Annotated in this window: 50 protein-coding genes (2 of these 50 running past the window's edge); 33 read left to right on the forward strand and 17 right to left on the reverse strand. The window is 62.4% G+C overall.

Annotated elements, in window-relative coordinates; translation table 11 throughout:
• From guaB to FKV68_RS04150, 4 genes are all read left to right on the forward strand, one after another.
• Positions 1-1294: the 3' portion of an IMP dehydrogenase gene (gene guaB, locus FKV68_RS04135; protein WP_180940265.1), read on the forward strand. The gene continues 209 nt to the left of window position 1, outside the view; the window shows 1294 of its 1503 coding nt (coding positions 210-1503); the start codon falls outside the window, past its left edge; its stop codon occupies positions 1292-1294.
• Positions 1295-1359: 65 nt separating this feature from the next.
• Positions 1360-1536 carry an MAPEG family protein gene (locus FKV68_RS04140; RefSeq protein ID WP_180940266.1) on the forward strand — a complete coding sequence of 59 codons (177 nt, stop codon included), beginning with the start codon at positions 1360-1362 and terminating at the stop codon, positions 1534-1536.
• Positions 1537-1734: 198 nt separating this feature from the next.
• The gene (gene adhP, locus FKV68_RS04145; protein WP_245181266.1) at positions 1735-2757 is read left to right on the forward strand and encodes an alcohol dehydrogenase AdhP; all 1023 of its coding nucleotides are present in this window, start codon (positions 1735-1737) and stop codon (positions 2755-2757) included.
• Positions 2758-2920: 163 nt separating this feature from the next.
• On the forward strand, positions 2921-3796 hold the full coding sequence (locus FKV68_RS04150; protein ID WP_180940267.1) for a dienelactone hydrolase family protein: 876 nt from the start codon (positions 2921-2923) through the stop codon (positions 3794-3796).
• 128 nt (positions 3797-3924) lie between these two features.
• Here the strand turns inward: FKV68_RS04150 and FKV68_RS04155 are convergent, their stop codons facing one another.
• Positions 3925-4875, reverse strand: coding sequence for a LysR substrate-binding domain-containing protein (locus FKV68_RS04155; protein WP_180940268.1), 951 nt, complete (start codon positions 4873-4875; stop codon positions 3925-3927).
• 206 nt (positions 4876-5081) lie between these two features.
• Here FKV68_RS04155 and FKV68_RS04160 point away from each other — a divergent pair, with 206 nt between their 5' ends.
• Entirely contained in the window at positions 5082-5378 is a 297-nt protein-coding gene (locus FKV68_RS04160; protein WP_180940269.1) for a DUF1127 domain-containing protein, read from the forward strand.
• 483 nt (positions 5379-5861) lie between these two features.
• Here the strand turns inward: FKV68_RS04160 and FKV68_RS04165 are convergent, their stop codons facing one another.
• The 6 genes from FKV68_RS04165 to FKV68_RS04190 all read right to left on the reverse strand — a co-directional run bounded on the left by FKV68_RS04165 (position 5862) and on the right by FKV68_RS04190 (position 12305).
• A complete protein-coding gene (locus tag FKV68_RS04165; protein WP_180940270.1) occupies positions 5862-6680 on the reverse strand; it encodes a DUF937 domain-containing protein in 819 nt (272 codons plus the stop codon).
• 108 nt (positions 6681-6788) lie between these two features.
• Positions 6789-8162, reverse strand: coding sequence for a glutamate--cysteine ligase (locus tag FKV68_RS04170; protein ID WP_180940271.1), 1374 nt, complete (start codon positions 8160-8162; stop codon positions 6789-6791).
• Between the two features lie 244 nt (positions 8163-8406).
• Complete coding sequence (locus FKV68_RS04175; protein ID WP_180940272.1) at positions 8407-9144, reverse strand: 16S rRNA (uracil(1498)-N(3))-methyltransferase; 738 nt, start codon at positions 9142-9144, stop codon at positions 8407-8409.
• Positions 9145-9155: 11 nt separating this feature from the next.
• On the reverse strand, positions 9156-10652 hold the full coding sequence (locus FKV68_RS04180) for an inorganic phosphate transporter (RefSeq protein WP_180940273.1): 1497 nt from the start codon (positions 10650-10652) through the stop codon (positions 9156-9158).
• Between the two features lie 135 nt (positions 10653-10787).
• Positions 10788-11294 carry an NUDIX hydrolase gene (locus tag FKV68_RS04185; protein WP_180940274.1) on the reverse strand — a complete coding sequence of 169 codons (507 nt, stop codon included), beginning with the start codon at positions 11292-11294 and terminating at the stop codon, positions 10788-10790.
• Between the two features lie 219 nt (positions 11295-11513).
• Entirely contained in the window at positions 11514-12305 is a 792-nt protein-coding gene (locus FKV68_RS04190; protein ID WP_180940275.1) for a FadR/GntR family transcriptional regulator, read from the reverse strand.
• A gap of 211 nt (positions 12306-12516) precedes the next feature.
• Between FKV68_RS04190 and FKV68_RS04195 the strand changes: the two genes are divergently transcribed.
• Complete coding sequence (locus tag FKV68_RS04195; protein WP_180940276.1) at positions 12517-13791, forward strand: DUF3422 family protein; 1275 nt, start codon at positions 12517-12519, stop codon at positions 13789-13791.
• 19 nt (positions 13792-13810) lie between these two features.
• Here the strand turns inward: FKV68_RS04195 and FKV68_RS04200 are convergent, their stop codons facing one another.
• The gene (locus tag FKV68_RS04200) at positions 13811-14707 is read right to left on the reverse strand and encodes a LysR family transcriptional regulator (protein ID WP_180940277.1); all 897 of its coding nucleotides are present in this window, start codon (positions 14705-14707) and stop codon (positions 13811-13813) included.
• A gap of 290 nt (positions 14708-14997) precedes the next feature.
• Here FKV68_RS04200 and FKV68_RS04205 point away from each other — a divergent pair, with 290 nt between their 5' ends.
• The 4 genes from FKV68_RS04205 (at position 14998) to glcF (ending at position 19519) form a co-directional block, all read left to right on the forward strand.
• On the forward strand, positions 14998-16437 hold the full coding sequence (locus FKV68_RS04205; protein ID WP_180940278.1) for an FAD-linked oxidase C-terminal domain-containing protein: 1440 nt from the start codon (positions 14998-15000) through the stop codon (positions 16435-16437).
• Positions 16434-17645, forward strand: coding sequence for a glycolate oxidase subunit GlcE (glcE, locus tag FKV68_RS04210; RefSeq protein ID WP_180940279.1), 1212 nt, complete (start codon positions 16434-16436; stop codon positions 17643-17645). The genes FKV68_RS04205 and glcE overlap by 4 nt, the downstream gene beginning before the upstream one ends.
• Before the next feature lie 42 nt (positions 17646-17687).
• Complete coding sequence (locus FKV68_RS04215) at positions 17688-18068, forward strand: DUF4870 family protein (RefSeq protein WP_180940280.1); 381 nt, start codon at positions 17688-17690, stop codon at positions 18066-18068.
• A gap of 149 nt (positions 18069-18217) precedes the next feature.
• Positions 18218-19519: a glycolate oxidase subunit GlcF gene (glcF, locus tag FKV68_RS04220; RefSeq protein WP_180940281.1), complete on the forward strand. Its 1302-nt coding sequence runs from the start codon at positions 18218-18220 to the stop codon at positions 19517-19519.
• A 138-nt stretch (positions 19520-19657) separates the two neighbouring features.
• On the opposite strand, the gene FKV68_RS04225 is transcribed toward glcF, so the two are convergent.
• Together FKV68_RS04225 and FKV68_RS04230 are read right to left on the reverse strand one after the other, a co-directional pair.
• On the reverse strand, positions 19658-20353 hold the full coding sequence (locus tag FKV68_RS04225) for a L,D-transpeptidase (RefSeq protein WP_180940282.1): 696 nt from the start codon (positions 20351-20353) through the stop codon (positions 19658-19660).
• Between the two features lie 291 nt (positions 20354-20644).
• Positions 20645-21394: a L,D-transpeptidase gene (locus tag FKV68_RS04230; RefSeq protein ID WP_180940283.1), complete on the reverse strand. Its 750-nt coding sequence runs from the start codon at positions 21392-21394 to the stop codon at positions 20645-20647.
• Between the two features lie 249 nt (positions 21395-21643).
• Here FKV68_RS04230 and FKV68_RS04235 point away from each other — a divergent pair, with 249 nt between their 5' ends.
• Entirely contained in the window at positions 21644-22288 is a 645-nt protein-coding gene (locus tag FKV68_RS04235; protein ID WP_180940284.1) for a DNA-3-methyladenine glycosylase I, read from the forward strand.
• 83 nt (positions 22289-22371) lie between these two features.
• On the opposite strand, the gene copM is transcribed toward FKV68_RS04235, so the two are convergent.
• Together copM and FKV68_RS04245 are read right to left on the reverse strand one after the other, a co-directional pair.
• A complete protein-coding gene (gene copM / locus FKV68_RS04240) occupies positions 22372-22749 on the reverse strand; it encodes a CopM family metallochaperone (protein ID WP_180940285.1) in 378 nt (125 codons plus the stop codon).
• Between the two features lie 587 nt (positions 22750-23336).
• The gene (locus FKV68_RS04245) at positions 23337-23765 is read right to left on the reverse strand and encodes a hypothetical protein (protein WP_180940286.1); all 429 of its coding nucleotides are present in this window, start codon (positions 23763-23765) and stop codon (positions 23337-23339) included.
• A 364-nt stretch (positions 23766-24129) separates the two neighbouring features.
• Between FKV68_RS04245 and hisS the strand changes: the two genes are divergently transcribed.
• From hisS to FKV68_RS04275, 6 genes are all read left to right on the forward strand, one after another.
• Complete coding sequence (gene hisS, locus FKV68_RS04250) at positions 24130-25644, forward strand: histidine--tRNA ligase (protein WP_180940287.1); 1515 nt, start codon at positions 24130-24132, stop codon at positions 25642-25644.
• A gap of 5 nt (positions 25645-25649) precedes the next feature.
• The gene (locus FKV68_RS04255) at positions 25650-26792 is read left to right on the forward strand and encodes an ATP phosphoribosyltransferase regulatory subunit (RefSeq protein ID WP_180940288.1); all 1143 of its coding nucleotides are present in this window, start codon (positions 25650-25652) and stop codon (positions 26790-26792) included.
• Complete coding sequence (gene hisG, locus FKV68_RS04260) at positions 26789-27484, forward strand: ATP phosphoribosyltransferase (protein WP_180940289.1); 696 nt, start codon at positions 26789-26791, stop codon at positions 27482-27484. Before FKV68_RS04255 ends, hisG begins: the two co-directional genes overlap by 4 nt.
• Before the next feature lie 134 nt (positions 27485-27618).
• Positions 27619-28326, forward strand: a complete 708-nt coding sequence (locus FKV68_RS04265; RefSeq protein ID WP_180940290.1) for a glutathione binding-like protein — start codon at positions 27619-27621, stop codon at positions 28324-28326.
• A 200-nt stretch (positions 28327-28526) separates the two neighbouring features.
• Positions 28527-29744, forward strand: a complete 1218-nt coding sequence (locus tag FKV68_RS04270; protein ID WP_180940291.1) for an NAD(P)/FAD-dependent oxidoreductase — start codon at positions 28527-28529, stop codon at positions 29742-29744.
• A 266-nt stretch (positions 29745-30010) separates the two neighbouring features.
• The gene (locus tag FKV68_RS04275) at positions 30011-32809 is read left to right on the forward strand and encodes a bifunctional diguanylate cyclase/phosphodiesterase (protein WP_180940292.1); all 2799 of its coding nucleotides are present in this window, start codon (positions 30011-30013) and stop codon (positions 32807-32809) included.
• 110 nt (positions 32810-32919) lie between these two features.
• Here FKV68_RS04275 and FKV68_RS04280 read toward each other — a convergent pair whose 3' ends face one another.
• From FKV68_RS04280 to groES, 3 genes are all read right to left on the reverse strand, one after another.
• Positions 32920-33348: a hypothetical protein gene (locus FKV68_RS04280; protein WP_180940293.1), complete on the reverse strand. Its 429-nt coding sequence runs from the start codon at positions 33346-33348 to the stop codon at positions 32920-32922.
• A 616-nt stretch (positions 33349-33964) separates the two neighbouring features.
• Positions 33965-35602, reverse strand: coding sequence for a chaperonin GroEL (groL, locus tag FKV68_RS04285; protein WP_180940294.1), 1638 nt, complete (start codon positions 35600-35602; stop codon positions 33965-33967).
• 75 nt (positions 35603-35677) lie between these two features.
• A complete protein-coding gene (gene groES / locus FKV68_RS04290) occupies positions 35678-35974 on the reverse strand; it encodes a co-chaperone GroES (RefSeq protein ID WP_012706990.1) in 297 nt (98 codons plus the stop codon).
• A 268-nt stretch (positions 35975-36242) separates the two neighbouring features.
• Here groES and FKV68_RS04295 point away from each other — a divergent pair, with 268 nt between their 5' ends.
• From FKV68_RS04295 to FKV68_RS04325, 7 genes are all read left to right on the forward strand, one after another.
• Positions 36243-37070, forward strand: coding sequence for a chromate resistance protein ChrB domain-containing protein (locus FKV68_RS04295; protein ID WP_180940295.1), 828 nt, complete (start codon positions 36243-36245; stop codon positions 37068-37070).
• Positions 37071-37078: 8 nt separating this feature from the next.
• Entirely contained in the window at positions 37079-38428 is a 1350-nt protein-coding gene (gene chrA / locus FKV68_RS04300) for a chromate efflux transporter (protein ID WP_180941402.1), read from the forward strand.
• A gap of 123 nt (positions 38429-38551) precedes the next feature.
• Positions 38552-39400: a TIGR01459 family HAD-type hydrolase gene (locus FKV68_RS04305; RefSeq protein ID WP_180940296.1), complete on the forward strand. Its 849-nt coding sequence runs from the start codon at positions 38552-38554 to the stop codon at positions 39398-39400.
• 13 nt (positions 39401-39413) lie between these two features.
• Positions 39414-40397, forward strand: coding sequence for a bifunctional riboflavin kinase/FAD synthetase (locus tag FKV68_RS04310; protein WP_180940297.1), 984 nt, complete (start codon positions 39414-39416; stop codon positions 40395-40397).
• A gap of 284 nt (positions 40398-40681) precedes the next feature.
• Positions 40682-43591 (forward strand): isoleucine--tRNA ligase, encoded by a 2910-nt coding sequence (gene ileS / locus FKV68_RS04315; protein ID WP_180940298.1) that lies wholly within the window; start codon positions 40682-40684, stop codon positions 43589-43591.
• Between the two features lie 134 nt (positions 43592-43725).
• Entirely contained in the window at positions 43726-44346 is a 621-nt protein-coding gene (locus tag FKV68_RS04320) for a hypothetical protein (protein ID WP_180940299.1), read from the forward strand.
• Positions 44347-44349: 3 nt separating this feature from the next.
• A complete protein-coding gene (locus FKV68_RS04325) occupies positions 44350-44829 on the forward strand; it encodes a GNAT family N-acetyltransferase (RefSeq protein ID WP_180940300.1) in 480 nt (159 codons plus the stop codon).
• A gap of 12 nt (positions 44830-44841) precedes the next feature.
• Here FKV68_RS04325 and FKV68_RS04330 read toward each other — a convergent pair whose 3' ends face one another.
• Complete coding sequence (locus tag FKV68_RS04330; RefSeq protein ID WP_180940301.1) at positions 44842-45291, reverse strand: nucleoside deaminase; 450 nt, start codon at positions 45289-45291, stop codon at positions 44842-44844.
• 73 nt (positions 45292-45364) lie between these two features.
• Here FKV68_RS04330 and FKV68_RS04335 point away from each other — a divergent pair, with 73 nt between their 5' ends.
• The 3 genes from FKV68_RS04335 to FKV68_RS04345 all read left to right on the forward strand — a co-directional run bounded on the left by FKV68_RS04335 (position 45365) and on the right by FKV68_RS04345 (position 48788).
• On the forward strand, positions 45365-47185 hold the full coding sequence (locus FKV68_RS04335; RefSeq protein WP_180940302.1) for a pseudouridine synthase: 1821 nt from the start codon (positions 45365-45367) through the stop codon (positions 47183-47185).
• A 6-nt stretch (positions 47186-47191) separates the two neighbouring features.
• Entirely contained in the window at positions 47192-47752 is a 561-nt protein-coding gene (rsmD, locus tag FKV68_RS04340) for a 16S rRNA (guanine(966)-N(2))-methyltransferase RsmD (protein WP_180940303.1), read from the forward strand.
• A gap of 157 nt (positions 47753-47909) precedes the next feature.
• Complete coding sequence (locus tag FKV68_RS04345) at positions 47910-48788, forward strand: patatin-like phospholipase family protein (protein WP_180940304.1); 879 nt, start codon at positions 47910-47912, stop codon at positions 48786-48788.
• An 85-nt stretch (positions 48789-48873) separates the two neighbouring features.
• Here FKV68_RS04345 and FKV68_RS04350 read toward each other — a convergent pair whose 3' ends face one another.
• On the reverse strand, positions 48874-50733 hold the full coding sequence (locus FKV68_RS04350; protein ID WP_180940305.1) for a monovalent cation:proton antiporter-2 (CPA2) family protein: 1860 nt from the start codon (positions 50731-50733) through the stop codon (positions 48874-48876).
• A gap of 149 nt (positions 50734-50882) precedes the next feature.
• On the opposite strand from FKV68_RS04350, the gene FKV68_RS04355 reads away from it, so the two are divergent.
• The 6 genes from FKV68_RS04355 to lpxK form a co-directional block, all read left to right on the forward strand.
• Positions 50883-52229, forward strand: coding sequence for a TldD/PmbA family protein (locus tag FKV68_RS04355; RefSeq protein ID WP_180940306.1), 1347 nt, complete (start codon positions 50883-50885; stop codon positions 52227-52229).
• Positions 52230-52395: 166 nt separating this feature from the next.
• Complete coding sequence (locus tag FKV68_RS04360; RefSeq protein ID WP_180940307.1) at positions 52396-53214, forward strand: 3'(2'),5'-bisphosphate nucleotidase CysQ; 819 nt, start codon at positions 52396-52398, stop codon at positions 53212-53214.
• Positions 53215-53268: 54 nt separating this feature from the next.
• Positions 53269-53505 (forward strand): DUF4170 domain-containing protein, encoded by a 237-nt coding sequence (locus tag FKV68_RS04365; RefSeq protein ID WP_180940308.1) that lies wholly within the window; start codon positions 53269-53271, stop codon positions 53503-53505.
• A gap of 91 nt (positions 53506-53596) precedes the next feature.
• The gene (waaA, locus tag FKV68_RS04370) at positions 53597-54910 is read left to right on the forward strand and encodes a lipid IV(A) 3-deoxy-D-manno-octulosonic acid transferase (RefSeq protein WP_180940309.1); all 1314 of its coding nucleotides are present in this window, start codon (positions 53597-53599) and stop codon (positions 54908-54910) included.
• Between the two features lie 23 nt (positions 54911-54933).
• Positions 54934-55638: an HAD family hydrolase gene (locus tag FKV68_RS04375; protein WP_180940310.1), complete on the forward strand. Its 705-nt coding sequence runs from the start codon at positions 54934-54936 to the stop codon at positions 55636-55638.
• 243 nt (positions 55639-55881) lie between these two features.
• Positions 55882-56890, forward strand: the 5' portion of a protein-coding gene (lpxK, locus tag FKV68_RS04380; RefSeq protein ID WP_180940311.1) for a tetraacyldisaccharide 4'-kinase. Its footprint extends 38 nt past the window's final position; 1009 of the gene's 1047 nt are visible here — the first part of the coding sequence; its start codon is at positions 55882-55884; its stop codon lies off the right edge, out of view.

Here is a 56890-nt window from a genome sequence, read left to right on the forward strand (position 1 = left end):
CGGCCTCGGCGTCATTCATCGCAACCTGACCCCGGCCGAACAGGCCGAAGAGGTTCGCCAGGTGAAGAAGTTCGAGAGCGGCATGGTCGTCAACCCGGTCACGATCGGTCCGGATGCGACGCTCGCAGACGCGCTGAGCCTGATGAAGGTGCATGGCATCTCTGGTATCCCGGTCGTTGAAAACGGCGGCGCCGGCGGGCAGAAGCAGGGGCGTCTCGTCGGTATCCTCACCAATCGCGACGTGCGTTTCGCTTCGGATCCGGCTCAGAAGATCTACGAACTGATGACCCGGGAAAACCTGATCACGGTCAAGGAGAGCGTCGACCAGCAGGAAGCCAAGCGTCTCCTCCACAAGCATCGGATCGAGAAGCTCCTGGTGGTGGATCCGGACGGCCGCTGCGTCGGTCTGATCACGGTGAAGGACATCGAGAAGTCGCAGCTCAATCCCAACGCGTCGAAGGACGCGCAGGGCCGGCTTCGGGCCGCCGCCGCCGTCAGCGTCGGTGACGACGGTTTCGAGCGCGCCGAGCGGCTGATCGACGCCGGCGTCGACCTGATCGTCGTCGACACGGCGCACGGCCATTCGCAGCGTGTGCTCGATGCCGTGGGGCGGATCAAGAAGCTGACGAACTCGGTTCGCATCATGGCGGGCAACGTGGCCACTGCGGATGGCACCAAGGCGTTGATCGACGCCGGTGCCGATGCCGTCAAGGTCGGTATCGGCCCCGGCTCCATCTGCACGACGCGTATCGTCGCCGGCGTCGGCGTGCCGCAGCTTGCGGCGATCATGGCGGCCGTCGAGGCCGGGCAGGCGTCCGGGATCCCGGTGATTGCCGACGGCGGCATCAAGTTCTCCGGTGACATGGCGAAGGCCATCGCGGCCGGAGCCTCCGCTGTCATGATCGGCTCGCTGCTCGCCGGTACGGACGAAAGCCCGGGCGAAGTCTTCCTTTATCAGGGCCGTTCCTTCAAGGCCTATCGCGGCATGGGATCCGTCGGCGCAATGGCGCGCGGTTCGGCCGATCGCTACTTCCAGGCGGAGGTACGCGACACGCTAAAGCTCGTGCCGGAAGGCATCGAGGGTCAGGTCCCCTACAAGGGACCGGTCGCGGGCGTGCTGCATCAACTCGCCGGTGGTCTCAAGGCCTCCATGGGCTATGTCGGTGGCGCGACGATCAAGGACTATCAGGAACGCGCGACCTTCGTGCGCATCTCCGGCGCCGGCCTTCGCGAGAGCCATGCGCACGACGTGACGATTACCCGCGAGAGCCCGAACTATCCGGGCGCCGTCTGACGGCCGCTGCGGGGCGCTTCGAAGCGCCCCGTTTTCCCTGACTTTGCCAATGAAAGAGGAGAGCGATGACCGGCTTCGAGGCCGACAACATCGTCTCGCTCAGCCTCGCTTGGCTTTTCGTCGCCTCTCGCTATTTGCATGCCTACGTGCATGTCACCGGTAATTGGCTGCGCCATCGTCACCCGTTCTTCATGTCCGGCGTCGCACCCCTTGGCGCGATGTGGCTCTGGCTCTCCGTCTGATGGCGATGGGCTGATCGCCGTTTGCCGGCATGACTGTTTCAGATCTGAGACGATTTCGCCACCGGACGCCCCCTCCTTGATGTGTGTCAAGGGGCCGTGGCTTGCTCTACCGCTAGGCTTCCGTCTGTCAGCGCGCCACCGGAGTGTGCGCGATGCCGGCTGCGCCGGCGCCAACATCGACAATCGGAGGACATCGACATGACCATGAAAGCCGCTGTGGTACGCGAATTCGGCAAGCCGCTTGTTATTGAGGAGGTGCCGATCCCGAGGCCCGGGCCCGGCCAGGTCCTCATCAAGTATGAGGCGACCGGCGTGTGCCACACCGATCTGCATGCCGCAAAGGGTGATTGGCCGGTGAAGCCGAACCCGCCCTTCATTCCGGGCCATGAAGGCGTGGGTTACGTCGCCAAGCTCGGCGCCGGCGTCAAGGGGCTGGAGGAGGGCGACCGGGTCGGTGTCCCGTGGCTTCACACTGCCTGCGGCTGCTGTGCGCCATGCCGCACGGGCTGGGAAACGCTTTGCGGCAGCCAGCAGAATACCGGCTATTCGGTCGATGGCACCTTCGCCCAATATGGGCTGGCCGATCCGGATTTCGTCGGGCGACTACCCGCCAAGCTCGAATTCGGCCCGGCGGCGCCGGTGCTCTGCGCCGGCGTCACGGTCTACAAGGGGTTGAAGGAGACGGAGGTGAAGCCCGGCGAATGGGTCGTCGTCTCCGGCATCGGCGGCCTTGGCCACATGGCGGTGCAGTATGCCAAGGCCATGGGCATGCATGTCGCCGCGGCCGATATCTTCCCCGAGAAGATCGCGCTCGCCAAGAAGCTCGGCGCCGACCTCGTCGTAGATGCAACGTCGCGCGACGCCGTGGAAGAGGTCCAGAAGCGGATCGGAGGCGTCCACGGAGCGCTGGTGACGGCGGTTTCACCGAAGGCGATGGAGCAGGCTTACAACATGCTGCGTTCCAAGGGCACGATGGCGCTCGTTGGCCTGCCGCGTGGCCAGATCTGCCTGCCGATCTTCGATACGGTCCTGAAGCGCATCACCGTGCGCGGCTCGATCGTCGGCACGCGGCAGGACCTCGAGGAAGCGCTGGAATTTGCCGGCGAAGGCAAGGTCGCTGCCCACTTTTCCTGGGACAAGATCGAGAACATCAATGCGATCTTCGAGCGCATGGAGGAGGGCAAGATCGATGGCCGCATCGTCCTCGATCTCAACAGCTAGGCCGTGAAGCAACGGGGGGCGGTTCTCCGCCCCCGCGTCGCCCAATCCAGTGTCGCCGGTAACGCAGTTTTGTACGTCATGCGCGCGCTGGTTGCCCTATCCTGTCGGCGGGCGGCTTTCCTTCCGGTACCGCCTACGGAGAGGATAGCCGAAGGAGGGCGCCATGAACGAACCCGTCATCACGCAAGCGATGATCGATGCCTATGATGAATACACTCATCTGACACTGGACCGCCGCCGTTTCATGGAGACGTTGACGGCGCTGGCCGGTTCCGCAGCGGCCGCTGCGGCGATTGCTCCGATGCTGGCCGCAAACAGCGCCAAGGCGGAGATGATTGCCGGCACCGATGCGCGCATCAAGGGCGAGGACATTACCTATCCGGGCGCCGACGGCGAAATGAAGGGGTACCTCGTCAGGCCTGCCGATGCCTCCGGCAAGCTGCCCGCGGTGATCGTCATCCACGAAAACCGCGGTCTCAATCCGCATATTCGCGACGTCGCACGCCGTATGGCGCTGGAGGGTTTTGTCGCCCTTGCGCCCGATTTCCTTTCGCCCGACGGAGGAACCCCGAGCGACGAGGACAAGGCCCGCGAGATGATCGGGGCGCTTGATGCTGGCGCAACCAACGAGAACGCGGTTGCGACGGTGACCTTCCTGAAGGGCCATGAAGGAAGCACCGGCAATGTCGGCGCCATCGGATTTTGCTGGGGCGGCGGGCTCGTCAACCGCCTCGCCGTAAACGCCCCCGACCTCAAGGCAGCGGTCGCCTATTACGGTGCTCAACCGAAAGCCGAGGACGTTCCGAAGATCAAGGCCGCAATGCTGCTGCATTATGCCGGGCTTGACGAGCGCATCAATGCCGGTATCGAAGACTACCGCAAGGCGCTGACCGCCAACGGCAAGGACTTCACGATCTATGTCTACGACGGCGTCAACCACGCCTTCAACAATGACACCTCGGCTGCCCGCTACGACAAGGCCGCGGCCGATCTTGCCTGGGGCCGGACGGTCGAGTTCCTGAAGGCGAAGCTTGCCTGAGAAGCTGGCGCGGGATTGCAGATCAGCGCCACGTGCTCCGTCTAAATCCCGCTTCCCGCTCGAGAGGGGCGGTCACTCGAGAACGCCACGCGTCCGAAGGGAGGCGTGGCTTTCTCGTTGTCGATCCTCTACCAGCCAGGCAGCATATGGCTCTGCCTCAGGCGTGGGTAACGCGGGTAGCCCTTCAAATCGCCGTCGAGGTCGTCGTTGACCGTGATCGGCGTGATGTTGTCGAGGCAGGCTGTGATGTGGTTGGTGATCGCATTCGAGAGCGACGGCGAAAGGCCCGGGCGCTTCATGATGCCGATCTGCACCGGCGCCAGCGCCGGAAAGCCATCGGCCAGCGTCAGCACCTTCATGCCGGGTCTCAGCGCCGATTCCGGAAGCACCGAAACCGCCATGCCGGCGAGCACGGCGGCGGCAACGACGGTCGACGACCAGCTCGTGAACAGGATCTGGTATTCCTTGCCCGTCGCGTCGAGCGCTGCGCAGGCGGCCTGTCGCCACTGACAGTCACGCCGGCCGACAGCAAGCGGGATCGGCGCGTTTTCCGGCAGCGGATGGTTGATTGAGCTCACCCAGCAAAGCGGCTCCGTCCGCACCACATCGGAGGCCCGCGCCCTTGGATTGTGGGTGACGAGCGCGATGTCGAGATCGCCCTTTGCCATTTTCTCGGCGAGGTCGACCGAGGGCTCGCAGACGATGTAGAGTTCGACGTTCGGATGGGTCTTGGCGAACCGGACGATAATCTCCGGCATGTAGCGATCGGCGTAATCGTCCGGCGTGCCGATTCTGAGCGTGCCCTCGAGGCGGTTGTCGTCGAAGGAAGCAATCGCCTCGTTGTTGAGGCGGATCATCCGGCGGGCGAAATTCAGGAGCCGGTCGCCTTCGACGGTCAGCCGGTTGCCGCGTCCATCCTTCATGAACAGTGCCTTGCCGATGCGCTCTTCCAGACGCCGCATCTGCATCGAGACGGCCGACTGGGTCTTGAACACACGGTCGGCAGCCTTGGTGAAGCTGCCTGTGTCCGCGATGGCAACAAAAGTCTGCAATTGGTCAATATCGAGCGGTGCTGACATGGCCGTAATACCCATAAGATTGTTTGATGAATATCATTAAAAACATTCGTTGGACTGATCAATAAGCATTTGCGACTAATAGCCTGCAAATCACATCAAGTCCTGTCCGCGAAATCCCTCGCTGACCCGAAAAATTACCGCCGCCCCTGCGTATGACCTCCCCCGCAGGGTGTGGGCTTCTTCGTGCCTGAAAAAGGAGTACCGCCATGCGCATGACCCAACAGGCCTTCGATCTCGACCTCGTTGCGGGAAAGCAGTCGGTTGCCACCCGCACCGCAGGCGTGACCGGCGTGCTGACGACCGTCTGGCGCCTGTTCCGCAGCCGCTGCCAGATCGCACGTTTGCAAGATCTTGATGACCGGCAGTTGCTCGACATGGGATTGAAACGCGAAGACCTGCATGAGGCTCTGACCTCCTCGTTCTTCGACAATCCGGGTAGCTACCTGACCCGCGCGTCCAGAAATCGGGCGAACCTCTTCTACCGGGGGACACGCCACAATTAATCCCCTACAGCGCCGCGCGTCCAATCAGACGCGCGAAAGGCGCTGTAGGACTCTGAATTGCTGCATGTTTTATCCTTAAACTAAGGAGACATGCAGCGGCGCATCCCGCCGCCTTGGATGCGCGATACGGCATGATCCGCGATCGGTTGCCGCCTTCGCGGATCATGCCGTCGAAATTCGCTTCACGGTGCGCCGACCCGCACCGACACGTTCCCCGCAGGGTATGAGCCAATAGACCCTGCCGCTTGCCCGGTGCATGACCAAGACATGCACCGGGCTTTTTTGCGCAGTTCTGCAAGGATGCTGTCGAAGGCGTCGGATGAAGGCGTTTGAAAGCGGGACGCTTCAAAGCAATTCCAAGAAAAGTGCACAGCGGTTTTCCGTCCGGAATTGCGTGGTTTTCGAAGCAATTCCAGGAAAAGTGCACAGCGGTTTTCCGTTCGGAATTGCGCGGTTTCGAAGCTGATGAAACGACGAAACGATCTAGACCTTGTCGCCCGAACTTTTCTTGTAGCTCTCGAACAGGGCGTCGATGTTCTTCTGGTATTCCTTCTGCATTTCGAGCCCGCTGTCGAACATCGTGTTCATCATTTCCGAAAATTGCCTGAAGGCCGGGTTCTCCGCGGGTGCTTTTTCGGGTGCGCTCGCACCTCGCTGCATCATCTCCTGAAACGCCTTGAAGAACGGGTTGTCGGTGAAGATGTCCGGCGTCTTCGGCTTGTCTTCCGGCTTTGCCATGCCGAAGAACCCCTGCATTGCCTGAACGAAAGGATTGTCGAAGGCGGTTGGGGCCGGGTCGGGCTTCTTGGCCAGCCCTGTCGCCTCCATCCATTGCTGCATCATCGCCATCATGGGATTGTTGGCAAAGGGATCGCTGGCAGTGCCTGTCGTTTGCTTGAACAGGCCGCCCATCAGCGTGCTCGCCATCACCGGCAGCATCTGCTTATAGATCTCCTGACCGATGCCGGTCATCTGTGCGGCTTGCGCAGCGATTGCGCGCGACATCTCCTTGGAGCCGAACAGTTGACCGAGGACACCGTTGCCATCGGCCATGCCCTGCGGCGTGAAGGCCTGGCTCATGTCCTCGAAGTATTTCGCGTAGTTGCCGGTCGAAAGTGCGCCAAGCAGCGCACCGAAATCATAGGGATTGGCGGTGTTGCGCTTGAAGGCCGTCGAGAAAGCGGGCAGGAGCGCCGCCGTCGCCTTCGTCATCTGTTCCTGGGCAAGGCCGTATTGCTTCGCCATCAACTCGATGGCCTTGCCGTTCTGCGCCTGGGCGAACATGTCAAAAAGCGGTGCCATCCCTTTATCCTTCCCGGACGAACGACGCATGTCGCTGCACTATAACGGGAATCGGTGGGCTGCAAACCGCTTTTTGACCGCATTCTGCTTGCGAACGTCTCGGCGCGCTCAATACTGATATTCTGTGAACACCGGCTCGACAGAACCGTTCCAGCGGCCGTTGTAAAGCGCCAGCAGGTCCTCGGCGAGTGTCGCCTTCTTCGCCAGCACTTCGTCGAGCGGTGCGAGGAACTGGCTTTCGTCTATTCCATCGCCATTCAGCCGATTGCGCCGCTTCAGGCCGGCGCGTGAAATCGCCAGGACTTCACGGGCGATGTCGAAGAGAGAGGTGGTGCCGAGTTTCGCGGAAAGCGCCTGGGCGGGCACGGCATCGCGCAGCGCCTGCACGTCCTCGTAGCTCCAGCCGCGGGTCAACGCCTCGGCCGCGTCGAGCGCCTCGTCATCGTAGAGCAGGCCGACCCAGAATGCCGGCAGCGCGCAGATCCGGCGCCAGGGGCCGCCATCGGCGCCGCGCATTTCGAGGAAGCGTTTCAGCCGGACGTCGGGGAAGAGCGTCGACAGGTGATTGGTCCAGTCGCCCATATTGGGCTGCCATTCGGCGATTTCGCCCTTGAGCGCCCCGGCCATGAATTGCCGGAACGTCACATGGGTACAGTCATGATAGTGCCCATCGCGGACGACGAAATACATCGGTACGTCGAGCGCCCATTCGACGTAATCGGCAAAGCCGAAATTCGACCTGAAGGCAGCGGGCAATTGGCCGGCGCGCTGATTATCCGTGTCGCGCCAGATGTCGCCCCGCCAGGAGAGAAGGCCGTTCGGCTTGCCGTCGGTAAAGGGCGAGCTTGCAAAAAGGGCGGTCGCGAGCGGCTGCAGTTTCATCGACACCTGCATCTTGCGCCGCATATCCTCCTCGGAGGAGAAGTCGAGATTCACCTGGATGGTGCAGGTGCGATACATCATGTCGAGGCCCTGGGTGCCGACCTTCGGCATGTAACGCGTCATGATGCCGTATCGCGATTTCGGCATGCGCGGCGTCTCGTCGAATGTCCATTTCGGGCTGCCGCCGATGCCGAGGAAACGAATGCCGAGCGGTTCGGCAATTTCCCGAAGAACGGCCAGGTGCTGGTTGGATTCCTTGCAGGTCTGATGCAGATTTTCAAGCGGTGCGCCGGAGAGCTCGAACTGCCCGCCGGGCTCCAGCGAAATCGCGCCATTGCCGGAATGCTCGGCGAGCCCGATGATGTTGCCCTCATCGAGGATCGGTTCCCAGCCGCTTTTCTCGGCCATCCCGTTCAGAAGCGCCTGAATGCTGGCTTCGCCAAAATAGGGCACGGGGCTGTTGTCCGCCTTAAAGAAGGCGAATTTCTCATGCTCCGTCCCGATCCGAAACTTCTCCTTCGGCTTCGATCCGGCCTCCAGATAGGCGGTCAAGTCAGCGACAGAGGTAACCGGCGTCTGGTCGGTGGTATCTCGGGCCATATGCGTCTTCTTTGTTTGAGCGGCGTCCGCCGGGCAGCAGGAGCGATGGTGGGTGCTTGAACCGTAATTACGTGCGGTGCAAGTGAATTTCTTTCAAGATCTGCTCAAAAAAACTCCGTGCTGCACGATTCATTAAACCGGAGCCGGCTCAAGGGCAAATCATGCGGCAATTCAAAGTGCTACAGCATCTCAGTGCGCATTGATTGGACGCGCCGCGCTTAAAGGGGCCGCGAGAGGCGACGGATCACCGCCAGTCGCCGACTGCCGCCTGGATGACCGCCATCGCCGCGACCGCCGCCGTATCCGCGCGCAGAATCCGCGGTCCGAGCGGGATCGCAGTCACAAAGTCGAGGCTGCGCAAAAGCGTGCGCTCTGCTTCGGAAAAGCCGCCTTCGGGGCCGATCAGCAGCGCGAGCTTACGCTCGGTGATTGCTTGCAGGATAGGCAGCGGATTCTGGCTCTCGTTGCCCTCGTCGCAGAAGATGATACGGCGATCCTGCGGCCAGGTCTGAAGAAGGTCTTCGAGCCTTATCGGGGTATCGACAGGCGGAATGCCGAGCACGCCGCATTGTTCGGCTGCTTCGATCACGTTGGCGCGCACCCGGTCGAGGCTGCCGATCTTGCCCTGAACATGCTGCGTCATCACCGGCTGCAGTCGGCCGGCCCCCATTTCGACGGCCTTTTGGACGAGATAATCTAGGCGCCCGACCTTGAGCGGCGCGAAGAGATAGACGAGGTCGCAAGGAGCGGGCTGCGGACGCGTCTGTTCGATCGCGGTGAGAAGGAGGCGTTTTCTGGACGGCAGCGAGAGTTCCGCCCGCCACTCGCCGTCCTCGCCGTTGAACACCAGTACGGAAGCGCCCTCGTCGAGACGCAAGACGTTGACGAGGTAGTTGTACTGTTCCTTGCTGGCCTCGTGCGTCGCACCGGCATCAAGCGGGCTTTCCAAAAACAGGCGCTGCATACGGAAATTGGCACGCAATTCGGTCACCTTCACAGAAACAGGCTGGCGAGGATGAGATAGACGAACGCCGAGAGCAGCGCCGATACCGGAAGCGTGATCACCCAGGCGGCAACGATCGTCAGGAAATGGGAGCGGCGCACGAGCCTGCGGCGGCGCACTTCCGCGAAATTCGCTTCGGCCTTCTCCATGAAATCGATGTGGCCGGTCTTGTGCCGGACATATTCGCGGCGGCGCACGGAGTGGCGTGTGTACCACTCGCGGAAGAAGCCGACCCCAAAGACTGCGCCGACCGCCGTGTGGGTAGAGCTGATCGGCAACCCGAGGGCTGAGGCGAGCAGCACGGTGACCGCCGTCGCCAGCGCAACGCAGAAGGCGCGCATCGGGTTGAGGCGGGTGATCTCCTCGCCGACGACACGGATCAGGAGCGGTCCGTAGAGGAGCAGGCCGAGCGAGATGCCGAGTGCGCCGATCAGCAGCACCCAAAAGGGTGCCCTCGCGCTTTCGGCCGGCACGGCGCCATTGACGGCGGAAACAATCGCCGACAGCGGACCGATCGCGTTGGAGACGTCATTCGCTCCGTGTGCAAAGGAAAGCAGCGCCGCGGAAAATATCAGCGGCAGGCGGAACAGCTTGCGAAGGGACTGGTTGCGGTTGTCGAGCCCCTCCGACTGGCGGTGGATCCACGGCTTGCTCGACGCGTAACAGACGATGCCCGCGAACAGGCCGATCAGAAGGCCGGTCGAAAGCGACATGACGGCCACATGAACGAGGGCGAAAACGGCCACATAGGCGGTGAAAGTGCCCGCCGTCACACCCAGCACGATCGGCATCCAGCGTCGCGCGGCCTCGATCTTGTCCTGGCGATAGATGATGAATTCCTTGAGAAAGGCCAGGAAAATCGCTGCGATGGCGCCGCCAAGCAACGGCGATATCGACCAGCTTGCGGTAATGCCGGCGAGAGCCCACCATTTGACACTGGAAAGACCGGCTGCGGTCATGCCGGCGCCGACGATGCCGCCGATGATCGAGTGCGTGGTAGATACCGGCGCACGCGAATAGGTGGCGATGTTGATCCAGGTTGCAGACGAGATCAGTGCGGCCATCATCACCCATACGAGCGCCTGAGGATCGACGAGCCCGCCGTCGACGATGCCGGCCTCGATCGTAAGTGTGACCTTGCGTCCAGCAATCAACGCTCCCGCGATTTCGAAGACGGCCGCAATCCCCAGTGCGGTAGCCATCGTCATGGCTTTCGCGCCGACCGCCGCGCCGACGTTGTTCGTCACGTCGTTGGCACCGATGTTCATCGCCATGTAGGCAGCCACTGCCGCGGCTGTGACGACCACGGTCGTGCCGGCCGCACCGGTAAAATAGTATGCCGCAAAGCCCATGCTGAGCATCAGGAAGAGCAGCGCCAAGCCGGGGGCAGACAGCTTGCGCCGCACATGATGTGACGCTTCCTCGGCAAGGCTGAGCTTGTCGAGGTCCTTGTCCAGGGTCAGCTTTTCCAGGCGCGGCTTGGCCACGGATAGGTCTCCATTGTCATCATCGCCAGTAGCGGTACGGGCGAGCGCGTTCAAGCGGAATTGAGGGGAGAACGGCCGCAATGGCCTATGGACGACTTCTCAAGTATGGCTGATGCCGTCCGCCGACGTTCCGCGTCAGCCGTTTGCGCTCTTGGGAACGGATGCGGGCGTCGCCGCCATCCGTTCGCCGAAAGTCAGGATGAGGCTCTTCAGCGAGGGTTCGGCAACACGGGTTGCCGCCTCCTTGAAATCGACCCATTCAAGGCGTCGCGTGCCCTTTTCAGGGAAGTTCTTGCAGAAGTCATCGACTTCGAGCGCATGCACTTGAACCTTGCAGGAGATCTTCAGGCCGTGGTTCATGCGCTTCTGGTAGACATAGGCGCCGACTGCAGTCTTCTGCGCCTTGCCTTTCACCCCGGCCTCTTCATAGGCCTCGCGTTCCGCGACCTCATGGGCCCGCTTGCCTTGCATCGGCCAGCCCTTGGGAATGACCCAGCGGCCGGTATCGCGGCTGGTGATCAGGAGTATCTCCAGCGCACCCGTCTTCTTGCGCACTCGGTAACACAGCGCGGCATATTGCATGCGCGCGGGGCGACGCAGCATCAGATGCACATCAGCGGCCAACCGGTTCAGGAAGTTCAAGGGGTTCAATACTCCTTACGCGAATCAAAAGGCATTAGCAGTGCTGCAAGTATGACTCGCCCAGCTTGCCTGTAAATGACGTTATACAGCCCATAAACGGCGAGATGACGGTGAGGTTCCGACGGGGGCATCGCTCATTGCGACTATACGTAACGCAGAGGCCCCGATCCTGTTCCGACCCCGGCTAAAGCGCTTCTATGAATTTATGATGACAAAGCCCTAAGATCCGGCACGGTCCCGCTGCTGGAGCCGCAGCCGCGCGATGCGCGCCCACTCGCCCGTGCGTTCCGCTTCGTATGCTGCGGCGGCCACGAAATCGATATGGCTTTGCGCTGCCATCTTGGCGGCCTCCGGATCACGGGCGATGATGGCGGCGTAGATGGCCTCATGTTGCGCGAGCAGCCGGTCGCGTGCGCCCGGAGCGCCGAACACCGACGTGCGGTGAAAGAATATCCCCTGGGTCAGAAGCCGGTAGCAGGCGCGCAGCGTATGCAGCAGGATGATATTATGCGCACTCTCGCCGATCGCATTATGCAGCTCAATGTCGGCCGCGAGTTCCTCGTCGAAATCGCCATTGCGGTGGGCGGCCCGCATCCTCTCGATGACGCGTGTGAGGATGTCGCGGTCGAAATCGGTGGCGCGGCTTGCCGCCAGCTCCGCCGTCAGACCCTCGAGCTCCCGCCGGTATTCGAGGTAGTCCTGCGTCGCCTTGTGGTGGCGCCCGATGAGCTCGATCAGCGGTTTTGAGAAGATCTGGCCGACCACGTCGGCGACAAATGTGCCGCCGCCATGCCGGCTTTCCAATAGTCCGCGTGCCTCCAGCTCCTTGAGGGCTTCGCGCAGGATCGGTCTCGACACGTCGAAACGCTTCGACAGTTCCCGCTCGCCCGGCAACCGGTCGCCGTCACGCAACACGCCTTCGAGGATCAAAAGCTCGATCTGTTGCACGACCTCGTCCGCCGTGCGGCCGTGGCTGATGCGTGCATAGAGGTCGAGCTGGTCTTCAGTCACGGCAATGTCTCCTGCTGGAGGGAAGACCCTTTACGCCTTATCCTCCATGCCGGCTGCAATCTAGCAGGCCCGGAAAAGTGGTCAAATTGATTGTCCACTTTGTGATCATCGCGACTGACAAAAGTCAAACTGCGTCAATGCGTCCTGTTCATTTTGCTCGACTGGTTGATAAGAAAGTGGTGATGAACGCGTGAGGGGGATGAAGCGCTTCATGGCAAAGGGCAGTTTTGCATTTCCTTCCGCGCCGCTGCGGGCGCAGGTTCTCGGTGAGGTTCATTCGCGGCCCTATGCGCTGGTGACGACGCCTCGCGTCATTTTTCAGCTTGCCTTCATGACCGAAGGCGGCTCGATCGTCGACCATGCAGTATTGTCCGAACTGTCGCGCTCGCGCGGTATCGCGCCGCCCGGCCGCGACGCCAATCACCACGCAATGGCTTGGGGACAAGGCACGCTGCGCTGGGAACGGCATACGGAGTTCTCCACCTATTTCTGGGACGCCCCGGCGCCGGACCATTTTGGCGGCGACGTGCCGATCCACCCGTTCGGTGACGGGTTTTCGCCGCCGGGAACGCTGATTTCCGGCATTCGTCTCGAAATCCGGCCGGATACGCCGGAGACGCGTGAGGCGATCAAGGCCTTCGACCCGACCAGCCTTTGCTACAGCGAGACCAAGAACGGCCAGGCCGTACTCGTCACGGATTTTCGCCAGAACGGCGACGGGCTGACCCAGATTCTTGTTATCGACTGCGGCCTGACGGAAGCGGGCACGGGCGCGCTGGTGCAGCGCCTGCTCGATATCGAGACCTATCGCACGCTCGCCATGCTCGGCCTTCCGCTTGCGCAATCGCTGTCGCCGGAAATCCGTCGGACGGAGGATGGCCTGACCGGAATTACCCAGCGGATGAAGGAAAACGTCCGCGAAGAGGCCGACGAGATGCTCTCCGAAATCACCCGGCTGGCCGCCGACGTCGAGGCCGCTGCGGCCCTCAGCCTTTATCGTTTCGGCGCCAGCCGCGCCTATTACGGCATCGTGCAGGAGCGCATTCGCACGCTGTCCGAGACGGCTGTGCCCGGCTACGAGACGATCGGCACGTTCCTCGAACGCAGGCTGGCGCCGGCGATGCGAACCTGTCAGTCGATCGAGGAGCGCCAGGCGAACCTGTCGCGCAAGCTCGCGCGCGCCACGGCGCTCCTGAGAAGCTGGGTCGATGTGGAGCTCGAAAAGCAGAACAGTGCCCTGCTGAATTCGATGGATCGTCGGGCCAAGTTGCAGTTGCGCCTCCAGCAGACCGTCGAAGGCCTGTCGGTTGCTGCCATTTCCTACTACGTCGTCGGGCTGTTCGGCTATCTCGCCAAGGCCGTGAGCCACGAGCTCCCGGTCGATCCCAACCTTTTGACCGGCGTTGCGGTTCCTTTCGCCGTCACGGGCGTCTGGCTGATCGTCCGGCGCATCCGTCGCCACCACGAGGAAGGCGCGCAGAAATAGCGTTCGGGTCGCCGCGCGGCTATTGCTCCCAGTAGGGTACCGGTCCGTACAGCGCGGCCAGGTAATCGATAAAAAGCCGGACCTTGGCGGGCAGGAATTGACGGCTTGGATAGACGGCCGAGAGCGTCAGGTTGCGCGAGCCTTCCCATTGCGGCAGCACCTGGACCAACTGTCCGGCGCGCAATTCCTTGCCGATGTCCCAGGTGGAGCGCAGCGCGATGCCAGCGCCGGCGATCACCGCCTCGCGGATGATCTCCGACGAATTGGTGACGAGCGGCCCCTCCGGGCGATAGGTGAGACTGCCGCCGGGACCCTCGAGCTTCCAGTTATCGTTATTGTGGGCCGGTAGGCAGATATGGTTCGCGAGATCACCGATTTCACTCGGGAGGCCGTGGCGCGCGACATAGCTCGGGGCGGCGCACAGGAGGCGGCGGACGGGCGCAAGCTTGCGGGCGACGAGGCTTGAATCGGTGAGTTCGCCGATCCGCACAGCGAGATCGAAGCCATCAGCGACGATATCGGCGAAATCGTCGCTGAGAACAATGTGGAGTTTCAGGTCCGGATGATCCTTCATGAAGCCGATCAGATGCGGTGCGATGTGCATGCGTCCGAAAGACGTTGGAGCGCTGATCCGGAGCGTGCCCTGCGCCTGCGACGAGCGGCCCGAGGCATAGGCCTCGGCATCTTCAATACCGGCGAGGATGCTGAGGACGCGGTCGTAAAAACCCTGTCCCGCCTCCGTCAGCGAAATTTGCCGCGTGGTGCGCTGGAGAAGCCGCGTGCCGAGCCTGTCCTCCAGCCGCTTGACGCGCTTGGAGATTACCGCCGGAGACAGGCTGAGCAGGCGTCCGGCGGCTGACATGCTGCCGGATGAGACGACCCGCGCAAAGATCTCGAGATCGCCGAGATTTGTCATTAATCTTGACCATTTTTGCCAGAAACAAAAAGATCACTAGCATTTGCCGAGTGCCCATCCTAGTGCGTGTTTCCTTAAGTCCAAGCCGATTTAGGGTAAAACCATGCGGCGCTTCAAAGCGCCACCGTGCCTAGCCGCGTCTGACCAGACGCGCGGCGCAGGCATTCGGCTTTCACAAAGCGGTTAAGATGCTCTAGATTCGCATTGCCTTACACGTGCATTTGAACGTGTGGTGCGCTAGTGGTAAACAAAAAATACCAATTTGTGGCCGCATTGCTTGGGAGGATCCTATGCCGGAGATGATCGGGTTTCTGAAGCCGAAACAAGCCGTTCTGGATCGCCGGCAGGAAATTGTTGCCGATCTCAAGGATCTCCTGCCCAAGGGCTGCCTGATCAGCGAGGAGCGCGAGCTGAAGCCCTTCGAGACCGATGCATTCCTTGCCTATCGGCGGTTGCCGCTTGCCGTCGCTCTGCCGGAAACGACGGAACAGGTGGCTGCCCTGCTCAAATATTGCAGCCGCTACGGTGTTCCGGTCGTGCCGCGCGGCGCCGGCACCTCGCTCTCGGGCGGCGCCATCCCGCAGGAGGATGCCGTCGTCATCGGTCTTTCGAAGATGTCGCGCATTCTCGACATCGACCTCTTTAACAGGACGGCCACCGTTCAGGCGGGCGTCACCAACATCAATATTTCCGAGGCGGTTTCCGCCGACGGTTTCTTCTATGCGCCCGATCCGAGCTCGCAGCTCGCCTGCACCATCGGCGGCAATATCGGCATGAACTCCGGCGGCGCCCATTGCCTGAAATACGGAGTCACCACCAATAATCTTTTGGGCGTGAAGATGGTGCTTTTCGACGGCACGGTGATTGAGCTCGGCGGCAAGGCGCTGGACGCGGCCGGATACGATCTGCTTGGGCTCGTATGCGGCTCGGAGGGCCAGCTCGGTATCGTCACGGAAGCAACGGTGCGATTGATCGCCAAGCCGGAAGGTGCGCGGCCGGTGCTCTTCGGCTTCGCCTCGTCCGAGGCGGCCGGTGCCTGCGTTGCCGATGTTATCGGAGCGGGCATCATTCCGGTTGCCATGGAATTCATGGACAAGCCGGCGATCGAGATCTGCGAAGCCTTCGCACATGCCGGCTATCCGCTCGACGTCGAGGCTCTGCTGATCGTCGAGGTCGAGGGATCGGAGGCTGAGATGGACGCGATGCTTCAACGCATCATCGAGGTCGCCCGCCGCCATGGCGTCACCACGATCCGGGAGTGCCAATCCGCATTGGAGGCGGCGCTGATCTGGAAGGGCCGGAAATCGGCGTTCGGTGCGACGGGCCGCATTGCGGACTATATCTGCATGGATGGCACCGTGCCGCTCAGCCAGCTTTCGCATGTGTTGCGCAAGACCGCCGAGATCGTCGCGGGCTATGGCCTGCGCGTGGCGAACGTCTTCCATGCCGGTGACGGCAACATGCATCCGCTGATCCTCTACAACATCAACGATCCGGAGGATGCGGCGAGAGCCGAAGCGGCCGGCAACGACATCCTCAAGCTCTGCGTCGATGCCGGCGGCTGTCTGACGGGCGAACATGGCGTTGGCATAGAAAAGCGCGATCTGATGTTGCACCAGTACAGCCGGAACGATCTCGATCAGCAGATGGCCACGCGCGCGGCCTTCGATCCCGAGTGGATCCTCAATCCATCGAAGGTCTTTCCGCTCGAAGGGCGTCCGGCAGCATGATCGTCCACTTCGAACCGGCGAGCGAGGAGGGGATCGCCTCCGTCGTGCGCTCCGCTGCGGCAGAGCGCGTCACTCTGGCAATCGTCGGCGGTGGCACGCGTGCGGGGCTCGGCAATCCGGTGCGGACCGACCGGACGCTCTCGACGCGCCGCCTCTCCGGCATCGTCAGCTACAATCCGGCGGAAATGACCATGAGCGCGCTCGCGGGAACGCCGCTTGCCGAGGTCGAAGCCGCGCTTCGAGCCAAAGGCCAGATGCTTTCCTTCGAACCGATGGATCATAGGCCGATATTCGCCACGTCAGGCGAACCGACGATCGGCGGGGTATTCGCAGCGAATGTTTCCGGTCCGCGTCGCTACGTCGCCGGTGCCGCGCGCGACAGCCTGCTCGGCGTGCGCTTCGTCAATGGCGCCGGTGAACTGATCAAGGCCGGTGGCCGGGTCATGAAGAACGTCACCGGGCTCGACCTCGTCAAGCTCATGGCGGGCTCCTACGGCACGCTCGGGATCCTGACGGAAGTCACCTTCAAGGTGCAGCCCGTTCCGCCGGCGGCCGCAACGGTGGTCGTTTCGGGCCTCAATGATGCCGAGGCCGCCGCGGCCATGGCCGAGACGATGGCGCAGCCGGTGGAGGCTTCCGGCGCAGCGCATCTGCCCGAGAGCGTGCGCGGACGCTTCCTCAATGGCGCACTTCCCGACGGAGCCGCAACCGTGCTGAGGCTGGAAGGCCTTGCGGATTCGGTCGACCTGCGTGCCGAGAAGCTCACAACGGCGCTTTCCCGCTTCGGGTCGGTCTCTCGCCTCGACGCCGAGGCAACGCGTCTGTTGTGGGCGGAAATCCGCGACGTAAAATCCTACGCCGATGGCACAAGGAGGGCGTTGTGGCGGGTTTCGGTCGCGCCGTCCTCCGGGCACCAGCTCGTCGCTGCGCTACGCCTTCAAACGGGTGTCGATGCTTTTTACGATTGGCAGGGTGGGCTCGTCTGGCTGCGGATGGAGGCGGATGCCGAAGCGGAACTCGTGCGGCGCTATGTCGGCGCGCTTGGTGGCGGCCACGCAAGCCTCGTCAGGGCTGGCGACAACGTGCGGGCCAGCGTTCCGGCCTTCGAGCCGCAGGCGCCGGCCGTTGTTCAGCTGACGGAGCGCATCCGCGCTCGGTTTGATCCGGCGCGGATTTTCAATCCAGGGCGGATGGCAGCAAACAAGTAGGCGCCATCGCGATCCGTTCGAACATGCCAAAGGGAGAATTCGATGAGCGATACCGGTCCCCGGACACCGCTTTCCCACCAGACCGACCGCTGGCTGGAACCGGGCAGGGTCAATATTCAGATCATCTACGTGCTCTACCTGGTCGCATTTGTCATCGGCATCACCGCGCTCATCGGGATCGTGCTCGCCTATCTCAACCGCGACAAGGCGGAGCCATGGGCGAGGACCCACTACACCTGGGCGATCCGCACCTTCTGGATCGCCGTGCTTTTCTGCATCGTCTCGGCCCTGCTCACCGTTATGGTCATTGGTATTCTGGGCTTTGTCGCCACGGCGGTGTGGATCGTCATCAGATGCGTAATCGGCCTGCAGAGGGCGGCCCGGGAGGAGCCGATCACCAATCCGGAGAGCTGGCTGGTCTAGCTGGTTCCCGGGGCGAAATGCGGCAGGCGCTGAGGTCTTTCGCCCGCATTCCGCCCTAAGTTAGAGGAATGATTCGACGGTACCGGATCCGCCCCATCCAAAATCGTCGCACCTGAAGCCTTGCAAAGCCTACCAAATGGAGTACTCGGTTGCAGACCAATTTCTCGCCCGCGCAACTCGCTGATCCGCATGTCGCCGAATCCGAAAAGATCCTGCGCAAATGCGTGCACTGTGGCTTCTGCACCGCCACTTGTCCGACCTACGTCGTCCTCGGTGACGAACTCGACAGTCCCCGCGGGCGGATCTACCTGATCAAGGACATGCTCGAGAACGGGCGGGCGGCGGACCGGGAAACCGTTACGCACATCGACCGCTGTCTTTCCTGTCTTTCCTGTCTCACGACTTGTCCGTCGGGTGTCGACTACATGCATTTGGTCGACCATGCCCGCATCCATATCGAGAAGACGTACAAACGGCCGTTGAAGGATCGCTTCGCGCGCGCCGTTCTCGCCGCAGTGCTACCCTATCCTAAGCGATTTCGCCTTGCCCTACGCGCGGCCCGCATAACCCGCCCCTTGGCGGGGACGGTGAAGCGGATCCCATGGCTGAGGACCTTTGGCGTCATGCTCGACCTCGCTCCGAATGCGGTGCCGCCGGCGTCTGCAGGCACCAGGCCAGCCACGTACGCGACGAAGGGCGAGCGCCGTGGCCGGGTCGCGATCCTGACCGGCTGCGCGCAGCCGGTCTTGAAGCCTGAGATCAACGAAGCGGCGATCCGGCTGCTGACCGGGCAGGGGATCGAGGTTGTCGTCTCCGCCGGCGAGGGCTGCTGCGGCGCCTTGGTCCACCACATGGGACGTGAGGAGCAAGCGCTTGAGGCTGCGCGCCGCAACGTCGATATCTGGCTGAAGGCAGCCGAAGAAGACGGTCTCGACGCGATCATCGTGACCGCCTCGGGCTGTGGCACAACGATCAAGGATTATGGCCATATGCTGCGGCTGGATCCGGAATATGCCGAAAAGGCCGCGAAAGTGTCGGCATTGGCAAAAGACATCACCGAGTACCTCGCTGGGCTCGAACTGCCGCAGCGTGAGGCGCGGGGGATGACGGTTGCTTACCATTCCGCCTGCTCGATGCAGCACGGCCAGAAGATCACGACGGTGCCGAAGGAGCTGTTGAAGCGAGCGGGGTTCACGGTTCGCGAGCCGGCGGAAGGCCATCTCTGCTGCGGGTCGGCTGGCACCTACAACATCCTGCAGTCAGAGATATCGACGAAACTCAAGGCGCGCAAAGTCCGGAACATCGAGGCGACGAAACCGGACGTGATTGCGAGCGGCAACATCGGTTGCATCACGCAGATCGCGACCGGGACGGCGCTTCCGATCGTGCACACCGTCGAGCTGCTGGACTGGGCCTATGGCGGGCAGAAGCCGAAAGGTGTCCGAGATTAAAATGCAAATGCCGGCACAGATCTGTGCCGGCATTTGTCATGTCGCTGCCTGCTGCATGTATCCTTAAAAAACATGCGCTAATTCGAAGTGCTGCAGCGCCGTTTACGCGCCTGGTAAGCGCGCGGCGCTGCAGACGGCTCAGCCGCCAAAGATCTGGCGGAAAATGTCCACGCCGCGGTCGGTGTAGTTGACGTCGCCGTGCTTGTTGCCCGGGCCGACGACGATCACCTTCGTGCCGATGTCGGCGCGATCGTAGAGGTGCTCGACGTCCTCGTTCATCATCCGGATGCATCCCGAGGACATGTTCTGGCCGATCGTCCAGGGCTGGTTCGTTCCGTGGATGCGAAAAATCGTGTCACGGCCACCCTGGTAGAGATAAAGTGCACGGGCACCGAGCGGATTGTCGATGCCGCCTTCCTGGGTGATCGGCAGGATGCGACCCTTCGCCCGTTCACGCACGCGCATCTCCGCCGGCGGCGTCCAGGTCGGCCACTCGGCTTTGCGGCCGACCTTGACGACACCGGACCAGCCAAAGCCTTCGCGGCCAACGCCGATGCCGTAACGCGTCGCGCGGTTCGGCCCGTCGATGTAATAGAGATACTTGTTGTTCGTATCGACGATAATGGTGCCGGGGGCCTCATTCGTCCGGAAACGGACCTTGGTGCGCCAAAATTTTTGCGGCGGTCTCTTCTGGTGGGTGACCAACAGAGCGTCGGTATGCTTGGCGGCGGCCTCCGGTGCGGTCGCCGGCGTGAACGCCGATGCATTCGTCACGGCAAACAGCGTCGTGGCCGCGACGGCGAACGCCACCACCTTCTTGGCATGAAATTTCATTAACGAATTCCCTCTCAACCCAAATCGCGTGCAGGTTTCACAAATTACCTGCAAGATTTCGCCTACGCCATATCCGATAGAGCATCGGCATCGGCGCAACTTGTATCTATCGGAACAGCTGTTGCGTTTGCACCACTGTTCCTACAGCGCCGCGCGTCTTATCAGACGCGCAAAGGACACTGCAGCATTTTGAATGGCTGCATGTTTTGATCCTTAAATCGGCTGCGATTTAAGGAAACATGCAGCAGGCAAACGCAACTTGTGCGCGGGTTATTCAGATAATATGCGCTTTTATATCACGATAACCTTGGTGCCGACGTTCACCCGCTCATAGAGATCGACGACATCCTCGTTGCGCATGCGGATGCAGCCAGATGAAACGCCATAGCCGATCGTCCAGGGCGCGTTGGTACCGTGGATGCGGTAGAGCGTGGAGCCGAGATACATGGCCCGGGCGCCGAGCGGGTTTGCCGGACCGCCCTCCATGCGAGCCGGCAGATAGTGTCCCTTCGCGGCTTCGCGCGTGATCATTTCCTGCGGCGGCGTCCAGATCGGCCACTCTGCCTTCCGCGTAATGCGGTGCGCGCCGGCCCATTCGAAGCCCGGCTTGCCGACGCCGACACCATAGCGACGGGCTTCGCCTTTGCCGGTAACGAGATAGAGAAAGCGGTTGTTGGTGTCGATGACGATCGTGCCGGGCTTTTCCGGACCGCCATAGGCCACGGTTTGCGGCAGGAACTGCGGATCGAACTTCGTCTTTACCGGCTTCTGCGCGCGCACTGCCGCGACCGGTTGCATCAGTGCCGGTCCGGGCACGCGGTTTACCTGGCGTCGGTCGAACTGTTTTCGGGTGGCCGTCGGCGTCGGCGGTCGGTAAGCGACCGGACGGGCCCGTTGACCGCCAAGTTGCATCACCCAGGGGGCGGTCAAATCCGGGCTGACGATGACCGGCGGACGGCTGTGGTACCGGTCGCGGGCTCCGGCCTCGCCGGCAACGGCACACAGGAGGGATACGGCAAGAAAAAGGGATTTCTTCATCATGGGGCGGACTCGCTACATTGCGCCAAAAATCTTCAAGGAATGGCTTTGCGGCCGGAAAAACGACGTTTCACCGGCCTGACCTGCCGCAATGGCCTGATCGTGGCACTGCGTTGCCACCGAAAGGTAAACGGCTATTCATTAAAATGCCGGCGCGTGGATAAAGCTCCGGGTAGGGTTATCGGCCACTTTATGAAAGTGGTTTCAAAGTGGTAAACAGAACAAACGAGCAACTGAAGCGAGAAAGAGACAATGGCCGCGAAGGGCTTGATTACCGGAGATGATGGACTTGATCGTTGCGCTTGGCACGGCAATCTCGAGGATTACCGGCGCTATCACGACGAGGAGTGGGGGCGGCCGGTTACGGACGATCATCGGCTGTTCGAGAAGATCTGCCTGGAAGGTTTTCAGTCGGGGCTGTCGTGGTTGACGATCTTGCGGAAGCGCGCGGCGTTTCGCGCGGCGTTCGACGGTTTCGATTTCGACCGGGTGGCCGAATTCGGCGAAGCCGATATCGAGCGCTGCCTCGCCGACACCGGTATCGTACGCCACCGCGGCAAGATCGTCTCGACCATCAACAACGCTCGGCGGGCCAAGGAACTACGCGCGGAGTTCGGATCGCTTGCCTCCTATTTCTGGTCCCATGAGCCGGGTCAGACCGAGCGTCCGAAGGTCGTGAGCTACGAAGCCTTGATCGCCAATCCGACAACCGCGACGTCGACGCTGATTTCGAAGGACCTCAAGAAGCGTGGCTGGACCTTTGTCGGGCCGACGACGATCTATGCCTTCATGCAGGCCATGGGTCTCGTCAACGACCATATCGAGGGCTGCTTTTGCCGCGCCGGAATCGAGGAGATGCGGCAACAATTCAAAAGGCCGGCGCGTCGGTCCGCCTGAACCGTAGCGCGCCGGCCTTTTCTCCCGCCAGGTACTCGCCTTATTCAAGAGCAGAGTGCGCCGGCGGGAAACCCTTTCTTCGTTTACCCGCCGTTCTTGGCGAGCCATTCCTTCATCATCTCGATCTCGCCTTCCTGGGCTTTGATGATGTTTTCCGCCAACTTGCGGATCTCTTCATCCTTGCCATGTTCAAGCTCGATCTTGGCCATGTCGATCGCTCCCTGGTGGTGGGCGATCATGCCGCGCACGAAGTCGAGGTCGGTCTTGCCGGTGAAGACGATGTCCATGTCTTTGTGCATCTTGGCGTTTGCTACCGCAAAGGCCTTGCTTGACGGCGATGTGTCGGCCGCCGGCTCTGCCGCTTCCGTTGAGCCGTGCATGTGGCCGCTTTCCTGTGCGAACGAAGGGGCGGCGGCAAGTGCTGCCAACATCAAGGCAGCGGCGATGGTTTTCAGGGACATGATGTTTTCCTTTCGAAATTTGTCCGGTATTCGCGGGTGTTGTCCGCGAGGTACGGGATTGTCTGTTTCCGGGCGGAGGCACCGAAAACGGAGAGATGTTTCAGACGTTCGGAACGCTCCTCGCGGGTAACCGCGGCGTCCTAGATCGAAAGGAAGGGCTTGGGCGGCGGAACCGGTGGACTTACGTCCGCGTCGTCAGGCGTTGCGTAGTGCCGCAATCCAAGGCGGGTGGACGGGTTTTCCGGCGGCGTCACTTTGGACTGCGCGGGGCCGATTGCCAGGCACGCCGCACAAAGCACGGGGTGCAGCGGTTTCGTCGGAAGGTCGCAGCGCTCCCTCGCCTCGCAACGCACGTCATGGCCTGAAGCGTGATGACCTAAAGCGTGATGGGCGTGATGCTCCGCAGCAACGGCCGCCGGATGATGATGCCCCATGCCTGTGGCGGCGACGTCCCGCGCCTGCGTCGCAGCTGACAGGGCGCCGACCAAGGGCGCGGATAGGAACAGCAGAACGAGGGCGAGGCGGCGCAGCATGCAACTAAGATAGGTTAAGTTACCGCAAGTGGAAGAGGTGGTGACGGGCCGCTGTCACGTCGCCCACGGTTCGGCGAGCCGGGGAAAGGCAAATACGCCGTGCAGCGTGCCGTCTCCAACTTCACTGGCAAGTGTCGAGTTTCCGACGCAGCAGAGCGGCGAGGACTGTCCAGTTCGACCACGCACGAGCGTGGAAAAGCAGAAGGAGGAGGGTGTCCCGGTCGCCTGCTCCAGAATGTTCAGAATTATCGATCTGTCATCTCCGTCATGTGCGCGCAACAGGTCGACGATGCCGCAGGGGTTCCGCGATGCGCCGAGAAGCGCGAGTGTCCGCGGCCCTAGAAGGAAGGTGCCGCTGGCAAGGTAGCAACGCCAAGGCTCCACGAGATAATCCTCTTGCTCCAGATCGCGCGTCCAGCCTTCATGCGCCAACAGGTGGGCGGGCTCGATGGCGCCGTCACCGGGATTCATAAATTTCAGCATGCCGCCAAAATCTCCACTGAAACCCTTCGTCGTTCACAGCTCTTCTTCCGCGTCGACGTCTGCTCCGGCGTCCAAGCGGACCAACGCCCTAAGGCGCTGTCGGCGGTGTGCCGGATCGTTTCGGATTGCGGACAACCCGACCGATCGGAGCTTAACCTATAGGGGAATCCCGCATTAAGTACAATCACAGCTTTGTTATTGAACCGGCCGTGCAGTGCGACAGGGCGCCGGAGGAGCGGGGCACGCATCGAGAGGATCTCCCGTTTCCGCTATGCGCGCCCTTTATGGCCGCTGCCCTTGCCGCCCTTGACGTGATCCGGTAGGGAAATGCACCGACCGAATTTGACAGTCCGGAATACTTTCCATGAACGAAAAGCAGAAGAAACCGCAGAAGCTCAAGGCGCGCCTGCCGCGCGGCTTTGTCGATCGTTCGGCGGCCGATATCCGCGCCGTCGACGAGATGATCGCCAAGATCCAGGAGGTTTACGAGCGCTACGGTTTCGATCCGGTGGAAACGCCGTTGTTCGAATATACCGACGCGTTGGGAAAATTCCTTCCCGACAGCGATCGGCCGAACGAGGGCGTCTTCTCGCTGACGGATGACGACGACCAGTGGATGAGCCTGCGCTATGACCTGACCGCGCCGCTCGCGCGCCACGTGGCGGAGAATTTCAACGAGATCCAGCTCCCTTACCGGACCTATCGGGCCGGCTACGTCTTCCGCAACGAGAAGCCGGGCCCGGGCCGGTTCCGTCAGTTCATGCAGTTCGACGCCGACACGGTCGGTGCGGCGGGCGTCCAGGCCGATGCCGAGATGTGCATGATGATGGCCGACACCATGGAAGCGCTCGGCATCGCGCGCGGCGACTATGTGATCCGCGTCAACAACCGCAAGGTTCTCGACGGCGTGCTCGAGGCGATCGGCCTCGGTGGCGACGAGCACGCGAATGCTCGTCTGACGGTACTGCGTGCGATCGACAAGCTCGACAAGTTCGGTCCGGAAGGCGTGCGACTTTTGCTGGGCGAAGGTCGCAAGGATGAAAGCGGCGACTTCACCAAGGGCGCGGGCCTGAATGACGGACAGATCCGCAAGATCCTGTTTTTTGTCGGCATCACCGACTATGCCAAGAGCTCCGCGGAGCTCGCCGAACTCGTCGCCGGAACCACCAAGGGTGGGGAGGGCGTCGAGGAGCTCAATACGATCCGCAGCCTCGTGCTCAGCGCGGGCTATGAAGCGGATCGCATCAAGATCGACCCCTCGGTCGTGCGCGGCCTCGAATATTACACTGGTCCCGTCTTCGAGGCCGAATTGCAGTTTGCGGTGACGAACGAGAAGGGCGAGAAGGTCGTCTTCGGCTCTGTCGGCGGCGGCGGCCGTTATGATGGCCTTGTCTCGCGCTTCATGGGGCAGCCGGTGCCGGCAACCGGCTTCTCGATAGGTGTGTCGCGGCTGATGACGGCGCTGAAAAACCTTGGCAAACTCGGGGCCGAGGACGTGATCGCGCCGGTGGTCGTCTGCGTCATGGACCGTGATCTCGAAAGCATGGGCCGCTACCAGCGCTTCGTCCAGGAACTGCGCCATTCCGGAATCCGGGCCGAGATGTACCAGGGAAACAAGAAGAATTTCGGCGACCAGCTCAAATACGCCGACCGTCGCGGCTCCCCGCTGGCAATCATCCAGGGCGGTGACGAACGCGCTTCTGGCGTCGTGCAGATCAAGGACCTGATCGAGGGCAAGCGTCTCTCGGGAGAAATCCAGGACAATGTTACCTGGCGCGAGGCGCGCGTTGCCCAGATTTCGGTACCGGAAAGCGATCTGGTAGAGAAGGTGCGGGAGATGCTGGCGGCACAGGCTGAGGACCGAACGAAGGCGAACTGACGGCGATGCCTCTGATCAACCTGCCCGCCTTTTCTGGTGACCTGCTTGCCGACTTCGAGCGGATGGAGACCCTGCGTGTCGATACGCCGGTGATCCAGCCGGCCGAGCCCTTTCTCGATATGGCAGGCGAAGATCTGCGGCGCCGCATTTTTCTGACGCAGAGCGAGACGGGAGAGAGCCTTTGCCTTCGTCCTGAATTCACGATTCCGGTTTGCCTTCGTCATATCGAAACGGCGACCGGCACACCGCAACGCTATGCCTACCTCGGCGAAGTGTTCCGCCAGCGGCGCGAGGGGGCGAGCGAGTTCTATCAGGCCGGCATCGAGGATCTTGGCGAGCGAGACACAGCGCGGGCGGACGCGAGAGCCGTCGGCGACGCGATGCAGGTTCTTGCCAACAGATTGCCGGGGCGGCGGCTGAAGGTGACGCTGGGCGACCAATCGGTGTTCGAAGCGGTGATCGCCGCCTGCGGGCTGCCTACCGGCTGGCAGAAGCGGCTGATTCATGCTTTCGGCGACCCTAAGCAGCTCCAGAAACTTCTGGCGGAACTTGCTGATCCGGCATCCGAAGGCGTCTTCGGCCATGAAGTCGAGCGGCTTGCTATCATGGGCATGCTGGAGGACGAGGACCGGCTCGTTGCCCATATCGGCCAGACCATGGAGGCAACCGGCTATTCCACCAATGCCAGCCGGTCGCCGCGCGACATCGCTCGCCGTCTCAAGGAAAAAATGGAACTGGCGAACACGCGGCTGGACAAGGCCACGCTCGCCGTCATGCGCGAATTCCTGACGCTGGACCTGCCGCTTGCCGATGCGCCCGCTGCGCTCTTCAGCTTCGCCGCGAAGTCCGGGTTGAAGATCGAAGTAGCATTGTCGCTGTTCGACGCGCGCGTTGCCGCGCTTTCCCGGGCGGGAGCCGACATCGGTCTCATCCGCTATCGCGCCGCCTTCGGTCGTCCGCTCGACTATTATACCGGGCTCGTCTTCGAGATAGAGGCCGAAGAGGAGGCGGCTGTTCTTGCCGGTGGCGGGCGCTTCGACCGGCTGTTGACGCTTCTCGGCGCGCGCGAACATATTCCGGCCGTCGGCTTCTCCCTCTGGCTTGACCGGATCGAGCACGCGGTTGCCGCCGCAGGGGGCGCGAAATGACGATCACGATTGCACTGCCTTCGAAGGGACGGATGAAGGACGATGCTTCGGCGATCTTCGAGCGAGCCGGAATGAAGATCGTCGCCGTCGGCAACGACCGCTCCTACCGCGGCCGCGTCGAAGGCTGGGACGACGTCGAGATCGCCTTTCTTTCGGCCTCGGAAATCTCACGCGAGATCGGCAGCGGCGCTGTCGACTTCGGCGTCACTGGCGAAGACCTCGTTCGCGAGGGCCTTGCCGATGCCGATGCGCGCGTGGAATTCTGCGCCCGGCTTGGCTTCGGCCATGCCGATGTCGTCGTGGCCGTGCCGGAGGTCTGGTATGACGTCGATACCATGGCGGACCTCGGCGATGTCGCTGCCGATTTCCGTGCCCGTCATGGCCGCAGGCTGGCGATCGCCACCAAATACTGGCGCTTGACCCAGCAGTTTTTCTCCGGAAGCCATGGCATCCAGCTCTATCGCATCGTCGAAAGCCTGGGTGCGACCGAAGGCGCGCCGGCTTCCGGTTCTGCCGACATCATCGTCGACATCACCTCGACCGGCTCGACGCTGAAGGCGAACCACCTGAAGATCCTTTCGGACGGAGTGATCCTGCGGTCGGAAGCCTGTCTCGTCAGGGCGCGGAAGGCTGCCCATCAGGACAATCCTGTCGTCGACCGGATCATGGCAGCCGTCCGCGCGGCGCTCTGATATGTTGCCGAAGGGCGGGACGGAGAAATACGCTCCGGCGTAAATTTTGCCTCGGGTGCTGACAAATGGAACTGTGACGACCTATGTAGGGGCGGCACAACCCACCTTCGCCCTTCCCACCTCGAGGCATCCTTATGGCTGATCTTTCCTCTTTCCCGATCACGACCCGCTGGCCGGCAACCAACCCGGATATCATCCAGCTCTATTCGCTGCCGACCCCGAACGGCGTGAAGATTTCCATTGCCCTGGAAGAACTGGGCATGCCCTACGAGCCGCATCGCATTGCGTTCGATGCCAACGAACAGAAGTCGCCCGAATTCCTGTCGCTCAACCCGAACGGCCGCATCCCGGCGATCATCGACCCGAATGGCCCCGGCGGAAAGCCGATCGGTCTCTTCGAATCCGGCGCGATCCTGGTTTATCTGGCAGAGAAGACGGGAAAGCTTATCCCGGCGGATGCCGCCGGCCGCTACGAGACACTTTGCTGGGTGATGTTCCAGATGGGCGGCGTCGGGCCGATGCTCGGCCAGTTCGGGCATTTCTTCAAGTTCGCGGCCGAGAAGGTTGCCAACAACTCCTATCCGGTGGAGCGCTACCGCGATGAATCGAAGCGCCTCCTCGGCGTTCTCGAGACACGGCTGAAAGGCCGGCAATGGCTGATGGGTGACGAATACACGATCGCCGATATTGCCACTTACCCGTGGGTCGAGGGTGCGCGCAGGTTCTATGGCGGCGCGGAAGTACTCGAATACGAGAGCTTTCCGAATGTCATGGCCTGGGTCGATCGCGGTCTTGCGCGGCCTGCCGCACAGAAGGGGATGGAAATCCCGCGCAAGCCCTGATCCATGCGGGCGCGCCGTTCCGCCCGAGTTGACGAAGCTCGGGCGGAGAGGGTACGGCTTGCTGAAACAGTGCCTGCAGCAACGCGCGTCTTTTGAGACGCGCAAAGGTCGCTGTCGCTGTAGCACTTTGAATCGCTGCATGATTTTATCCCCAAATCGATTCCGACTTGAGGGATCATGCAGTAGAGACGGGGAAGCAGGTGTCGGGAAGACTTGTTGTTGTCGGCGGCGGTCAGGCCGCGTTCGCCTTGGTTGCCAAACTTCGCGCTTTGAAGGATGAGCGGCCGGTGACGATCGTTGCTTCGGAGGCAAGCCTTCCCTACCAGCGGCCGCCCCTTTCCAAAAAATATCTGCTCCGAGAAATGAGCCTGGATCGGCTGCTCTATCGGCCGCAGGCCTGGTATTCGGAGCACGACGTTGACATTCGCCTTGAGACGACCGTCACACGCATCGACCGCGGGCAAAAACAGGTCGTTTTAAGCGACGGATCGGTGCTCGGCTATGAGACGCTTGCCTTCGCGACCGGGGCGACGCCGCGTCGGCTGCCGCCCTCGGTCGGCGGTGATCTGGCCGGCGTCTACGTTGTGCGGGATTTCAAGGACGCCGACCTGCTGGCAGAGGAGATGCGGCCCGGGGGCCGCGCGCTGGTGGTGGGCGGGGGCTATATCGGTCTTGAGGCCGCCGCGGTCGCCCGCACCTGCGGCATGGAAGTGACCGTCATCGAAATGGCGGACCGCATCCTGCAGCGCGTAGCCTCGGCGGCGACCTCCGAGATCGTTCGAGAGATCCACCGCTCCCGTGGCGTCGATATTCGCGAGCGCACGGGCCTCCATCGCCTGATCGGCGAGAATGGGCGTGTCACGGGGGCCGAACTCGGCGACGGCTCAGTCGTCCCGGTCGACATTGTGATCGTCGGCATCGGGGTGGCGGCGAACGATGCGCTCGCGCACGATGCCGGGCTCGAAACGGCTAATGGCATCATCGTCGACAGCCACGGCCGAACCTCCGATCCCGCGATCTTTGCCATGGGCGACTGTGCGGTCCTGCCGTGGCAAGGCATGCGGATCCGCCTGGAATCGGTTCAGAACGCCGTTGACCAAGCGGAGGCGATTGCTGCCATCCTCGCCGGCAGCTCCGAGCCCTACGATCCGAAGCCCTGGTTCTGGTCGGACCAGTACGACGTGAAGCTCCAGATCGCCGGCTTCGGCCTCGGCCATGACGAAACACTTGTCCGTCCGGGCCAGCGTGAAGGCAGCGTATCGGTCTGGTATTTCCGCCAGGGCAAGTTCATCGCCGTCGATGCCATCAACGACGCCAAGGCCTATGTGACGGGAAAGAAGCTGCTCGAAACGGGGACAACGCCGGATAAGGCGAAACTCGCCGATCCTGACACTGACCTCAAGTCGCTGCTCGCCTAATGCATGCCTCCAAAAAGTGCAGCGGTTACGACATGCATGATGCAATAACCTACAGCGCGTCGCATCAGTCCGATTGAACGACGTGCTTTAGCCGGGGACTCGCTCGGAATTCGGAAACCGTTAACGACGAAAGCACTGTTCCGTTTCGGAATGGCGCTCTTCGGCGGATTTTTCACGCTTCCTTAAACGGGAAAACGTCAACAGATGGCGACCGAGCTGGCGCAACTGACGCTGCGCCCGCGCACTGTTTATTTGGGCGATCTGTAATGTTCAAGATCCTGACATGCCTCGCGGTTGAACACGATCCGCGACTGGTCGTGCTGGCCGCGTTGATTTGCTTCCTGTCAAGTTTCGGCGCTGTCACTTTGCTTCAGCGCGCGCGCGCCGCGGTCGGCGCCCCACGGGCGATCTGGATCGCCACCGCAGGCATTGCCAGTGGCTTCGGGATCTGGGCAACCCACTTCATCGCCATGCTTGCCTATGATGCGGGCGTTGTGGTCGGCTATCAGACGAACCTCATGACTCTGTCGCTGGCGGCGGCAATTGTCCTGACGATATCGGCCCTTGCGATCGCGACCTATCTGACGGGACGCGCTGGTTGGCTGTTCGGCGGCCTGATGCTTGGTGCCGGCGTTGCCTCGATGCATTTTCTCGGAATGGCGGCGCTTGACGTCTCCGGCTCCATCCGCTGGGACGCGACGCTTGTCGTCGGTTCGATTCTTGCCGGATCGCTGTTCGATGTGGCAGCGCTTTTTGCGGTCGCCCGCGGCGACCAGCCGCTCAGGGCCAAGTTGCTTGCGACATCTGCGATGACGCTTGGCATCGTGGTGTTGCATTTTACCGCGATGGCCGCGGTGACGATCGAAGCAGGCCCGGTGGCCGAGACGGGCGTAGGCATGATGCAGCCGCATCTCTTGGCCTTCGTCGTTGCGGGAACAGCATTCTTCCTGCTGTCGATCGTTCTGATTGCCGCCGGGTTCGCCCGTCAGGCGGAAATTCTGGCGACCGCCTCGGAGAGGGAGTTTTCCCGCTTCGTCCGAAGCGTCAAGGACTACGCGATCTGCATGCTCGACATTGATGGCCATGTGACCAGCTGGAATGCCGGCGCCGAGGCGAACAAGGGGTACACGGCTGAGGAGATCATCGGCAAGAATTTTGCCTGCTTCTACGCACCGGATGAAAGGCAGGCCAACGTGCCGCAACAGGCGCTGCACCTCGCCCTCCTCGACAGGAAATACGAAGCGGAAGGCTGGCGCTACCGCAAGGATGGCACGCGCTTCTGGGCGCATGTGGTGATCGAACCGATCATTGATGAAGCCGGACGCCATGCCGGCTTCATCAAGATCGCCAAGGACATCACCAAGGAAAAGGCAAATGCCGACCGCATCGCTGAGGTCAGCAAGAATCTCGACATTGCGCTGGAGAATATGACGCAGGGCATATGCCTGTTCGACAGGGCAGACCGCCTGCTGATTTCGAACAGGCGTTGCCTCGAGATCTTCAATCTGTCCGCATCGATGGCCGGCGAGGGACTGACATTCCGGGAAATTCTCGATCGGGCGTTTGCTCGTGCCTATCCCGACCCGGCGGTCGCCAAGGCCAAGGCTGATGCGGCCTATCAGAAACACCGCATCGACATTGTCGGCATGGGCGGAGCCGATCTTGTCGAGAAGCTGCCGAATGGGCGTTCGATCCTGACGAAACACCGCATGCTGCCGGACGGCGGCTGGGTTTCCACCTATGAGGACATTACCGAGCGACTGGACTCGGAAGAGCAGATTTCGTTCCTCGCCCGACACGACAGCCTGACGGGGCTACCCAATCGGTTGCAGTTCAACAGCTACCTGGAGGAGGAGCTCGATGCCGCTGCCTGGTTCTCGCGCAAGGTGGCCGTCATCGGCCTAGACCTGAACAAGTTCAAGGAAGTCAACGATTTGCACGGACACGCTGCGGGCGACTTCGTGCTGGTTACGATCGCGCAGCGGATGAAAGCGCTTCTTCAGGAGGGTGAGTTCGTTGCCCGTTTCGGCGGCGATGAATTTGCGGCGGTGAAGCGCTTCGAGGAACTTGCTGAACTCCATGACTTCCTGCGGCGCATTGAAAATTGCCTGCATGAGGAAATGCGCTTCGGCGATTTCGAGCTGAAATCCGGCGGCAGCATGGGCGTCGCGATCTATCCGCAGGACGCCGAAACCGCCGACACGCTGATCAACAATGCCGATCTAGCCATGTATCGCGCCAAGGCGGCATTGAACCAGGCGGTCTGCTTCTACGAGGTCTCGATGGACGAGGCGGCGCGCAAGCGCCGGGCCCTCGCCAACGATCTCTGGGATGCCGTCGAGAAGAGGCAGCTGGCGCTTCACTATCAGGTGCAGAAATCGGTGATGACCGGCGATGTCACCGGCTATGAAGTGCTGCTGCGCTGGCACCACCCCGAACGCGGCATGGTCCCGCCGAACGAATTCATTCCGCTGGCCGAAGAGTGCGGGGCGATCCTGCCGATCGGTGAATGGGTCCTGCGCGAGGCCTGCCGCGAGGCGGCCGGATGGGACAGCCAACATAAGATTGCCGTCAATATCTCGCCGGTGCAGTTGGCCAATGGCGACATCGTCAGCCTCGTCCAACAGGTGCTCGCGGAAACCGGGCTCAGCCCGAGGCGACTCGAACTGGAAATCACCGAGTCCACCATCATCGATGACAAGGAGCGCGCGCTGCTGACGCTCCGCCAGATCAAGGAACTCGGTGTCACCATCGCCATCGATGATTTCGGCACCGGTTACTCGTCGCTCGAGACATTGCGGTCGTTCCCCTTCGACAAGATCAAGCTCGACAAGAGCTTCATGTGGGAGGTCGAAGGCAGCCCCCAGGCCAAGGCGATTGTCCGGGCCATCCTCGCCCTCGGACAAAGCCTTTCCGTTCCAGTCCTCGCGGAAGGCGTCGAAACGCAAACCCAGCTCGACATCCTTCAAGCAGAGGGGTGTGACGAGGCGCAGGGCTACCTGCTCGGGCGACCAGCACCGATCGCTGCAGTCGCGGGCACGCGGGTACAAGCCGCCGTCGCTTGACGCGAGGGCGTCGGCCGGCCATAGGCAGCAGGGGAAGCGTGCAACGTCAAGCCTGCAATGGTGTCGAAGAGTCAGGTCATTTCGCTGTTTCAACGAGACAGTGAAATGACCTACTGCCTCAACGCCGCCTGTGCACCCTCGATCAGAAAGCGCGGGAAGAAGAAGACCCCCAGCATCGAGCCCGAGTAGCGCTCTTCGAGGCCAGAGGATTCGCCGATGCAGAAGAGCGGCTGCCTCTGCCCCGTTTCGAGGATGATCGTGGTGGAAAAGCAGAAGGTCGAGGAGGTGGTTGCCGCCTGCTCGAAAAGCTCGAGCACGTGATTGCGATCGGCCGAATCGTAACAGCGGACGAAATTGAGCAAACCGCATTCGCTGTCACGCAGACCGTGAATCGCTGCGGCCTTGTCGCCGAGGACGAAGAGGCCTGTGGTGAGGTCGCCGGACCAGCCCTCGGAAACGCAGAATTGCGCAGGTATGTCCTGATGCGGCAACCGGTGCACGCCGGAGGAGAGCGAATTTGTTCTTGCGATCTTAAACACGGACTGCTCCAGAATATGCTCTACAGCACCGTGCGTCTTATCCGACGCGCAAAGGACGCTGTAGCCCTTTGAATTGCTGCATGTTTCCTCAAATCGACTACGATTTAGGAAACATGCTGTAGCGAACCGTCCGTACCTGAATCCGGACAGACGCATTCCAACAAAGACCGCTCGCTGCTGCTTATCCCGAGGGCCAGGCCACTCGTGGGCATGCTCATCTTTTGTCGACAAGTCCGACGTGGAAAATGACAGCCCGCCAAGCGAAGTCATTTCGCAAGTAGGTCGGCTATATTGCGATCAAATATCTATAAGCTTTGGTGATGATGTTCTCTGCGAGAGCCGGGTACACAAGCCAGCATCGAAATTCAGCAAAATGCTCGTCCAGTTTGTGTCTGCTTCCGGTCTCTCGTGAATCTGGCGTTCACTTGGGGCGTTGTTATAGTTCGTTTTTTTGCAACTTCAACGGTTTTTTGCACCGTTTTGGGCTGCCGCGTCTTTTTCGCACGCGCCTTGTTCGAGATGTACCGTTAGTTTGACAAAAGCAAAAAGGGCGGCTTTCAAGCCGCCCTTTCCGTTCCTGAATCGAAAACATCGATGTGCTAAGGCTTGCGCCTTATCACATCATGTCCATTCCACCCATGCCGCCCATGCCGCCCGGCATTGCCGGAGCGTCCTTCTTCGGCAGCTCGGCGATCATGGCTTCGGTGGTGATCAGCAGCGAAGCAACCGAAGCTGCGTCCTGCAGGGCGGTGCGAACGACCTTGACCGGGTCGATGATGCCCATGGCGATCATGTCGCCATATTCGCCGGTCTGTGCGTTGTAGCCGAAGTCGTCGGTGTTCTTTTCGAGGATCTTGCCGACAACGATCGAGGCTTCATCACCAGCGTTCTCTGCGATCTGGCGGGCCGGAGCCTGCAGAGCGCGGCGAACGATGTTGACGCCGGCGTCCTGGTCGTCGTTTTCACCCTTGGCGGTGATCTTGACGGAGGAGCGCAGCAGGGCAACGCCGCCGCCCGGTACGATGCCTTCCTGAACGGCAGCGCGCGTCGCGTTGAGGGCGTCGTCGATGCGGTCCTTCTTTTCCTTCACTTCGACTTCCGTCGCACCGCCGACGCGGATGACGGCAACGCCGCCAGCGAGCTTAGCCAGGCGTTCCTGCAGCTTCTCGCGGTCGTAGTCGGAGGTGGTTTCTTCGATCTGGGCCTTGATCTGGGCGACGCGGCCTTCGATGTCGGCCTTCTGGCCGGCGCCGTCGACGATCGTCGTGTTTTCCTTGGAGATCGAAACCTTCTTCGCGCGGCCGAGCATGTCGAGCGTGACGCTTTCGAGCTTGATGCCGAGGTCTTCGGAGATCACGGTGCCGCCCGTCAGGATGGCGATGTCTTCGAGCATGGCCTTGCGGCGGTCGCCGAAGCCCGGAGCCTTGACGGCGGCAATCTTCAGGCCGCCACGCAGCTTGTTGACGACGAGCGTTGCGAGCGCTTCGCCTTCGACGTCTTCAGCGATGATGAGGAGCGGCTTGCCGGTCTGGACGACGGCTTCGAGAACCGGGAGCATGGCCTGGAGGTTCGAGAGCTTCTTCTCGTGCAGGAGAACGAAAGCGTCTTCGAGGTCGGCGACCATCTTTTCCGGGTTGGTGACGAAGTAGGGCGACAGGTAGCCGCGGTCGAACTGCATGCCTTCGACGACTTCGAGTTCGGTTTCGGCGGTCTTGGCTTCTTCAACCGTGATGACGCCTTCGTTGCCGACCTTCTGCATCGCTTCAGCAATGTCGAGGCCGATCTGCTTTTCACCGTTTGCGGAGATCGTGCCGACCTGGGCAACTTCGTCCGAGGTGTTGATCTTCTTCGCCTTGGCGAGGAGGTCCTTGACGACTTCGGCGACGGCGAGGTCGATGCCGCGCTTCAGGTCCATCGGGTTCATGCCGGCAGCAACTGCCTTGGCGCCTTCGCGAACGATCGCCTGGGCGAGAACGGTCGCAGTGGTCGTGCCGTCGCCGGCAATGTCGTTGGTCTTCGAAGCGACTTCGCGGACCATCTGGGCGCCCATGTTCTCGAACTTGTCTTCGAGTTCGATTTCCTTGGCGACCGAAACGCCGTCCTTGGTGATGCGCGGAGCGCCGAAGGACTTGTCGATAACGACGTTACGACCCTTCGGGCCGAGCGTTACCTTGACTGCATCGGCGAGGATGTCGACGCCGCGCAGCATTTTTTCGCGCGCGGTACGGCCGAACTTGACTTCTTTAGCTGCCATTTTTGAAAGCTCCTGGTTTCGAAATTCCGGGACGGGCCCGGTTTCAAATTACGGAAGTTGGAGGGTGCCGGCCGATCAGCCGATGATGCCCATGATGTCGGCTTCCTTCATGATCAGAAGGTCTTCGCCGTTGATCTTGACTTCGGTGCCGGACCACTTGCCGAACAGGACGCGGTCGCCAGCCTTGACATCGAGCGGAACAACCTTGCCGCTTTCGTCACGGGCGCCCGAACCGACCGCCACGATTTCGCCTTCTTGCGGCTTTTCCTTTGCGGTGTCCGGAATGATGATGCCGCCCTTGGTCTTTTCCTCAGACTCGACGCGGCGGACGACAACGCGGTCGTGCAGCGGACGGAAGTTGGTGCTTGCCATTGTCTAATCCCTCGATCAAATGACATTGCGGATCGTTCATCGACCCGGTGGATGGTGTTAGCACTCATGTCTCACGAGTGCCAGCGTCGCCGAAATAGGACCGTGCGCTGAACGAGTCAAGGATCGGCCGAGAGATTTTTTGCTACTTCGCGATCGTTGACAGGCGGCGGGCTTTTTTGTTTAACAATCACATGGGGTGAGCGAATGCCCCACGAGGCGCCATGCCGGAATTTCGCGTCCAATAGCAACCATCTAAAGGACGTAAACAATGGCCTCGTTCAATTCCATTTCCTCAGAAAAATTGGTCAGACTCCTCGGAACCGCGAAGGCCCCGGTAATCATCGATGTGCGTGACGACGACGACTTCGCCGCCGATCCCCATCTCGTGCCCGGCTCCTTCCACCGCGCCCATGCCGGGGTTCAGCAATGGGCGGAGCACTATCGCGGACACAACGTCGTCGCGCTCTGTCGGCACGGCGGTAAACTCAGCGAGGGTGTCGCGGCCTGGTTGAGGCATGCAGGCGCCATGGCCGAGACACTGGAAGGCGGCATCGATGCATGGCGCGAGGCGGAGTTGCCGCTCGTTCCGGTCGCAAGCCTGCCGAACGCCGATCCGTCGGGCGGCTCTTTATGGGTCACCCGGTCCCGGCCGAAGATCGATCGCATCGCCTGCCCATGGCTGATCCGCCGTTTCGTCGACCCGCGTGCCACTTTTCTCTACGTCACTGCGGCCGAAGTCGAGGCGGTCGGCGAGCGTTTCGGCGCGACGCCCTTCGATATCGAAGGGGTGTTCTGGAGCCATCGCGGCGAGGACTGCACCTTCGATACGATGGTAAAGGAGTTCCGCCTTTCCTTCCCAGCCCTTGAACATGTCGCGCGGATCGTGCGGGGAGCCGATACCGACAGACACGATCTCGAACCGGAAGCGGCAGGCCTTCTGGCTGTCTCGCTGGGGCTTTCCCGGATGTATTCCGACGACCTCGAGCAGCTTGAAGCGGGCATGACGCTTTACGATGCGCTTTACCGCTGGGCGCGCGACGCCACCCAGGAGAAGCATGATTGGGTCTCGCACGGCGGCAAGGGGAAGCGGACGTGAACGAAAAAATGGCGGCGGGCCGCGTGCCCGCCCACCCTTCCTTTGCCGAGGCGGTGAAGGTCTGGGCCAAGATCGGACTGTTGAGCTTCGGCGGGCCGGCAGGACAGATCGCCCTCATGCATCGCGAACTGGTGGAAGAGCGCCGCTGGATATCGGAAAGCCGTTTCCTGCACGCCCTGAACTACTGCATGCTGCTGCCGGGTCCCGAGGCGCAGCAGCTTGCGACCTATGTCGGCTGGCTGCTGCATGGCACACGCGGTGGCGTGGTCGCAGGCACCCTTTTCGTGATCCCGGGCTTTTTCGTTATTCTTGCGCTCTCTTCTGCCTACGCACTATTCCAGCAAACGGATTGGCTGGTCAGCCTCTTTTATGGCCTGAAGGCGGCCGTGCTTGCGATCGTGGTCGAAGCCCTGGTTCGGCTCGGCCGGAGGGCACTCAAAACCGGTTTTGACCGGTTCCTCGCAGTGCTGGCCTTTCTCGCCCTTTTTGCCTTTGCCCTGCCGTTTCCTTTGGTGGTCATCGCCGCCGGACTGATTGGCGTTCTCGTCACCCGCCACGCTCCGTCCTTGCGCGCCGGTCGCGCGAAGGGTGAAAGAACGCCCGATCTGCCGTCCGTCATCGGCGCGGACTTTGCCGAGGCCCAACCCTCCTGGCGCAGGGCGGCGACGGTCATTGTCCTCTGGGGCAGCCTCTGGGTCGCGCCGTTCGTCGTAATCTCGGTTTTGTTGGATGGGGCGAATGTTTATACCGACATCGGCTTGTTCTTCTCGCAGATGGCGGTCGTCACCTTCGGCGGCGCCTATGCCGTCTTGTCCTACGTCGCGCAACAGGCGGTCGAGACCTATCATTGGCTGAAGCCGGGTGAGATGCTTGATGGACTGGCGCTCGCCGAGACGACGCCAGGCCCTCTCGTGCTGGTACTGAGCTTCGTCGGCTTCATGGGCGCCTATCGGACACCGATCGGCGTGGATGCGCTAACTTCCGGCCTGTTCGGTGCGGCGCTCGCGACCTGGGTGACGTTCGTTCCCTGCTTCCTCTGGATCTTCCTCGGCGCGCCCTATATCGAGCGACTGCGCGCCAATGCAGCGCTCTCCGGTGCCTTGTCGGCGATTTCCGCGGCGGTTGCCGGCGTCATCCTGAACCTCGCCGTCTGGTTCGGCCTTCACGTTCTCTTTGATGAAGTCTGGCGGCTCGACCGTGGGCCTCTCTCGATCCCGTATCCGAACTGGCCGACCCTTGATGCTTTCGCGCTCGGTCTGACGATCGCCGCTGCCGCCTTGCTGTTGTGGTGGAAGCGCGGCATTTTCCAGACCTTGGCCATCTGCGCCGCTGCCGGCTGGCTCCTCAGGTCTTTCTAACTTCGGCGGCCATATTGTGCGGCCGAATTCTTGGGAAGCGCCGCGTTTTTCTGAACGCGAGACTTGTATTCTTTGCCCTTCCTTGCGATGTGAGCCGAGAAGCCGAGTTTGCGGGAAGCCGATATGGCCGTAAGGATCAACAGTTTTCGGGAAATCACCAGCCGCTACGACGTGGTGCTCTGCGATGTCTGGGGCGTTCTCCACAATGGCGTCCAGGCTTTCGCTTCGGCTTGCGAGGCGCTGGCAGAGGCGCGGGCAAAGGGCCTGACTGTCGTCCTCATCACCAATTCGCCGCGGCCGCATCCCGGCGTCAAGGTGCAGATCCGCGGCCTCGGCGTTGCGGACGAAGCCTACGACCGCATCGTAACATCGGGCGACGTCACGCGGGCGTTGATCTCGGCAGCCGCGAAACGCATCTTCTTCATCGGAGCCGAGCGCGACCTGCCTCTGCTCGAAGGTCTCGGCACCGAGATCGTTGCGGCGGAGGATGCCGAGACGATCGTCTGCGCCGGCTTCTATGACGATGAAACCGAAACGCCCGAACATTACCGTGCGACATTGACGGGGCTCGCCAAGCGAAAGACCCCGTTCATCTGCGCCAATCCCGACCTCGTCGTGGAGCGCGGGCATCGCCTGATCCCCTGTGCCGGTGCCATCGCCAAGCTCTATGAGGAGCTGGGCGGCGAGGCCCGCATTGCCGGCAAGCCCTATATCGCGATCTACCGCGCCGCCTTGGCTGAAGCAAAGGCCGCGCGCGGTGCATTCGACCTGTCTCGCGTCATCGCGATCGGCGACGGCATGCCGACCGATGTCAAGGGCGCGCAGGACGCGGGCTTCGATTTGCTTTATATCAGCGCAGGAATTCATGCGCAGGAATACATGCATGAAAGCCGCACCGACGAGGCGAAACTTGCTGCCTTCCTGAAAAGGGAAGGGGCCGCGCCGAAGTGGTGGATGCCGCGGCTTGGCTGACGGGAAGACGGACATGACGGTTTTTCATCGCAACGAAACCCGTGATCCGCTTCCGGAGCGCCTGCACGGCGGCGTCATCGCGATCGGCAATTTCGATGGCGTTCACCGCGGTCATCAGTCGGTGTTGAACAGGGCGCTGGAGGAAGCCGCCACACGCGGGGTTCCGGCGCTCGTCCTGACTTTCGAGCCGCATCCCCGCACCGTCTTCAGGCCGGACACCCCGGTCTTCCGCCTGACACCAGCGCCGCTCAAGGCCCGCATCCTCGAAGGTATGGGCTTTGGCGCCGTCATCGAATATCCCTTCGACCGGACCTTCTCCCAGCTCTCGGCCTCCGATTTCATCCACCGCATCCTGCGCGAATGGCTGCACGCGTCCCATGTGGTCACCGGCTTCGACTTCCATTTCGGCAAGGGGCGCGAAGGTGGCCCGGCATTCCTGATGGCGGCCGGCGAGCGGGAAGGTTTTGGCGTCACGCTCGTCGATGCCTTCCGCGATGAAAACGCCTCGGTGATATCGTCGAGCTTCATCCGTTCCTTGCTCGCCGAAGGGGACGTCGCGCACGCGGCGGGGCTCCTCGGTTATCGTTACACCGTCGAGGCGGAAGTGATCGGCGGCAAGAAGCTCGGGCGCGCGCTCGGCTTTCCAACGGCCAATATGAGGTTGCCGCCGGAAGCAGAGCTCAGGAACGGTATCTACGCCGTGCGGTTCCGTCGTGCGGACGGCTCTCTCTACGACGGCGTCGCAAGCTTCGGCCGCCGCCCGACTGTCGACAGCGATGGCGAAACGCTGCTCGAGACCTTCGTCTTCGACTACTCCGGTGATCTTTACGGCGAAGTCTGCAGCGTTTCCTTCTTCGGTTACCTCCGCGACGAGCTCAAGTTCGATGGATTGGAGCCGCTGATGGCGCAGATCAAGCGCGACGAGGAAGAGGCGCGCCTGCTTCTTTCCGGCGTCCAGCCCTTGAGCGAGATCGACCGAAGACTCAATTTCGCCTGAGCGCTGCTGGAGGACGCTTGTCCATTCCTCAGCCAAAGAATTCGGCCGTGCGGCGTTGGCGGACCTTTTCAAAAGGCTGAAAACGCCTTAAAGAACCGGCCACCATGACCCGGCACCGTCGATTGATCATCGATCAGCGAATTATTGGCCCGGCCCTCCGCGCGCGCTAGACCGCCGGCGGGTCCGGGATTTCGGCGTTTTCCACGCCCCCCAAGTCATCTTCGAGATACCGAACCCTTCCGCATGCGCGAATGATCCGCGCGGAAAAGACGAACGCAAAGACCATGACAGAGACCGCTGAAAAGATCGACTATTCTTCCACCCTCTATCTGCCGCAGACGGAGTTTCCGATGCGCGCCGGTCTGCCGCAGAAGGAACCGGAGACGGTTGCCCGCTGGCAGAAGATGGGCCTTTACAAGAAGCTCCGCGCTTCCGCCGCCGGCCGCGAGAAGTTCGTGCTGCATGACGGCCCGCCCTACGCCAACGGCAACATCCATATCGGCCATGCGCTCAACAAGATCCTCAAGGACGTGATCAACCGCTCGTTCCAGATGCGCGGCTTCGATGCCAACTACGTCCCCGGCTGGGACTGCCACGGCCTGCCGATCGAATGGAAGATCGAGGAAAAATACCGGGAGAAGGGCAAGAACAAGGACGAGGTTCCGGTCAACGAGTTCCGCAAGGAATGCCGTGACTTCGCCAGCGGCTGGATCGAGGTGCAGTCGGAGGAGTTCAAGCGTCTCGGTATCGAGGGCGACTTCGAAAATCCCTACACGACGATGAACTTCCACGCGGAAGCCCGCATCGCCGGCGAACTGATGAAGATCGCCAAGGCGGGCCAGCTCTATCGTGGTTCGAAGCCGGTCATGTGGTCGGTCGTCGAGCGCACGGCGCTCGCCGAGGCCGAGGTCGAGTATGCCGATGTCGAAAGCGACATGATCTGGGTAAAGTTCCCGATCACCGAGGGTCCGGATGCGCTGGCGGGCGCGTTCGTCGTGATCTGGACCACGACGCCCTGGACCATCCCCGGCAACCGCGCGATCGCCTATTCGTCTCGTTATGCCTATGGCCTCTATGAGGTCGCGACAGCCGAAAACGACTACGGCCCGCAGCCGGGCGAGAAGTTGATCTTCGCCAAGCGCCTGGCCGAGGAGTCGGCCGCCAAGGCGAAGGTGACGTTCAACTTCGTCCGCGACGTCGAAGCAGACGAGCTCGGGGCGATCACCTGCGCCCATCCGCTCCACGGCCTCGGTGGCGGCTATGCCTTCCACGTGCCGCTGCTCGACGGCGATCACGTGACGGACGATGCCGGCACCGGCTTCGTTCACACCGCGCCCGGCCACGGCCGCGAAGACTTTGACGCCTGGATGGACAGCGCCCGGGCACTCGAAGCGCGCGGCATCTCCTCTGCGATCCCGTTTACCGTCGACGATGCCGGCTATTTCACCGCCGATGCGCCCGGCTTCGGCCCGGATGCGGAAGGCGGCGCCGGTCGCGTCATCGACGACAAGGGCAAGAAGGGCGATGCCAATGATCGCGTGATCAAGGCGTTGATTGCCCGCCATACACTCTTTGCCCGTGGCCGCCTGAAGCACTCCTATCCGCACTCCTGGCGGTCGAAGAAGCCGGTCATCTTCCGCAACACGCCGCAGTGGTTCGTCTACATGGACAAGGACTTCGGCGACGGCACGACGTTGCGCTCGCGTGCCTTGAAGGCGATCGACGGCACCCGCTTCGTGCCCGGTGCCGGCCAGAACCGCCTGCGTGCGATGATCGAGCAACGGCCGGACTGGGTGCTTTCGCGCCAGCGCGCCTGGGGCGTGCCGATCGCGATCTTCGCCGACGACCAGGGCGAAATCCTCATCGACGATGCCGTCAACGCCCGCATCCTCGAAGCCTTCGAAAAGGAGGGTGCCGACGCCTGGTTCGCCGAAGGCGCCAAGGAGCGGTTCCTCGGCAACGATCATGACCATGCCAAGTGGCATCAGGTCATGGACATCCTCGACGTCTGGTTCGACTCCGGTTCGACCCACACCTTCACGCTGGAGGATCGTCCCGACCTGAAATGGCCGGCAGACGTCTATCTCGAGGGCTCCGACCAGCACCGCGGCTGGTTCCACTCGTCGCTGCTCGAAAGCTGCGCGACGCGCGGCCGCGCGCCCTACAACGCCGTCGTCACCCATGGCTTCACCATGGATGAGAAGGGCGAGAAGATGTCGAAGTCGAAGGGCAACACCGTCACCCCGCAGGAGGTGATGAAGGATGCCGGCGCCGACATCTTGCGCCTCTGGGTGATGACCACGGACTATTGGGAGGATCAGCGTCTCGGCAAGACCATCATCCAGACCAACATCGACGCCTACCGCAAGCTCAGGAATACTGTCCGCTGGATGCTTGGCACGCTCGCCCACGACAAGGGCGAGGTGATCGCGCTTTCCGACATGCCGGAACTCGAGCAGCTGATGCTGCACCGCCTGGCCGAACTGGATCGGCTGGTGCGCGAGGGCTACGACGCCTTCGACTTCAAGCGGATCGCCCGCGCGCTTATCGATTTCTCGAATGTCGAACTGTCGGCCTTCTACTTCGATGTCCGCAAGGATGCGCTCTACTGCGACGCACCGTCCTCGATCCGCCGCCGCGCCGCGCTGCAAGTCATCCGCACGCTGTTCGATTGCCTGGTGACCTGGCTCGCTCCGATGCTGCCCTTCACCGCCGAGGAAGCCTGGCTCTCCCGCAACCCGGAAGCCGTGTCGGTGCATCTGGAGCAGTTTGCGACCGTGCCGGCGGAGTGGCGCAACGATGCGCTTGCCGAGAAGTGGCGCAAGATCCGCGAAGTCCGCAAGGTCGTGACCGGTGCGCTCGAAATCGAGCGCAAGGATAAGCGCATCGGCTCGTCGCTGGAAGCGGCGCCTGTCGTCCATGTCGCGGATGCGGACTTGCGCCAGGCGCTCGAAGGCCAGGACTTTGCCGAGATCTGCATCACGTCGGCGATCGAGGTCGTCGGCTCTGAAGGGTCGGCCGATGCCTTCGCGTTGCCGGACGTCGCCAAGGTCAGTGTCGTTCCGAGGCTTGCCGAGGGCCAGAAATGCGCCCGCTCCTGGCGAATCACCACGGATGTCGGGTCGGATCCGCTTTATCCGGACGTTTCCGCCCGCGACGCGGCCGCCCTGAGGGAGCTTGGATTCAAGCCTTGACGCATCGTTTTGCCGGGTGAATTGCGCTTGTCGCGTTCATCCGGTACAACCTGCCCGAAATTTGGCGGATTTTTCGGCCAAGGGGGCGCTGAGTGGCCGCGGCATGTGGGGTGCGGCTGGCTGGAAGGAAATTCATGGAAATGACGCGAGAGTTGCGAGTTGTCGCCAGCATTGCCGCTATCGTGGCGGGCGGCTTGGTGCTTTCGGGCTGCATCGGCGGTCCAACCTACGGTACGGACAAGTCGGCAGGCGAACAACTGCTTGACGATCTCGGCAGTGCCGTGAGCCTGGCCCCGCCGAAGCGCGATCCGGTGAAATATCAGCCCCGGCCGGCACTGGTGCTGCCGCCGCAGGGGCAGCAGACGGCCTTGATCGAGCCTCAGCAGTCACTGGCGAACCGCGAGACCAACCCGCAGTGGGTCGAGTCGCCGGAGGAGGTCCGTGAGCGCCTGCGTGACGAGGCGGACGCCAACAAGAACGATCCCAACTATGTCTCGCCGCTGGCGAAGGCGAGCGCCAATGGTCGCCGTCTCTCGGCCAAGGAGCAGCAGGAGGCCTATCGGGAGGCCCGCAGGATCGAGCAGGGCGCATATTCCGACAAGCGTCGTTTCTTGAGCGATCCGCCGATCGAATATCGCCGCCTTCCGGAGGGCGCCGAAACCGATCTTGGCGAGCCGGAAAAGGTGAAGGAGCGTCGCCGCAAGAAGGACGCGCAGGTCGCAAACAGCGGCACCAAGTGGTGGTGGCCGTTCTAAGCCATGACGACCAGCATTCGCAACGCCGTGCCCGAAGATGCAGAGACGATTCTGCGCTTCATCACCGAGCTCGCGATCTACGAAAAGGCGGGGCATGAGGTCGAGGCGACCGTCGAGCGCTTGCAAGCCTCGCTCTTCGGTCCCGATGCCATCACTCATGCGGTTATCTGCGAGGTCGACGGCGTCCCTGCCGGCTTCGCCATCTGGTTCTACAGTTTTTCCACCTGGCAAGCGCTGAAGGGGCTTTATCTCGAAGACCTCTATGTCACGCCTGAATACCGCGGTTCGGGCGCCGGCAAACTGCTTCTGAAACATCTCGCGCGCATTGCGATTGCGGAAGGATGCGGCCGTTTCGAATGGAGCGTTCTCGATTGGAACGAGCCGGCCATTCGTGTTTACGAGGCAGTCGGCGCGGAGCCCATGTCGGAATGGAAGCGCTACCGGCTTGCGGGCGCCGCGCTGAAGGCACTTGCCAACGACTGACCGGTGCGCCGGTCAGCGTTTGCCGGCAAAGAAATCGCGAAGGATATCGGCGGCTTCCTGTTCGGCAAGGCCGGAATAGACATCCGGGACATGATGGCACGTCGGCGACGCGTAGAACCGGACGCCGTTATCCACCGCGCCACCCTTCGGATCTTCCGCGCCATAATAGAGGCGGCGTATTCGGGCGAAGGAGATCGCCGCCGCGCACATGGTGCAGGGCTCCAGCGTGACGTAGAGGTCAGCACCCGTCAGTCGTTCGCCGCCGACGCTGGCGGCAGCCTGACGGATTGCCTGGATCTCGGCATGGGCCGTGACGTCGTTCAGTTCGCGCGTGCGGTTACCGGCGGCGGCGACGATCTTGCCGTCGAGCACGACGACGGCGCCGATCGGCACTTCGCCGCGTGCTGCCGCTTGCCGGGCCTCTTCGAGGGCCGCATCCATGAAGCGTGTCGTATCCGTCATCGCTCGATCAATAATTTCTCTTAACCCACGGCGCTTGACCTGATAGGACAGCCGCAAAAGGCAGGCAACACAAATGACATCCAAAGACAAGTCCACGCGGCCCGGCGGCAAGACCAACGGCCGGGAAAAGAAACCTCGTTCCGGTGACAAGAAGGCGGGCGCCGCCCCGTCCGCCAAGGCCCGGCCGCCTGCGGCCGCGCCCGGTGCCGATGAGCCGCAGCGCATCTCGAAGATCCTCTCGCGAGCCGGCGTCGCCTCCCGCCGCGACGTCGAGCGGATGATCATGGAAGGGCGCGTAAAGCTCAACGGCGTCGTGCTAGATACGCCTGTGGTCAACGCAACGCTTGCCGACAGCATCGAGGTCGACGGTCATCCGATCCGCGGTATCGAGCGCACGCGTCTCTGGCTTTATCACAAACCCGCCGGGCTGGTGACGACCAACGCCGATCCGGAAGGCCGGCCGACGGTTTTCGAGAACCTGCCGGAAGGGCTGCCGCGCGTGCTTTCGATCGGCCGGCTCGACATCAACACCGAGGGCCTGCTGCTCTTGACCAATGATGGCGGCCTTGCTCGCGTGCTCGAACTGCCGTCCACCGGCTGGCTGCGTCGATATCGCGTGCGTGCGCATGGCGAGATCGATCAGGAAGCGCTCGATCGGCTGAAGGACGGCATCGCCGTCGATGGGGTGCTCTACGGGGCCATCGAGGCGACGCTCGATCGGGTTCAGGGATCGAACGCCTGGATCACCATGGGCCTGCGCGAAGGCAAGAACCGCGAGATCAAGAACGTGCTCGGCGCGCTTGGTCTCGATGTCAATCGACTGATCCGCATTTCCTACGGCCCCTTCCAACTCGGCGACCTGCCGGAAGGTCATGTTCAGGAAATTCGTGGGCGCACACTCAGGGACCAACTCGGCCCGCGCCTGATCGAGGACGCGAAGGCGAATTTCGACGCGCCTCTCTACAACGACCAGCCGGCGGCCGAGAGGGACCATCACGACGAGGTTGCGGAGGATGCCGGCAAGCCGGAGCGCCTCGGGCGGCGAGAAAATCCTGAGGACAAGCGCGAGCGCGCGCTTGCGCGCCTCGACACGCGCCGCGACGAAGGCCGCTCCCGCGATCGCGGCGAGCGTCCCGCCGCCAGGCCTGCCGACCGCCCCGCCCGGGTTCCGGCGAAGCGCAGCCGCACCGCCAATGTCTGGATGGCGCCGGGTGCACGCCCGATAGCCGAAAAGAAGCCGAAGTCGGCGGATGAGCCATCGGCGACGCCCGTCCGACGCGAGCGTCCGGAAGGTGCACCGAAGACAAAACGCTATGGCCGCACCAAGGACGGCTTGGCGACGAAGACATCGGGAAAATTCGATCCCGACCGCAAAGGCGCTGCAGCCAAGGGCGCTGGGCGCCCCGAGCGCGCTCCGCGGCCGTCCGTCAGGCGCGGGGATGAAGATGGAGACTGGATCAGCGCCAGCGAACCGGTGCGTCGCAAGGACGACACGCGCGAGGGTGGCTTCGACCGGCGTCGGCCTTTTGACCCAGCAGAGCGGAAATCGCGTGATCACGGCGATCGGCCGCCGCGGCGCGAAAGCAGTGAACGCACGCGTGCTGAGCGCCCGGCACGCGCCGGCGGCGAAAATCGTGCATTCTCCGGAAAACCGCGGACAAGCCGCAGCGAAGGCGATCGGCCTCAAGGTCGCGAGGGCGGCAACCGCCCGTCCGGCGACCGGCCTCGCGGAAAGCCCGCCGGCAAGCCCAGTGTAGGGAAATCGCCCGGCCAGCGCTCCGGCGGCCCCCGTGGCGGCAAGCCGGGCGGTGGCAAGCCAGGCGGTGGTAAGCCAGGCGGTGGTAAGCCAGGCGGCCGCCCCGGCGGCGGCAAGCCGCGGGGCAAGGGGAAGTAATCGGCCGTGCGGATCGTCGGGGGAGAGTTTCGCGGCCGCGCCCTGGCCACGCCCAAGTCCAACGATATCCGTCCGACTACCGATCGGACGCGTGAAAGCCTGTTCAATATCTTGAGCCACGCCTATCCGGAAGCGCTCGACGGCACCCGCGTGCTCGATCTCTTTGCCGGCACCGGTGCTGTCGGGCTCGAAGCCTTGTCTCGCGGCTGCAGGCACGCGCTCTTCGTCGAGCAAGGCGTGGAGGGCAGGGGGCTGCTTCGGACCAATATCGAGGCGCTCGGACTTCAGGGACGCGCCAAGATCTTCCGTCGCGACGCGACCGATCTCGGGCCGGTCGGGACGATGGAGCCGTTTCATCTGGTTTTTGCAGATCCGCCCTATGGCAAAGGGCTCGGCGAGCGCGCACTTGCAGCGGCCGCGGCAGGCAAGTGGCTCGTCCCCGGCGCTCTTGCAATTCTGGAGGAACGGGCCGACGTTGAGCCGCGGCCCCCGATCGAATTCGAGCCACTCGATGTGCGCGTCTTTGGCGACACGCGGATGCATTTCTACTGGTTCCGCGGCGATTGACTACTGCATGAATCCTTAAATCGGGATCGATCTAAGGACAAAATCATGCAGCTTCAAAGTGCTACAGAGATCTTTGCGCGTCCGGTTGGACGCGCGGCGCTGTAGACCCGCGTGCGGTGACGATCGCGTGCCCGTATGGTGAACGGAGACGAGCGTGATGAGGAAGGATACCCTGTCTGAAATCGCGAAACCGTCCGCAACGCGAAGCCCCTCGGTTGCGCTCGCGCTCGGAGGCGGGGGCGCGCGCGGACTTGCGCATATCCACATCATCGAGGCCCTCGACGAGATGGGCATTCGGCCCGTCGCGATCGCCGGCTCGTCGATCGGCGCGATGATGGGCGCCGGCATGGCGGCCGGGATGCGCGGGGAGGAGATCCGGCACCATGTGCTGTCGACCGTCGGCCATCGCGGCGAAGTGCTTAATCGGCTGTGGCAGCTGCGGCCGGTCAGTCTTGCCGAGGCGGTGGCGAGCGGCTTCCATTTCGGCCAGTTCAATATCGAGCGGGTCCTGAAGGCCTTCCTGCCCGAGGCGATCCCGAGCCGCTTTTCCGATCTGGTGATCCCGCTGAAGGTCATGGCGACGGACTACTACGGCCAGACGGAACGCGTTTGTGAAAGCGGCGACCTGCACAAGGCGCTTGCCGCCTCCGCTGCCTTGCCAGCCTTGTTCAAGCCGGTGAAGATCGATGGCCGCGTCATGATCGACGGCGGCATCTACAATCCGATCCCGTTCGATCACTTGCGCGGCCTGGCCGACATCGTCGCCGCCATCGATGTGGTCGGCGGCCCGGACGGCAACGGGCGAACCATACCGAGCCGTCTCGATAGCCTGTTCGGCGCGAGCCAACTGATGATGCAATCCATCATTGCGATGAAGATGAAAAACGGCGCGCCCGACATTTTGCTGCGCCCCGATGTCGGGCGCTTCCGCGTCCTCGATTTCTTGCGCGCCCATGAGGTCCTGGCCGCAACGGCGGGTACCAAGGAGCAATTCAAGCGTGCTCTTTCCGAGCGGATCGAGAGCTGGAAGGACTGAGCGGTCCGCTGTTTGAAATTGCGTAATTCCAGACGGAAAACCGTCTACACACTTTTCCTGGAATTGCTTGTAAGCAGGCCCTCCGTCAGTCGGTCTGCGCCAGCGTCTCGTCCTTCTGCTGCCGATCCTCCGCCGGAAGGGTCGGCAGGATCCGCTCCTCGATGTCGGCGGAGTGGTTCACTTCACGCTTCGGCTTGACCAACGGCTCCGGCCGGACCGGCCGCGAGTGCAGCATGTCGCGGCCCGCGGTGATGCCCTCGGCTTCCTGAAGAACGAGCCGCGCCTCGTCGCGACGGCGGATATCGTCCATGATGGCGATCGCATCTTCGTTCCCGACACCCAGCGCTTCCAGCGTCTTGCGACCAAAGAGAAGTCCGGATTCGAAGGTTTCGCGCAGTTCGTAGTCAACGCCCAGTGCGCGCAGTTCCAGTGTGTGCAGCCGGTCGTAGGAGCGGGCGAAGATGCGGGCGTTCGGGTATTCGGCCTGGACGAGACTGATGATCCTGTCCGTCGTTTCCTTCTTCTGGGTGCAGACCGCGACGAGCTTCGCGCGCTCTATGCCGGCCGCCCGCAACACGTCAAGCCGGGTGCCGTCGCCGAAATAGATACGAAAGCCGAAGGTTGCTGCCTGGCGCACGCGCGCTGCGGAATGATCGATGATGGTCACGTCGCGGCCGCCGGCGAGCAGGATCTGCGCGGCGATCTGGCCGAAGCGGGAGAAGCCGATCATCAGCACGTCGGCGCCGGCACCTTCGAAGTCCTCCTCGATCTCGTCGGCCATTTCCTCCTGCTCGTGCATCAACCGCTTAGAGAGCATGGCTGCGACAGGTGTCAGCGCCATCGAGAGCGTCACGATGGCGACGAGCAGCGACGAGGTTCCTTGTGAAAAGACACTTGCCGCGGCCGCCGCAGTGAAGAGCACGAAGCCGAATTCGCCGCCCTGGGGCAGAAGAAGACCGATGCGCAGCGCGTCGTTGTGGCGCGAGCCGGTGATGCGGCAGAGCCAGTAGAGCACGAGGCTCTTCACCAGCATCAGCAACGGCACTGCGACGATGATCAGCAGATAGTTTTCGACGATGACGTCGAGTTCCAGCGACAGGCCGACGGCCATGAAGAACAAGGCCTGAAGAATGCCGCGAAAGGGCTCGATATCGGCTTCGAGTTCATGGCGATAGGACGATTCTGCCAAAAGCACACCGGCGAGAAAGGCACCCATCGCCATGGATAGACCGGCAAGCTGCATCAATGTCGCCGCGCCCATGACGACGAGAAGGGCTGCCGCGATCATGACATCGCGCGCTCCGGTGCGGGCGATCACCTGGAAGAGCGGATTGAGCAGATAGCGACCCGCGAAGAAGAGAACGGCGACGGCGCTGACCGCAATCGCGAAGTCCTGAAACGGCGTCGTCGCATCTTCCGGTGCCTGCGCTGCCATCAAGGGGATCAGGGCGAGCAGCGGAACGATTGCGAGGTCCTGCAGCAGCAGAATGGAGAAGGCGCGCTGGCCGTAACGCGTATTGGTATCGTTGCTCTCCTCGAGGATCTGCATTGCAAAGGCCGTCGACGACAGAGCAAGCCCGAAGCCGGCAATGATGCTTCCCCTCCATTCGAGAAGGCCGGCGAATGCGATCAGGAACGACAGAGCGAGACCGGTCAGGACAACCTGTGCCGCACCCAGCCCGAAGATATCGCGTCGCATTTGCCACAGGCGCGATGGCTTCAATTCCAGACCGATGACGAAGAGCAGGAACACGACTCCGAGTTCCGAGACGTGCAGGATCTCCTCGCCCTCGGTAATCCGTTGCGCGACCGGGCCGATCAGGATGCCGGCTGCGAGATAGCCGAGAATCGTGCCGAGCCCCAGACGCTTGAAGATCGGTGCCGCAAGCACGGCGCCGCCGAGCAGCATTAGCGCCTGGGTATAGAGAAACGATGTCGTTTGCATGCTCGATGCTCTCGCTGTCACGGCTGCGGCAGGCCCCGAACGCAGGGTCTTCTGCGGATATCATTTGGATGCTGGGACGGGAATCACGATGATGCCCTTGATGCATGGTTCAGTGCACAATAAATGGGGCAGGAATGAAAGGCCAAATCATGTCTGAGATGATCGATTCCGCTGCGTTGGAGAAGCAAGCCTCCGAGCTCGTCGAACTCGCCCGGCAGGCCGGGGCGGACGCCGCGGATGCGGTGGTGGTGCGCGGCCGCTCCCGTTCCGTTTCCGTCCGGCTCGGCAAGGTCGAAGCGACGGAAGCCTCCGAAAGCGATGACTTTTCGCTGCGGGTATTCGTCGGGCGCCGGGTTGCAAGCGTCTCGGCCAATCCCGGCTTCGATCTGAAGGTGCTCGCAGAGCGCGCGGTCGCGATGGCCAAGGCCTCGCCGGAGGATCCATACGCGTCGCTGGCGGACTCCGATCGGCTTGCGACATCCTACCCGGATCTCGATCTGTTCGATGGCAGCACCGTATCGACCGAGGCGTTGACCGAAGCTGCGCTTGCCGCCGAGGAGGCGGCCCTTGCCGTGTCCGGCGTCACCAACTCAAGCGGTGCCGGTGCCTCGGCCGGCATGGGCGGGCTCGTTTTGGTCACCTCGCACGGCTTCTCGGGTTCCTACATGGCAACCCGCTTCGGCCGCTCCGTCAGCGCCATCGCCGGCGAGGGCACGAAGATGGAGCGCGATTACGATTTCGACAGTCGCCTCTACTTCGATGATTTGCGAACGGCCGACGACATTGGCCGCGTCGCCGGCGAACGGGCGGTTGCGCGCCTCAACCCGCGCCAGGTCCCGACCGCAAAGAACGTCACCGTCGTTTTCGACCCGCGCATTGCGCGTGGGTTCGTCGGGCATCTGGCCGGCGCGATCAACGGCGCATCGGTGGCACGCAAGACGAGCTTCCTGCGCGACATGATGGGCAAGCAGATCATGAAGGCCGGCATCGAAGTGACCGATGATCCGCTGATCGTCCGCGGCGCCTCGTCGCGCCCCTTCGATGGCGAAGGGGTGAGCGGCGCGAAGCTGTCGATCGTCGAGGACGGTGTGCTGCAGCACTGGTTCCTGTCGACCTCGGCGGCCAAAGAACTGGGCCTTGAAACCAATGGACGCGGCGTTCGCGGCGGCCCCACGGTCAATCCCGCCTCGACCAATCTCGCCCTCGAACCCGGAAGGATCTCGCGCGACGACCTGATAAAGAGCGTCGGAACGGGTTTCTATGTCACCGAACTGATCGGCCAGGGCGTGAACATGGTGACGGGGGAATATAGCCGCGGCGCTTCCGGTTTCTGGATCGAGAACGGCGAAATCACCTTCGCCGTGTCCGAGGTAACGATCGCTTCCAATCTCAAGCAGATGTTCATGGCCTTGACGCCTGCCGATGATATCGACAGGAAATTCGGCATTGCCGCGCCGACCCTTGCCATCGAAGGCATGACGCTCGCCGGAACCTGATCGCTCCTGCATGTGTCCTTAAATCGACCCCGATTTAAGGACAAAGACATGCAGAAATTCAAAGTGCTACAGCGACTTTTGCGCGCCTGATAAGACGCGCGGCGCTGTGGCGGCTTGTTCCACCAACACTGAGGCGTGCGGGCCAGCCCCGCGCGTATGGAGTTGAATGTCAGAAACAGCCCGACCGCTCGCGCCCGCCTGGAGCGAGGACCTTGAGCTAATCCTCACTGCGGCGATCGCCGCGGGCGACACGGCGCTCGGATATTTTCGCAAGACCTTTGACGTACACTGGAAGAACGAGGGGCGCTCTCCGGTGAGCGAGGCGGACCTCGCCGCCAACGACATCCTCAAGGCAAGGTTGCTTGGTGCGCGGCCCGATTACGGCTGGCTTTCCGAGGAGACCGATGATGACGAGAGCCGCCTCTCCCGGGAGAGCGTCTTCGTGGTCGACCCCATTGATGGGACCCGCGCCTTCATCGCCGGCCGTGACCTTTGGTGTGTGAGCGTCGCCGTCGTCCAGCGCGGCCAGCCCGTTGCGGCCGTGCTCTATGCGCCGGCGCTCGGCGAGGTTTTTCAGGCAACCCGCGACAGCGAGGCGCGAAAGAACGGTGCCGCGATCGCTGTGCGCGTGCCCGAGCGTCACCGGACGCTGAAGGTGGCGATGGCCGAGGACCTGGTCGGCAGGTTGGCTTCGCCCTATCGCGAAGAAATGGTGCGGATCCCGCATGTGCCGTCGCTTGCATACCGGCTGGCGATGATCGCGGATGGACGGTTAGACGGAACGATCGTCAAGAAGAACTCGCACGACTGGGATCTTGCCGCTGCCGACCTCATCCTTGCACGGGCGGGCGGTGCGGTCTGCGGGCTCGACGGCCTGCCCTTGTCCTATAATCGCCCCATTGTCACGCATGGCATTCTTGGCGCAGCCTCGAGGCCGGTGCTTCCAGCCTTGCTGGCCGCCTCCCGCCCGTTGGAGCCCCATTGACCTTTGCAGGCGAATGCCGCAAATCAACACGCTTCAAGACAAAATGGAATTACGATGGCTCAAGACTCCGCGAAAAAGCAACGTTTGCACCTCGTCTTCGGCGGCGAGCTGACAACGCTTACCAACGTCCAGTTCCGCGATCTGGAAAAGCTCGATATCGTCGGCATCTTTCCCGACTACAACAGCGCTCATGCTGCCTGGAAGGCCAAGGCGCAGATGACGGTCGACAACGCCCATATGCGTTATTTCATCGTCCACATGCATCGCCTGCTCGATCCGGAAAATGATTGATGTCGGTGTCGTTGGGACGCACGCGGCGTGCCTGCGCCCAGGCTGTGCATGACATCTGTGTCCGGTTGCACACGGGCGAGGGCGCGCGTTCATGAGTAGCCTTCGTGCACGGCTTGCACTTTCCAGCTATCGCTGGATCGGGACGGGGATCTATCCCTTGGTCTGGTCCTACCTCGCCATACGCGCAGCGAAAGGCAAGGAGGACCCGACGCGCCGCCGCGAGCGCTACGGCTATGCGAGCGCGCCGCGTCCGCAAGGACCGCTTGTCTGGTTCCATGCCGCCAGCGTCGGGGAAACGGCGGCCGTCACACCGCTGATTAAGGAAATCCGCCGCCGCGGCATCGCCGTGGTGCTGACCACCGGTACGACGACGTCGGCCCGCGTAGCCGCTGAGCGACTCGGTTCTGCCGTCGTGCACCAATATGTGCCGCTTGATTTCAAGCCTGCAGTGAGCCGCTTTCTCGACTATTGGGAGCCGGATCTGGCGATCATTGCGGAATCGGAAATCTGGCCGATGACGATCGTCGAACTCGGCAGCCGGCACATTCCGCAGGTCCTGGTGAACGGCCGTCTTTCGGACCGGACCTTCGCGCGCTGGAAAAAAAGGCCCTCGCTCGCCGAGGCGCTCTTCGAGAAACTGGCGCTGGTCATTGCGCAATCCGACGTGGATGCGGACCGTTTTCGCACGCTCGGCGCGCTTCCGGTCATGGTTTCCGGCAATCTCAAGGTCGACACCGACGCCCCGCCGCATGATCCGAAGGCGCTCAAGGAGTATCGGCAGCAGATCGGCGCGCGCAAGACCTGGGCGGCGATCTCCACCTTCGAGGGCGAGGAGAATGCCGCGGCGACGGTTCACCGTGCATTGAAGGACAGGACCGGTCTCCTGACGATCGTCGTTCCGCGCCATCCCGAGCGATGCGACGCGATCGAGGCAGCGCTGGTCGCCAAGGGCTTGAAGGTCGCGCGCCGGACGCGCAACGATCCGCTAACGCCGGACGTCGACATCTTCCTCGGCGACACGATCGGTGAAATGGGCCTCTATCTACGCCTGACCGAGGTTGCCTTCGTGGGTCGCTCGCTCTTTGCCGAAGGTGGACAGAATCCGCTGGAGCCGGCCATGCTCGGCTGTGCGGTTCTTTCTGGTGGCAATGTCCAGAATTTCCGCGAAACCTATCAGATGCTTGCCAAGAACGGCAGCGCCAAGATCGTGCGCGATGTCGAGATGCTGGCCAAGGGCGTCAACTATCTGCTCGGCAACGACGACATGCGTCGCTCGATGATCGACGCCGGCCTCGAAAGCGTGCAGCAGATGCGTGGCGCGCTGACGGCGACGATCAAGGGTCTCGAGCCCTATATCAACCCGCTGGTCGTGAAGGCACGGCTGGAGCCGCGCGTCGAAGGCTGAAGCGTCAATTTGCGGATCTGATCATGGTCGCATCGAAAACCATCGTCGGCATCTTGTTCGACAAGGACGGGACACTTCTCGACTACGTGAAGAGCTGGGTGCCGGTGAACTACGAATTGGCGCGCATCGCGGCGAAGGGCGACGAGGAACTCGCGAGGGTGCTGCTTCAGGCGGGCGGAATGGATCCGGACAGTGGGTATGTTGCGCCCGACAGCCTGCTTGCCGCTGGCAATACCGTGGAAATCGCCACAGGCATGGTTGGCGCCGGCGCGCCCTTCACCGTCGAGGAATTGACGACGCTCTTCGACGGCCTCTTTGCGCAGTCCGCCGACTATGCCGTTCCGGTGACCGATCTCGGCGCCTTCTTTGCCGGCCTCCACGCGAAAGGTTATCGCCTCGGTGTCGCCTCGAGCGACAACGAACGGTCGATCCGGGAAACCGCCAGGCGCTTCGGTTTCGATGGTTACCTGCACTACGTTGCCGGCTACGACAGCGGTCATGGGGTCAAGCCGGAGCCGGGCATGGTGTTGGGTTTCTGCGCCGCGACGGGGCTGGAACCGCATCAGGTAGCGGTCGTCGGCGACAACAATCACGACATGCACATGGGGCGTAGCGCCGGCGTCGGCCTGACGGTCGCCGTGCTGACCGGTACAGGGTCGCGCCAATCTCTTGCCGCGGCCTCGGACCATTGCCTGGCCGACATCACGGAACTGGAGGCGGTGCTGTAGGTCTACAGCGCCGCGCGTCTCATCAGATACGCAAAGGACGCTGCAGCACTTTGAATTGCTGCATGTTTTTATCCGTAAATCGGCGACGATTTAAGGAAACGTGCAGCAGGCACCGACCGGCTTGCCTTTTTTCCCATTCTGACGTTTTTTGTCCATCGCGTCTTTCAGACGCGCGGCGCTGTAGAGCGTCGCGTTCCTGGCCGGTTTGGGGGCAGGGCAGGTCGTGGAGGCAGATTAGGCAGCATGGTTTCTGAAGCGCCACCGTTCTGGTGGACCAAGGCCGATTGGCGCGCCTATGCGCTTTGGCCGGTTTCCTGGGTTTATGGCCGCATCGCCGGAATGCGCATGGATAGAGCCCGCCGCGCCTCGGCGCCGGTGCCACTCATCTGCGTCGGCAACTTCACAGTCGGGGGAGCAGGAAAGACGCCGACCGCTATTGCGCTTGCCCGAGCCGCCAAGGCGAAGGGGTTGAAGCCGGGCTTCTTGAGTCGCGGTTATGGCGGCTCGCTGGACGTCACAACTGTCGTCGATCCGCATCACCACCGTGCCCGCGACGTCGGCGACGAGCCGCTGCTGCTCGCCCGCGAAGCCTTGACCGTCGTCTGCCGACGCCGCGTCGAGGGCGCACGCAAGCTCGCTGCCGAGGGCGCCGACATCATCATCATGGACGACGGCTTCCAGAGCGCGCGGCTTGCATTCGACTTCGCCTTGCTTGTGGTCGATTCCGGGCGAGGCATCGGCAATGGACATCTGGTTCCCTCGGGGCCGGTTCGCGCGCCAATCGGCGACCAACTTCGCCACGCAACAGCGCTCCTCAAGATCGGCAGCGGTTCGGCGGCCGATCCCCTGGTCCGCCGGGCCGCTCGGGCGGGCAAGCCCGTCTACGCGGCTGAAACCATCCGGGTCGACGAGGGTCAACTCGCAGGCGTCAAGGTTCTTGCCTGGGCCGGTATCGCGGATCCGGAGAAGTTCTTCCGGACCGTGCGCGAGACGGGCGCGATGATCGAGGAGACGCGGAGCTTTCCCGATCATCACCACTTCTCCGACGATGAAATTGCCGACCTGCTCGATCGCGCCGCGACCCAGGGCTATACGCTGGTCACCACGTCGAAGGACCTGGTGCGTCTCGAACCTGGCCATGGCCGGGCGGGAGAACTGGCGGCCAAGAGCAAGGTGATCGAAATCGACGTGCGCTTCGACGACCCGTCGGTGCCCGGCAAAGTCATCGACCGCACGCTTGCCGCCGCGCGAA

Source organism: Sinorhizobium mexicanum (genome assembly GCF_013488225.1).
Taxonomy (GTDB): Bacteria; Pseudomonadota; Alphaproteobacteria; order Rhizobiales; family Rhizobiaceae; genus Sinorhizobium; species Sinorhizobium mexicanum.

Bases quoted from the DNA above. Each gene is read 5' to 3' on its own strand.
- groL (WP_180940294.1), bottom strand. From the start codon at position 35,602: ATGGCAGCTAAAGAAGTCAAGTTCGGCCGTACCGCGCGCGAAAAAATG.
- FKV68_RS04265 (WP_180940290.1), top strand. From the start codon at position 27,619: ATGGCTGATCTTTCCTCTTTCCCGATCACGACCCGCTGGCCGGCAACC.
- FKV68_RS04165 (WP_180940270.1), bottom strand. From the start codon at position 6,680: ATGGCACCGCTTTTTGACATGTTCGCCCAGGCGCAGAACGGCAAGGCC.
- ileS (WP_180940298.1), top strand. From the start codon at position 40,682: ATGACAGAGACCGCTGAAAAGATCGACTATTCTTCCACCCTCTATCTG.
- FKV68_RS04215 (WP_180940280.1), top strand. From the start codon at position 17,688: ATGAGCGATACCGGTCCCCGGACACCGCTTTCCCACCAGACCGACCGC.
- glcE (WP_180940279.1), top strand. From the start codon at position 16,434: ATGATCGTCCACTTCGAACCGGCGAGCGAGGAGGGGATCGCCTCCGTC.
- FKV68_RS04170 (WP_180940271.1), bottom strand. From the start codon at position 8,162: ATGGCCCGAGATACCACCGACCAGACGCCGGTTACCTCTGTCGCTGAC.
- FKV68_RS04235 (WP_180940284.1), top strand. From the start codon at position 21,644: ATGGCCGCGAAGGGCTTGATTACCGGAGATGATGGACTTGATCGTTGC.
- FKV68_RS04335 (WP_180940302.1), top strand. From the start codon at position 45,365: ATGACATCCAAAGACAAGTCCACGCGGCCCGGCGGCAAGACCAACGGC.
- FKV68_RS04330 (WP_180940301.1), bottom strand. From the start codon at position 45,291: ATGACGGATACGACACGCTTCATGGATGCGGCCCTCGAAGAGGCCCGG.
- FKV68_RS04230 (WP_180940283.1), bottom strand. From the start codon at position 21,394: ATGATGAAGAAATCCCTTTTTCTTGCCGTATCCCTCCTGTGTGCCGTT.
- FKV68_RS04360 (WP_180940307.1), top strand. From the start codon at position 52,396: ATGTCAGAAACAGCCCGACCGCTCGCGCCCGCCTGGAGCGAGGACCTT.
- FKV68_RS04150 (WP_180940267.1), top strand. From the start codon at position 2,921: ATGAACGAACCCGTCATCACGCAAGCGATGATCGATGCCTATGATGAA.
- FKV68_RS04140 (WP_180940266.1), top strand. From the start codon at position 1,360: ATGACCGGCTTCGAGGCCGACAACATCGTCTCGCTCAGCCTCGCTTGG.
- FKV68_RS04350 (WP_180940305.1), bottom strand. From the start codon at position 50,733: ATGCAAACGACATCGTTTCTCTATACCCAGGCGCTAATGCTGCTCGGC.
- FKV68_RS04320 (WP_180940299.1), top strand. From the start codon at position 43,726: ATGGAAATGACGCGAGAGTTGCGAGTTGTCGCCAGCATTGCCGCTATC.
- FKV68_RS04255 (WP_180940288.1), top strand. From the start codon at position 25,650: ATGCCTCTGATCAACCTGCCCGCCTTTTCTGGTGACCTGCTTGCCGAC.
- hisG (WP_180940289.1), top strand. From the start codon at position 26,789: ATGACGATCACGATTGCACTGCCTTCGAAGGGACGGATGAAGGACGAT.
- copM (WP_180940285.1), bottom strand. From the start codon at position 22,749: ATGTCCCTGAAAACCATCGCCGCTGCCTTGATGTTGGCAGCACTTGCC.
- FKV68_RS04160 (WP_180940269.1), top strand. From the start codon at position 5,082: ATGCGCATGACCCAACAGGCCTTCGATCTCGACCTCGTTGCGGGAAAG.
- FKV68_RS04310 (WP_180940297.1), top strand. From the start codon at position 39,414: ATGACGGTTTTTCATCGCAACGAAACCCGTGATCCGCTTCCGGAGCGC.
- FKV68_RS04275 (WP_180940292.1), top strand. From the start codon at position 30,011: ATGTTCAAGATCCTGACATGCCTCGCGGTTGAACACGATCCGCGACTG.
- FKV68_RS04195 (WP_180940276.1), top strand. From the start codon at position 12,517: ATGGCAAAGGGCAGTTTTGCATTTCCTTCCGCGCCGCTGCGGGCGCAG.
- FKV68_RS04225 (WP_180940282.1), bottom strand. From the start codon at position 20,353: ATGAAATTTCATGCCAAGAAGGTGGTGGCGTTCGCCGTCGCGGCCACG.
- chrA (WP_180941402.1), top strand. From the start codon at position 37,079: ATGGCGGCGGGCCGCGTGCCCGCCCACCCTTCCTTTGCCGAGGCGGTG.
- adhP (WP_245181266.1), top strand. From the start codon at position 1,735: ATGACCATGAAAGCCGCTGTGGTACGCGAATTCGGCAAGCCGCTTGTT.
- FKV68_RS04200 (WP_180940277.1), bottom strand. From the start codon at position 14,707: ATGACAAATCTCGGCGATCTCGAGATCTTTGCGCGGGTCGTCTCATCC.
- waaA (WP_180940309.1), top strand. From the start codon at position 53,597: ATGAGTAGCCTTCGTGCACGGCTTGCACTTTCCAGCTATCGCTGGATC.
- FKV68_RS04355 (WP_180940306.1), top strand. From the start codon at position 50,883: ATGTCTGAGATGATCGATTCCGCTGCGTTGGAGAAGCAAGCCTCCGAG.
- FKV68_RS04325 (WP_180940300.1), top strand. From the start codon at position 44,350: ATGACGACCAGCATTCGCAACGCCGTGCCCGAAGATGCAGAGACGATT.
- FKV68_RS04155 (WP_180940268.1), bottom strand. From the start codon at position 4,875: ATGTCAGCACCGCTCGATATTGACCAATTGCAGACTTTTGTTGCCATC.
- FKV68_RS04205 (WP_180940278.1), top strand. From the start codon at position 14,998: ATGCCGGAGATGATCGGGTTTCTGAAGCCGAAACAAGCCGTTCTGGAT.
- FKV68_RS04245 (WP_180940286.1), bottom strand. From the start codon at position 23,765: ATGCTGAAATTTATGAATCCCGGTGACGGCGCCATCGAGCCCGCCCAC.
- FKV68_RS04295 (WP_180940295.1), top strand. From the start codon at position 36,243: ATGGCCTCGTTCAATTCCATTTCCTCAGAAAAATTGGTCAGACTCCTC.
- groES (WP_012706990.1), bottom strand. From the start codon at position 35,974: ATGGCAAGCACCAACTTCCGTCCGCTGCACGACCGCGTTGTCGTCCGC.
- FKV68_RS04365 (WP_180940308.1), top strand. From the start codon at position 53,269: ATGGCTCAAGACTCCGCGAAAAAGCAACGTTTGCACCTCGTCTTCGGC.
- FKV68_RS04345 (WP_180940304.1), top strand. From the start codon at position 47,910: ATGAGGAAGGATACCCTGTCTGAAATCGCGAAACCGTCCGCAACGCGA.
- FKV68_RS04375 (WP_180940310.1), top strand. From the start codon at position 54,934: ATGGTCGCATCGAAAACCATCGTCGGCATCTTGTTCGACAAGGACGGG.
- hisS (WP_180940287.1), top strand. From the start codon at position 24,130: ATGAACGAAAAGCAGAAGAAACCGCAGAAGCTCAAGGCGCGCCTGCCG.
- FKV68_RS04305 (WP_180940296.1), top strand. From the start codon at position 38,552: ATGGCCGTAAGGATCAACAGTTTTCGGGAAATCACCAGCCGCTACGAC.